The 48,765-nt window shown below is 68.9% G+C and carries 49 protein-coding genes (1 of these 49 running past the window's edge); 29 read left to right on the top strand and 20 right to left on the bottom strand.

Annotated elements, in window-relative coordinates; all coding sequences use genetic code 11:
- Positions 1-339: 339 nt before the first annotated feature.
- Together LOZ83_RS18680 and LOZ83_RS18675 are read left to right on the top strand one after the other, a co-directional pair.
- Entirely contained in the window at positions 340-897 is a 558-nt protein-coding gene (locus tag LOZ83_RS18680) for a hypothetical protein (protein ID WP_236792072.1), read from the top strand.
- Between the two features lie 2 nt (positions 898-899).
- Positions 900-2,336 carry an NAD(P)/FAD-dependent oxidoreductase gene (locus LOZ83_RS18675; RefSeq protein ID WP_236792071.1) on the top strand — a complete coding sequence of 479 codons (1,437 nt, stop codon included), beginning with the start codon at positions 900-902 and terminating at the stop codon, positions 2,334-2,336.
- A gap of 88 nt (positions 2,337-2,424) precedes the next feature.
- Here LOZ83_RS18675 and LOZ83_RS18670 read toward each other — a convergent pair whose 3' ends face one another.
- A complete protein-coding gene (locus tag LOZ83_RS18670) occupies positions 2,425-3,936 on the bottom strand; it encodes an aldehyde dehydrogenase (RefSeq protein ID WP_236792070.1) in 1,512 nt (503 codons plus the stop codon).
- 342 nt (positions 3,937-4,278) lie between these two features.
- Here LOZ83_RS18670 and LOZ83_RS18665 point away from each other — a divergent pair, with 342 nt between their 5' ends.
- The 10 genes from LOZ83_RS18665 to LOZ83_RS18620 all read left to right on the top strand — a co-directional run bounded on the left by LOZ83_RS18665 (position 4,279) and on the right by LOZ83_RS18620 (position 11,933).
- Positions 4,279-4,875 carry a TetR/AcrR family transcriptional regulator gene (locus LOZ83_RS18665; RefSeq protein WP_236792069.1) on the top strand — a complete coding sequence of 199 codons (597 nt, stop codon included), beginning with the start codon at positions 4,279-4,281 and terminating at the stop codon, positions 4,873-4,875.
- A gap of 31 nt (positions 4,876-4,906) precedes the next feature.
- Positions 4,907-6,202, top strand: coding sequence for a cytochrome P450 (locus tag LOZ83_RS18660; RefSeq protein ID WP_236792068.1), 1,296 nt, complete (start codon positions 4,907-4,909; stop codon positions 6,200-6,202).
- Positions 6,203-6,238: 36 nt separating this feature from the next.
- Positions 6,239-7,579, top strand: coding sequence for a phenylacetate--CoA ligase family protein (locus LOZ83_RS40430; RefSeq protein ID WP_236792067.1), 1,341 nt, complete (start codon positions 6,239-6,241; stop codon positions 7,577-7,579).
- Between the two features lie 2 nt (positions 7,580-7,581).
- Positions 7,582-8,070 (top strand): MaoC family dehydratase, encoded by a 489-nt coding sequence (locus LOZ83_RS18650; protein ID WP_236792066.1) that lies wholly within the window; start codon positions 7,582-7,584, stop codon positions 8,068-8,070.
- Positions 8,067-8,627, top strand: coding sequence for a MaoC family dehydratase (locus LOZ83_RS18645; RefSeq protein ID WP_236792065.1), 561 nt, complete (start codon positions 8,067-8,069; stop codon positions 8,625-8,627). Before LOZ83_RS18650 ends, LOZ83_RS18645 begins: the two co-directional genes overlap by 4 nt.
- A complete protein-coding gene (locus LOZ83_RS18640; RefSeq protein WP_236792064.1) occupies positions 8,624-8,818 on the top strand; it encodes a ferredoxin in 195 nt (64 codons plus the stop codon). The genes LOZ83_RS18645 and LOZ83_RS18640 overlap by 4 nt, the downstream gene beginning before the upstream one ends.
- Positions 8,815-9,957: an FAD-dependent oxidoreductase gene (locus LOZ83_RS18635; RefSeq protein ID WP_236792063.1), complete on the top strand. Its 1,143-nt coding sequence runs from the start codon at positions 8,815-8,817 to the stop codon at positions 9,955-9,957. The genes LOZ83_RS18640 and LOZ83_RS18635 overlap by 4 nt, the downstream gene beginning before the upstream one ends.
- The gene (locus LOZ83_RS18630; RefSeq protein ID WP_236792062.1) at positions 9,954-10,739 is read left to right on the top strand and encodes an SDR family NAD(P)-dependent oxidoreductase; all 786 of its coding nucleotides are present in this window, start codon (positions 9,954-9,956) and stop codon (positions 10,737-10,739) included. Before LOZ83_RS18635 ends, LOZ83_RS18630 begins: the two co-directional genes overlap by 4 nt.
- Before the next feature lie 143 nt (positions 10,740-10,882).
- Positions 10,883-11,431 (top strand): NAD(P)H-dependent oxidoreductase, encoded by a 549-nt coding sequence (locus tag LOZ83_RS18625; protein ID WP_308190239.1) that lies wholly within the window; start codon positions 10,883-10,885, stop codon positions 11,429-11,431.
- Positions 11,424-11,933 (top strand): flavin reductase family protein, encoded by a 510-nt coding sequence (locus LOZ83_RS18620; RefSeq protein ID WP_236792060.1) that lies wholly within the window; start codon positions 11,424-11,426, stop codon positions 11,931-11,933. The genes LOZ83_RS18625 and LOZ83_RS18620 overlap by 8 nt, the downstream gene beginning before the upstream one ends.
- Before the next feature lie 170 nt (positions 11,934-12,103).
- Here LOZ83_RS18620 and LOZ83_RS18615 read toward each other — a convergent pair whose 3' ends face one another.
- Both LOZ83_RS18615 and LOZ83_RS18610 read right to left on the bottom strand, forming a co-directional pair.
- Complete coding sequence (locus tag LOZ83_RS18615) at positions 12,104-12,568, bottom strand: VOC family protein (RefSeq protein WP_236792059.1); 465 nt, start codon at positions 12,566-12,568, stop codon at positions 12,104-12,106.
- Positions 12,569-12,657: 89 nt separating this feature from the next.
- On the bottom strand, positions 12,658-13,143 hold the full coding sequence (locus LOZ83_RS18610; RefSeq protein WP_236792058.1) for an Lrp/AsnC family transcriptional regulator: 486 nt from the start codon (positions 13,141-13,143) through the stop codon (positions 12,658-12,660).
- A gap of 123 nt (positions 13,144-13,266) precedes the next feature.
- Here LOZ83_RS18610 and LOZ83_RS18605 point away from each other — a divergent pair, with 123 nt between their 5' ends.
- The 4 genes from LOZ83_RS18605 to LOZ83_RS18590 are packed head-to-tail and all read left to right on the top strand — an operon-like array spanning position 13,267 to position 19,277.
- The gene (locus tag LOZ83_RS18605; RefSeq protein ID WP_236792057.1) at positions 13,267-16,752 is read left to right on the top strand and encodes an indolepyruvate ferredoxin oxidoreductase family protein; all 3,486 of its coding nucleotides are present in this window, start codon (positions 13,267-13,269) and stop codon (positions 16,750-16,752) included.
- A gap of 11 nt (positions 16,753-16,763) precedes the next feature.
- Complete coding sequence (locus LOZ83_RS18600) at positions 16,764-17,936, top strand: acyl-CoA dehydrogenase family protein (protein WP_236792056.1); 1,173 nt, start codon at positions 16,764-16,766, stop codon at positions 17,934-17,936.
- Between the two features lie 29 nt (positions 17,937-17,965).
- Positions 17,966-18,463, top strand: coding sequence for a MaoC family dehydratase (locus LOZ83_RS18595; RefSeq protein ID WP_236792055.1), 498 nt, complete (start codon positions 17,966-17,968; stop codon positions 18,461-18,463).
- Entirely contained in the window at positions 18,456-19,277 is an 822-nt protein-coding gene (locus tag LOZ83_RS18590; RefSeq protein WP_236792054.1) for a CoA ester lyase, read from the top strand. Before LOZ83_RS18595 ends, LOZ83_RS18590 begins: the two co-directional genes overlap by 8 nt.
- 136 nt (positions 19,278-19,413) lie before the next feature.
- Here the strand turns inward: LOZ83_RS18590 and LOZ83_RS40760 are convergent, their stop codons facing one another.
- From LOZ83_RS40760 to LOZ83_RS18580, 3 genes are all read right to left on the bottom strand, one after another.
- Complete coding sequence (locus tag LOZ83_RS40760) at positions 19,414-19,641, bottom strand: nuclear transport factor 2 family protein (RefSeq protein WP_374202674.1); 228 nt, start codon at positions 19,639-19,641, stop codon at positions 19,414-19,416.
- A gap of 190 nt (positions 19,642-19,831) precedes the next feature.
- On the bottom strand, positions 19,832-20,029 hold the full coding sequence (locus LOZ83_RS18585; RefSeq protein WP_236792053.1) for a MerR family DNA-binding transcriptional regulator: 198 nt from the start codon (positions 20,027-20,029) through the stop codon (positions 19,832-19,834).
- Positions 20,013-20,330, bottom strand: coding sequence for a helix-turn-helix transcriptional regulator (locus tag LOZ83_RS18580; protein ID WP_236792052.1), 318 nt, complete (start codon positions 20,328-20,330; stop codon positions 20,013-20,015). The genes LOZ83_RS18585 and LOZ83_RS18580 overlap by 17 nt, the downstream gene beginning before the upstream one ends.
- 62 nt (positions 20,331-20,392) lie before the next feature.
- Between LOZ83_RS18580 and LOZ83_RS18575 the strand changes: the two genes are divergently transcribed.
- Together LOZ83_RS18575 and LOZ83_RS18570 are read left to right on the top strand one after the other, a co-directional pair.
- Positions 20,393-20,905, top strand: coding sequence for a nuclear transport factor 2 family protein (locus tag LOZ83_RS18575; protein WP_236792051.1), 513 nt, complete (start codon positions 20,393-20,395; stop codon positions 20,903-20,905).
- 127 nt (positions 20,906-21,032) lie between these two features.
- Positions 21,033-21,707, top strand: a complete 675-nt coding sequence (locus tag LOZ83_RS18570) for a class I SAM-dependent methyltransferase (protein ID WP_236792119.1) — start codon at positions 21,033-21,035, stop codon at positions 21,705-21,707.
- A 12-nt stretch (positions 21,708-21,719) separates the two neighbouring features.
- Here the strand turns inward: LOZ83_RS18570 and LOZ83_RS18565 are convergent, their stop codons facing one another.
- Entirely contained in the window at positions 21,720-22,535 is an 816-nt protein-coding gene (locus tag LOZ83_RS18565) for a formylglycine-generating enzyme family protein (RefSeq protein ID WP_374202673.1), read from the bottom strand.
- A 387-nt stretch (positions 22,536-22,922) separates the two neighbouring features.
- Here LOZ83_RS18565 and LOZ83_RS18560 point away from each other — a divergent pair, with 387 nt between their 5' ends.
- The 5 genes from LOZ83_RS18560 to LOZ83_RS18540 all read left to right on the top strand — a co-directional run bounded on the left by LOZ83_RS18560 (position 22,923) and on the right by LOZ83_RS18540 (position 30,742).
- Positions 22,923-24,290, top strand: coding sequence for an NtaA/DmoA family FMN-dependent monooxygenase (locus LOZ83_RS18560; RefSeq protein WP_236792050.1), 1,368 nt, complete (start codon positions 22,923-22,925; stop codon positions 24,288-24,290).
- Positions 24,287-25,747, top strand: a complete 1,461-nt coding sequence (locus LOZ83_RS18555; protein ID WP_236792049.1) for an aldehyde dehydrogenase family protein — start codon at positions 24,287-24,289, stop codon at positions 25,745-25,747. Before LOZ83_RS18560 ends, LOZ83_RS18555 begins: the two co-directional genes overlap by 4 nt.
- A 75-nt stretch (positions 25,748-25,822) precedes the next feature.
- Positions 25,823-28,045 (top strand): arylsulfatase, encoded by a 2,223-nt coding sequence (locus tag LOZ83_RS18550; protein ID WP_236792048.1) that lies wholly within the window; start codon positions 25,823-25,825, stop codon positions 28,043-28,045.
- Positions 28,046-28,091: 46 nt separating this feature from the next.
- Positions 28,092-29,708 carry a thiamine pyrophosphate-binding protein gene (locus LOZ83_RS18545; protein WP_236792047.1) on the top strand — a complete coding sequence of 539 codons (1,617 nt, stop codon included), beginning with the start codon at positions 28,092-28,094 and terminating at the stop codon, positions 29,706-29,708.
- Between the two features lie 17 nt (positions 29,709-29,725).
- On the top strand, positions 29,726-30,742 hold the full coding sequence (locus LOZ83_RS18540; protein ID WP_236792046.1) for an NADP-dependent oxidoreductase: 1,017 nt from the start codon (positions 29,726-29,728) through the stop codon (positions 30,740-30,742).
- A gap of 10 nt (positions 30,743-30,752) precedes the next feature.
- Here the strand turns inward: LOZ83_RS18540 and LOZ83_RS18535 are convergent, their stop codons facing one another.
- The 9 genes from LOZ83_RS18535 to LOZ83_RS18495 all read right to left on the bottom strand — a co-directional run bounded on the left by LOZ83_RS18535 (position 30,753) and on the right by LOZ83_RS18495 (position 38,614).
- The gene (locus LOZ83_RS18535; RefSeq protein ID WP_236792045.1) at positions 30,753-31,484 is read right to left on the bottom strand and encodes a FadR/GntR family transcriptional regulator; all 732 of its coding nucleotides are present in this window, start codon (positions 31,482-31,484) and stop codon (positions 30,753-30,755) included.
- 567 nt (positions 31,485-32,051) lie between these two features.
- The gene (locus LOZ83_RS18530; protein ID WP_236792044.1) at positions 32,052-32,447 is read right to left on the bottom strand and encodes a nuclear transport factor 2 family protein; all 396 of its coding nucleotides are present in this window, start codon (positions 32,445-32,447) and stop codon (positions 32,052-32,054) included.
- Positions 32,448-32,505: 58 nt separating this feature from the next.
- Positions 32,506-33,384, bottom strand: a complete 879-nt coding sequence (locus LOZ83_RS18525; RefSeq protein ID WP_236792043.1) for an acyl-CoA thioesterase II — start codon at positions 33,382-33,384, stop codon at positions 32,506-32,508.
- A 4-nt stretch (positions 33,385-33,388) separates the two neighbouring features.
- Positions 33,389-33,820, bottom strand: coding sequence for a Zn-ribbon domain-containing OB-fold protein (locus LOZ83_RS18520; RefSeq protein WP_236792042.1), 432 nt, complete (start codon positions 33,818-33,820; stop codon positions 33,389-33,391).
- The gene (locus LOZ83_RS18515) at positions 33,817-35,004 is read right to left on the bottom strand and encodes a lipid-transfer protein (protein ID WP_236792041.1); all 1,188 of its coding nucleotides are present in this window, start codon (positions 35,002-35,004) and stop codon (positions 33,817-33,819) included. The genes LOZ83_RS18520 and LOZ83_RS18515 overlap by 4 nt, the downstream gene beginning before the upstream one ends.
- Before the next feature lie 131 nt (positions 35,005-35,135).
- Positions 35,136-36,128, bottom strand: coding sequence for a DUF2889 domain-containing protein (locus LOZ83_RS18510; RefSeq protein ID WP_236792040.1), 993 nt, complete (start codon positions 36,126-36,128; stop codon positions 35,136-35,138).
- Between the two features lie 109 nt (positions 36,129-36,237).
- The gene (locus LOZ83_RS18505) at positions 36,238-36,444 is read right to left on the bottom strand and encodes a hypothetical protein (protein ID WP_236792039.1); all 207 of its coding nucleotides are present in this window, start codon (positions 36,442-36,444) and stop codon (positions 36,238-36,240) included.
- A 13-nt stretch (positions 36,445-36,457) separates the two neighbouring features.
- Positions 36,458-37,582, bottom strand: a complete 1,125-nt coding sequence (locus LOZ83_RS18500) for an amidohydrolase family protein (protein WP_236792038.1) — start codon at positions 37,580-37,582, stop codon at positions 36,458-36,460.
- A 96-nt stretch (positions 37,583-37,678) separates the two neighbouring features.
- Positions 37,679-38,614 carry an enoyl-CoA hydratase/isomerase family protein gene (locus tag LOZ83_RS18495; protein ID WP_236792037.1) on the bottom strand — a complete coding sequence of 312 codons (936 nt, stop codon included), beginning with the start codon at positions 38,612-38,614 and terminating at the stop codon, positions 37,679-37,681.
- Between the two features lie 124 nt (positions 38,615-38,738).
- Here LOZ83_RS18495 and LOZ83_RS18490 point away from each other — a divergent pair, with 124 nt between their 5' ends.
- From LOZ83_RS18490 to LOZ83_RS18470, 5 genes are all read left to right on the top strand, one after another.
- Positions 38,739-39,500, top strand: coding sequence for a TetR/AcrR family transcriptional regulator (locus tag LOZ83_RS18490; protein WP_236792036.1), 762 nt, complete (start codon positions 38,739-38,741; stop codon positions 39,498-39,500).
- Between the two features lie 120 nt (positions 39,501-39,620).
- Positions 39,621-40,430, top strand: a complete 810-nt coding sequence (locus LOZ83_RS18485; RefSeq protein WP_236792035.1) for an enoyl-CoA hydratase-related protein — start codon at positions 39,621-39,623, stop codon at positions 40,428-40,430.
- 143 nt (positions 40,431-40,573) lie between these two features.
- Positions 40,574-43,018 carry a CaiB/BaiF CoA-transferase family protein gene (locus LOZ83_RS18480; protein ID WP_236792034.1) on the top strand — a complete coding sequence of 815 codons (2,445 nt, stop codon included), beginning with the start codon at positions 40,574-40,576 and terminating at the stop codon, positions 43,016-43,018.
- Between the two features lie 35 nt (positions 43,019-43,053).
- Entirely contained in the window at positions 43,054-44,190 is a 1,137-nt protein-coding gene (locus tag LOZ83_RS18475) for an amidohydrolase family protein (protein WP_236792033.1), read from the top strand.
- A gap of 11 nt (positions 44,191-44,201) precedes the next feature.
- Positions 44,202-44,531: a DUF4286 family protein gene (locus LOZ83_RS18470; RefSeq protein WP_236792032.1), complete on the top strand. Its 330-nt coding sequence runs from the start codon at positions 44,202-44,204 to the stop codon at positions 44,529-44,531.
- 10 nt (positions 44,532-44,541) lie between these two features.
- Here LOZ83_RS18470 and LOZ83_RS18465 read toward each other — a convergent pair whose 3' ends face one another.
- Positions 44,542-46,080, bottom strand: coding sequence for an AMP-binding protein (locus LOZ83_RS18465; RefSeq protein ID WP_236792031.1), 1,539 nt, complete (start codon positions 46,078-46,080; stop codon positions 44,542-44,544).
- Between the two features lie 95 nt (positions 46,081-46,175).
- Here LOZ83_RS18465 and LOZ83_RS18460 point away from each other — a divergent pair, with 95 nt between their 5' ends.
- Positions 46,176-47,345 (top strand): thiolase family protein, encoded by a 1,170-nt coding sequence (locus LOZ83_RS18460; protein WP_236792030.1) that lies wholly within the window; start codon positions 46,176-46,178, stop codon positions 47,343-47,345.
- Positions 47,346-47,547: 202 nt separating this feature from the next.
- Here the strand turns inward: LOZ83_RS18460 and LOZ83_RS18455 are convergent, their stop codons facing one another.
- The 3 genes in view from LOZ83_RS18455 to LOZ83_RS18445 are tightly spaced (at most 27 nt apart) and all read right to left on the bottom strand, a layout consistent with a single transcriptional unit that may run on beyond the window.
- Positions 47,548-47,832, bottom strand: a complete 285-nt coding sequence (locus LOZ83_RS18455) for a hypothetical protein (RefSeq protein WP_236792029.1) — start codon at positions 47,830-47,832, stop codon at positions 47,548-47,550.
- 19 nt (positions 47,833-47,851) lie between these two features.
- The gene (locus tag LOZ83_RS18450; protein WP_236792028.1) at positions 47,852-48,265 is read right to left on the bottom strand and encodes a MaoC/PaaZ C-terminal domain-containing protein; all 414 of its coding nucleotides are present in this window, start codon (positions 48,263-48,265) and stop codon (positions 47,852-47,854) included.
- 27 nt (positions 48,266-48,292) lie between these two features.
- Positions 48,293-48,765: the 3' portion of a MaoC family dehydratase N-terminal domain-containing protein gene (locus tag LOZ83_RS18445; RefSeq protein WP_236792027.1), read on the bottom strand. Its footprint extends 25 nt past the window's final position; 473 of the gene's 498 nt are visible here — the last part of the coding sequence; the start codon falls outside the window, past its right edge; it ends in the stop codon at positions 48,293-48,295.

The raw sequence follows: 48,765 nt of genomic DNA, 5'->3' as shown, positions 1-48,765 counted from the left end.
TCATGAACGGCAACAAAGACGAAGGCGCCCTCATCGGCACCGTCAAACCCGGCCCCATGCCCCCCGGCCGCGGCAACCTCGTCACCCGCAAAAACGGCAAACAACTCATCCAGGTCTCATGGATCCAACCAGACTGAGTCCATTGTGGAGGAACACGCCATAACCGGCGCACGCTCAGTGATCTAGTAGATAGATAGAACGTTCCGTCTTGACGTCGCGGCGAAGGTGTGCCACCGTTGCACGTGATAGAACGTTCGGCCTCGCACACGCGATCGAGGAGGCCGGCGGCGAGTCGGCCGACCAGTACTTCCCCTTCGTCAGTTCTTCGAAAGGATCGTTGTGACCACTGTTGATTCACCCGCCACCGGCGGAGTCGCCTCGGCGCTGCGCCGGTTGTATTTCGTGCGGTTCGGGTTCGCCATCGTCTGGGCGGCCTTGCTGTTCCTGACCAAGGCAAACCTCGGACCGCTGGGGATCACGTTGGTGATCATCTACCCGCTGTTCGATGTCGCGGCGGCCGTTGTGGACTCTCGGTCGTCTCGCGCCACCGGCGCGGCTCGCGGTCTGTATGTGAACATCGGGATCAGCTTGCTGGCCGCGATCGGCCTGGCGATCACGAGCGCGTCCAGTGTGTCGGCGGTGCTGCGGGTCTGGGGTGCCTGGGCGATCGTCGCCGGCGTCGTGCAGCTGATCGTGGCGATCGGCCGTCGCAAGATGGGTGGCCAGTGGCCGATGATCCTCAGCGGCGGTATTTCGGTGCTGGCCGGCGCGAACTTCGTCATCAGCGCCTCCGGGGCGAACCCGACGCTGAGCAGCGTGGCCGGTTACGCCGTCCTCGGTGGCATCTTCTTCCTCGTTTCGGCGATCCGCCTCGGCCGCGCGGCCAAAGGTAACTGACGATGGACGTCACCTATGACGTCATCGTCATCGGTGCGGGTCCGGTCGGCGAGAACATCGCCGACCGGGTGGTGCAGGGCGGCCTCAGCGCCGCCATTGTGGAGCGGGAACTGGTCGGCGGTGAGTGCTCCTACTGGGCGTGCATGCCGACCAAGGCGTTGCTGCGCAGTGGGGCCGCCCTCCGGGCGGTTCGGAAGCTGCCGGGGGCGCGCGAAGCGGTGACCGGTGGCCTGGATGTCGCGGCGGTGCTTCGCCGCCGCGATTCTTTTGCCTCGAACTGGCAGGACGACGGGCAGGTGTCCTGGCTCGAATCGGTGGGTATTCCGCTGTACCGCGGCCAGGGCCGGATCAGTTCTCCCCGGGTCGTCGAGGTGACGGGCGCGGACGGCGCCACGACCGCGTTGACCGCGCGGCACGCGGTCGTCGTCGCGACCGGTAGTGGCGCGTTGGTGCCGGACATCGACGGCCTGCGCGCCGCGGCGCCGTGGACCAGCCGGGAAGCGGTTGCGGCGAAGGAGATTCCGGGCCGGCTCGCCGTTATCGGCGGTGGCGTGGTCGCCTCGGAAATGGCGACCGCGTTCAGCGAACTGGGGTCGTCCGTGACGATGCTGGCCCGGGACGGAGTGCTGCCGCTCGCGGAGCCGTTCGTCGGCGCGCTGGTCACCGAGTCCTTGCAGGACGCCGGTGTGTCGGTGCACCTCGGCGCCGAGGCCGGATCGGTGAAGCGCACCGACGACGGAACGGTGCACATCAGCCTGACCACCGGCGACGAGATCGAGGCCGACGAACTCCTGGTCGCGATCGGCCGCACGCCGAACACCCAGGACATCGGCCTGGACACCATCGGCCTCACGCCGGGTGCGTGGCTCACCGTTGACGACACCCTCCGCGTCGTGGGGGAGGATGGTTCGCTGGTCGGTGACGGGTGGCTGTATGCCGCTGGGGATGTCAACCGCCGGGTACTGCTGACCCACCAGGGTAAATACCAGGCTCGCGCTGCCGGTGACGTCATCGTGGCGCGCGCGAAGGGCGAAACCGTCGAGGACGGCCCGTGGGGCCGGCACGTGGCGACCGCCGACGAGCGCGCGGTGCCCCAGGTCATCTTCACCGAACCCGAGATCGCGTCGGTGGGGTTGACCGCGGCCGCTGCCGAAGCCGCCGGGCTGCGGATCCGGGTGGTCGACTACGACCTCGGCGCCGTCGCCGGTTCCGCGCTTTACACCGACGGCTACCGGGGCGAGGCCCGCATGATCGTCGACGAGGACCGGAAGGTCATCGTCGGCTTCACCCTCGTCGGCCCCGACGTCGCGGAACTGCTGCAGGCCGCGACGATCGCCATCGTCGGCGAGGTGCCGCTGGACCGGCTCTGGCACGCGGTCCCGGCGTATCCCACCGTCAGTGAGGTGTGGCTGCGGCTGCTCGAAGCCTACGGCCGCTGATCTTCCCGGCGCCGCCGCGACGGCGGCGGGACGTGAGGACGTCCGGGGAACGGCGCGGATCTCGCTGCTCGCACCGTTCCCCGGAGGTCTAGCCGAACATCCCGAGCGGTCCCTCGCGCAGGTTGACGATCACCGCCTTGGTCTGTGTGTAGTGTTCGAGTACCTCGTGGCTGAATTCGCGGCCGAAACCGCTTTGCTTGTAGCCGCCGATCGGCATGTTCTCCATGAAGTTGTAGTACTGGTTGATGTACACGGTCCCGGTGTCCAGCCGCCCGGCGATGCGGTGCGCGCGTCGCAGGTCGCTCGTCCAGACACCACCGGCGAGGCCGTACTCGGAGGCGTTCGCCCGGGCGATGAGATCGTCTTCGTCGGTCCACCGCTGCACTGTCGAGACCGGGCCGAAGATCTCCTCCTGCGCGATCCGCATGGTGTTGTCCACGTCGGCGAACACGGTGGGCTCGACGAAGTTGCCGGACGCGAACCCGTCGACGGTGGCGACGGTGCCGCCGCACACCAGCCGGGCGCCTTCGGCCTGGCCGAGTTCCAGGTAGCCGGTGACCTTCTTCAGCTGGGCCCGGGAGGCCAGCGGGCCGAGGCCGGTCGCGCGGTCGGTCGGGTCGCCGACCTTGATCCGCCCCAGCACGCCGGTGAACTTGTCGAGGAATTCGTCCAGCACTTCGTCGTGCACGAACACCCGGCTGCCGGCGAGGCAGAACTCGCCCTTGTTCGCGACCACGCACATCGCCGCTCCCTCGGCGGCCGCGTCGAGGTCCGCGTCGGCGCAGACGATGTTGGCGGACTTGCCGCCCAGCTCCATGGTCTGCGGGATGATGTTCGCGGCCGCGTAGCCGATCAGAGTCCGCGCGGTGGCGCGGGAGCCGGTGAAGGCGACCTTCCGGACTCGCGGGTCGGTCACCAGCGGCTCGCCGACCGCGGGTCCGTACCCGTTCACGACGTTGACCGTGCCCGGGGGAAGAACGTCCGACACCTCGTCGAGGAACGCCAGGACCGACAGGCTGGCGATCTCCGACGGTTTCACCACCACGGTGTTGCCGGCCGCGAGCGCCGGCGCGACCTTGGCCGCGAACATCAGGAGCGGGGCGTTCCACGGGATGATCTGCGCGCAGACCCCCAGTGGCTCACGGTGCACGAGCCCGAGGCGTTCGCCGCTGACCCGGGTGGAGCCGGTGTGCATCCACGCGGCGCCCGAGAACAGTTCGAACTGCTCGATGGCCAGCGGGACGAAGAACCCGGAGGTCTCGGTGATGGTCGGTCCGTGATTGAGGGTGTCCAAGAGCGCGAAGTCGGCGGCGCGCTTGCGTAGCCGCTGGGCCAGCTCGTAGAGAACAGCCTGTCGTTGCGACGGGGAAGTCGCCGCCCACGACGGAAACGCGCGCTGTGCCGCGTCAATGGCCTGCTCGACGTCCGCCGCGGTACCCGACGGAACCGTTGCCAGCACACTGTTGTCCGCGGGATTGAGCAGGGTGATCCGCTCGTCGGACGCGCCGTCGGCCCAACGGCCGCCGATGAAGTGGCCGTAGGCGGGCCGGTGGATTCCGGTGGCCGGGAGTTGTGCCTCCGGCACGGGGGTTGTGGTCATGCCTCATCTCTTCCTTGAGTTGGGACTGATCATCTCCAAAACCGTCCGGCTGGCCGGTCGAGGCGGAACGGTAACAGTGGTCCAGCCCACACGTCAAGCGGTCGCCGTGTCCCAGTCGCGGCCTGGTCGACGGGCGGCCTCCGCGAGTGGAGGCCGGTTGCGATTCAGCAGGAAATTCCCTGTTCAGAAGCATGTGGCGCGATCTTCGGGCTCCGACCGGCGCCTGTCCGGCCGGAGCGACCGTGACCCCCTCGCCGAGACCGGGTGGGTGCCGTTGACCGGACGGGCGCGTCGGTGATACCGTCCGGCTGGCCGGTGAAGCGGCGAGACGGGAGCGGTGACATGGAGACGACTCGGCGGGGCTCGGTCCCCGAGCGGATCGTGCGCGCTGCTGCCGCCCTCTTCCGCAAGCAGGGGTACAACGCGACGTCCATGCGGGACATCGCCGACGCGGTCGGGATGTCCAAGGCCGGCCTCTACCACCACTACCCGACCAAGGAAGAGCTGCTGACCGAGATCGCCACGGTCGGCACCGACGCGTTGATCGCCCAGCTCCGGGCCGCGGAGGGGCTGAGTGTCGACCCCACGGAACGGCTCCGCCAGTTCATCCGCGGCCGCATGCGGGTCATCGCGGACGAGCAGGACATCCTGACCGTGATCTGGCAGGAACGCCCGACCATCGACCAGACCGCGTTCACCAAGATCGCGCAGCAATTGGAAGCCTACCGGGCCGGCCTGACCGACATGATCAGCGCCGCCCGGCAGGCGGGCACGATCCGTGCCGACATCGACCCGCACCTGCTCATGCTGGCCATCGACGGGATGACCGGCTGGGCGTACCTGTGGATGCGGCCCGCCCAGCGATACTCGCCGGAAGAGATCGGCGATCGCTTCTGGGACTACCTCTTTCTCGGGGCCATCACCCCGGGCACCCACTGACCGGCCCACGCACCCAGCGAAGGACACCGCCATGACCTCTCTTTGTCCCCATCTCCGACCGGCTGGCCGGTCGGAACCTGATGAACTCGAACTGCTGTCCCCGGCCCAGGTCGCCGACCCCTACCCGGCCTACGAACAACTCCGCGCGCAGGCCCCCTTGGTCGAAGTGCCGGAACACAACCTGTGGCTGGTGACCTCCTACAGTGCCTGTATCGAGGTGCTGGGCGATCCGGACCGGTTTTCCTCGCGGGAATCACTGTCCGGGCGAAACGTTTTCAAAGGGAATCCGGACGCGGCCGCGCGGCTGCGGGGCGGCCCCGGGTATCCGCGGGTACCGACCCTGATCCTGACCGATCCGCCCGAGCACACGCGGTACCGCAAGATCGTGCAGCGGGCGTTCGCCCCCGCCCAGACGGTGCGCCGGTTGACCCCGGGCATCCGCGAGCGCGTCGACGAATTGATCGACGGTTTCGCCGACCGGGGTTCGTGCGACTTCGTCGCCGAATTCGCTTATCCGTTGCCGATGAGCGTCATCAGTCAGGTGCTGGGTTTCCCACCGGAAATGCTGGACACACTCAAGAAGTGGTCCGATGACTTCATTTCGGCGCAGGCGGGCAACATTCCCCCGGATCGGGTCGACTCCGCGGCCGCGAGCACGGTGGAGTTCGAGCACTACGTGAGCGCCCTGCTGGACGAGCGCGCGGCCGCGGCGGATCTGCACGAGCGGCCGGACTTCCTGTCGAGGCTGATCGTCGAGGGTGCCGGCGACGACTTCGTCCCGGCGCTGACGCGGCAGGAGCAGCTCAGCTTGTGCCAGCAACTGCTGGTGGGCGGCAACGAGACGACCACCAACCTGCTCGGCAACGCCATGCACGTGCTGATCCATGACCTGGACCTGGCTCAGCGACTGCGCGAGGATCCCTCGCTCGTGCCCGACTTCGTCGAGGAGGTGCTGCGCTATGAATCACCGTTGCAGGGGCTGTTCCGCGTCACCACCCGGGACACGCACGTGCAGGGGATCGCGCTGCCGGCCGGCGCGAAACTGATGGTGCTGTTCGCGTCCGCCAACCGGGACGAGAACGTGTACTCGCCGGCGGGGTTCGACCCGGATCGTGACAACCGGTCGGCCCCGCACCTGGCCTTCGGCCGGGGTGCCCACGCCTGCATGGGCCAAAGCCTCGCCCGCCGGGAAGCCGACCTGGCGATCACCCGCCTCCTGCAACGACTTTCGCTCATCGAACCGGCCCACGACAACCCCGCCCAGCCGGTCGAACTCTTCGGGTTCCACGGCCACCGGTCGCTCGCGATCCGGTTCACCCAGGCCTAGTCCGTCACGGGACGTCAACGAAGACAGGAGAAGACCGTGACTCCCACCACTCACCCCACTTCACCATCCGCCGGACCGGGAACACCCGGCCGGCGGGAGATCGAGCACTGGCAGACCGAACACCTGGCCGGCACCGCCGAACACGTCATCGGGCGCTCCCCGTACTGGGCGCGGCGCTTCCGGGAGGCCGGGATGTCGGCCGCGAACGTGCGGACCCCCGCCGATCTGTACCGGTGCCCGACTCTCACCAAGCGTGACTACATCCAGGCGCTCGAGGAAAGTCCCGGAGATTACGGGGGATTGCTGACCGCCGGCGTGCGTGAAATCGGCGAGTCCGGTGCCCTGATCTACCACACGACGGGCACCTCAGGGATGCAGGGCCGTTTCATCAACACGCACGAAGGCTTCGGCGTCTTCGGTGCCCAAGGTTCCGGACTGCTGCGCGAAGCGGGCGCGCTGCCGGGAGATTTCGTGTTGTTCAATTTCCCGTTGTCCCTGTGGGCGGCCGGCTGGGGCCTCTACTACGGTGCCCGCCGGCTGAACTGCACTGTCATTCCCGCCGGTGCGCCGCTCGACACCGCCGCCCGCATCCAGCTCCTGAAGGACTACCGCCCCAGTGTCGTCGCGCTGACCCCCAGCTATGCGCTGACGCTGGGTGCCGCGCTCGCCGCGGCCGGGGTCGAGCCGGCGGCGTGCGGGGTCAAAGGGCTGCTGATGGGCGGGGAGACGTTCTCCGCGAGCAAACGCGCCCGGATCGAAGACCTGTGGGGAATCCCCGGTGGTACCCGGGATTTCTACGGGATCAGCGAAGGCGGCCCGCTGTTCGCGGTGGAGTGTTCGGCGCAGAACGGGCTGCACCTGTTCGAGCGCGACACCATCCACCAGTTCTGGAACCCGGAGCGGAACGAGCCCGCGGCGCCCGGCGATCTCGCCGAACACGTCTTCACCAGTATCAGCCAGCGCACGATGGCGACCTGGTTCAACTTCCGCACCCGCGACGGCGCCGTCTACACCGACGAGCCGTGTGCCTGCGGCAATCCCGGCCGTCGCATGTGGATCAAGGAGCGACTGGACGACATGGTGAAGGTCCGTGGCGTCAACATCTTCGCCTCCGCGGTGGAACAGATCCTTTCCGGCGTCGGCGGCGCTTCGCCTCAGTTCCGGCTGAAGGTGGAACGCGTCGACGAGCACGACATCGTGACCGTCGAGCTGGAACCGTTGCGGGGTATGGATCATCGGGACCTGTCCGGGCGGGCCGCGGCCGCGTTGAAGACCGCCATCGGCACTCGGCTGGACGTGGCCGTGGTCGACCCCGGAACGCTGCCCACGACGGAGCTCAAGGCACGCCGCTGGCTGGACCTGAGGCCGAAGGACTGACCATGACACTTCAGCCCGATCAGCAGGCTCCGCCCTACTATTTCGAGGATTTCACCGAGGGCAGGGTCTTTTCCCACCACTGGGGCCGGACGATCACCGAGTCGGACGCGACGACGTTCGCCACCCAGACCCACCTCTACGAGCCGGCCCTGTTCAACCGTGCCTACGCGACACACCTCGGGGAAGACCGGTTGCCGGTCAGCGGCCTGCTCGTGTTCTCGATCGTGCTGGGGCTCAGCGTCGCCGACCTGTCCGAGTCCGGGGGAACCTTCCTCGGTGCCGACGACATCCGGTTCACCACAACGACACATGTCGGCGACACCGTGTACGCCGCCAGCACGGTCGAACAGCGCCGGACCTCCGCGAGTCGCCCCGGCTGGGGCGTGGTGCGGTGGCGCACCGCCGCCGCCAACCAGAACCACGAGCTGGTGCTCAGCTACACCCGGACGAGCTTGGTCCGGTTCCGCGCCGCCGATGCGGGTCGCTCATGAGCATCACCAGTCCCACCCGGTACCACGAGGACTACACCGTCGGGCAGCGGTTCGCGCACCGCCGCGGCCACACGGTTTGCACGGCGGACAACCAGGGGCTGTCCCTGCTGACGATGAACACCGCGCAAACGCATTTCAACTCCGATTCCCTCACGTCCTATATGGACGGTGCGTTTCCGGCTCCGCTACTCAATGCCTGCGTCGCGCTGGCCCTGGCGGTCGGCCTGACGAGTGAGGAGATGAGCGAGAACTCCCTGGGCGATCTCGGCTACCTCGAGTTCCGGATGCCCGCCCCGGTCTTCACCGGCGACACCCTGTACGCGGCCAGCGAAGTGGTCGCCGTGGACGAACCGAGCCCGCGCGCCGGCGCCGGTGTGCTCACCTACCGGATCGTCGCGACGAAACCGGGCGGGACCACCGTGGTCACTGTGACCCGGCGGGTGCTGATCAAACGCCGATCGCACTGGGGCGCGGCGGACGCGGCCCTGTCCCGCAGCACCGCCGAGCCGGCCGTCGCCCACCTGCGGGCGTGGTCCGAGGAAGGAACCGCATCATGAAGATCGTCGTGGACCGCGACCTGTGCGAGAGCCACGGTCAATGCGAGTACGTCGCGGCCGAGGTCTTCCACCTCGATGACGACGGCGAAGTGCACCTCGCCGCCACCGTGCCCGAGGACCTCCGGGCCAAGGTCCAGCTCGCCGCTTCCGTCTGCCCGGCCCTCGCCATCCGGATCGAGGACGAGTCGTGAGCATCCGGCACGTGGGGATCGTCGGCGCCTCCCTCGCCGGGCTGCGCAGCGCGATGGCGCTGCGCGCGGCCGGGTTCGACGGGACGATCACCCTCGTCGGGGACGAGAACCACCAGCCCTACAACCGTCCCCCGTTGTCGAAACAGTTCCTCACAACCGACCTGGCGCCTTCGGAGCTGACCTTGCCCCGGCCCGGGGACCTGTGCCTGACGCTGCGTCTCGGCACCCGCGCACTTGCCTTGCATCCGGGCGAACGGAGGATCGACACCACGGACGGACCGGTGACCGGCCTCGACGCGGTGATCGTCGCTACCGGCGCCCACGCCCGGCGTCTCGACCTGCCGGCACTGGCCGGCGTGCACACGCTCCGCACCGTCAACGACGCGCTCGCGCTGCGCGGCAGCCTCGCGCGCGGCGGGCCGGTGGCAGTCCTCGGCGCCGGGCTGATCGGTCTCGAGGTCGCCGCCAGCTGTCGTGAACTGGGCCTCGAAGTGCACGTCATCGACCCCGCGGCAACGCCGATGCGGCGCGCCGCCCCTGCCCCGATCGGCACCATGATGGGCGAGCTCCACCGCGGGCACGGCGTCCACCTGCACCTGGGTGCCGCCGTGGACCAGGTGCGCGGCGGACCGCGGGTCCAGCAGATCACCCTCGACAACGGGCGGCGCCTCGACCTCGACACCCTCGTGGTGGCGGTGGGTTCCGTCGCCGCGACCGAGTGGCTGCGCGGATCAGGCCTCGATCTCACCGACGGGGTCGCCTGCGATCGGTTCCACCGGGCCATCGGTTTCGAGGGCCGGGTGTTCGCCGTCGGCGACGTGTGCCGGATCACCGAACGCGGTGAACACTGGACCGCTGCCGCCGAGCAGCCGGCCCGGGCCGTGCGGACCCTGCTCCACGGGCCCGACCCGGCCGAACGCGCCGGCGTGCCGTCCTTCTGGACCGAACAGTTCCAGCACAAACTCCAGGTGATCGGACGCCCGCACCTGGCCGACGCGCACGCCGTCGAACACCGTTCCGGCAACCCCGGCTGGACCGTCACCTGGACCCGCGGCGGCGAGCTCGTCGGGGCCGCCGCGCTCGACATGCCTGGCCGCGTCGCCGCCACCCGGCGCGCACTGGCGGAGGCCGCGGCATGACCACGATCGCGCCCGGCCACGGCGGTCTGCCGCTGGCTGCCCTGCTGGACCTGTCCGGCCGGATCGCCGTCGTCACCGGGGCGGCCAGCGGGATCGGGCGTGCTTGCGCGGCCAGGCTGGCCGAAGCCGGCGCCACCGTCTATCGCGCCGACATCGCGCACCGGCGGCAGCCCGTTCCGCCGGATCCCCGGCAGATTCCGGTCGACCTGGACGTCACCGATCCGGGCGCCGTCTCCGCGCTGTTCGCGCGTGTCCACGACGACCACGGCCGGCTCGACATCCTGGTGAACTCGGCCGGGGTGTTCCCGCGCGCCGGCCTGCTGGACATCTCGCTGCGAGAGTGGCGGCGGGTGCACGCGATCAACGTCGAGGGCGCGCTGCTGTGCACCCAGGAAGCCGCCCGGTTGATGGCCGGTCACCGGCACGGAGTCGTCGTGAACATCTCCTCGACCGTGACCGACCGGGTCAATGGCAACGCCGCACACTACCGGGCCAGCAAGACCGCGCTGCTCAGCCTCACCCAGAGCCTCGCCGCCGAACTCGGTCCGCAGGGGGTCCGCGCGGTCGCGGTGTGCCCCACCTTGACCCGCACCGAGGGCGTTGCCGCACTCGCCAGCGGGGGAGAGGCGACGGGCCTGGACAAGTTCGGCGCCCGGCTGCCACTGGGCCGGGCGGCGGAGCCGGACGACGTGGCGCGGGCGGTGCTGTTCGCCGTCAGCCCGATGGCCGGGTTCGTGACCGGCAGCGCGATCTACGTCGACGGCGGGGAACTCGCCCGGTGAATGCCGCGTGGAGATGAACAGGACGTGATCAGCTTCATTGCGGGGCAATCGGCAGCTGGCTATAGTGACCCCTAGACGTAAGACGTCCGCCGGGCTCGCGACACAAACCGTGGGTCCACCCCCCTTTATCGTTGACGCGTCGAATGCCGGCGCGAAAAGGTGTAGATGGCGGTGAAATGCGTCTCGCTGTTCTAGTGGGAAATCCCAAGCCCCAGTCACGGACCCTGACGGTCGCGCAGCTCGTTGCCGAGCGTGTCGCCGACGTCGTCGGGGCGACCCACGAGCTGACCGTCGATCTGTCCGGCTACGCACGCGACCTCTTCGAATGGCCGCATGCCGAGCTGGCGGAACTGGCGGACAAGCTCGCCGCGGTGGACTACCTCGTGGTGGGCACGCCGACCTACAAGGCGAGCTATACAGGCCTGCTGAAGGCCTTCCTCGACCGCTACCCCAGCGGTGGCCTGGCCGGGGTCACCGCGATCCCGATCATGACCGCGAGCGATGCCATCCACGGGCTCGCCGTGGAGTTCACGTTGCGCCCGCTGCTGGTCGAGCTGGGTGCCTCCGTCCCGACGAAGGGCCTGTGCTTCCTCACCGCCCAGATGGAAGCCGCCGAGTCCGTGGTGGACGAGTGGGTGGCGGCGAACCGGCACAGCCTCGACCCGAAGAGCGTAAGGAGTATCGATGGTTGACACGCAGTCCAGCGCCCCCGCCGAGATCGACGCGGCCCTTTTCCGGACGGTGCTCGGGCACTTCTGTTCGGGCGTGACGATCATCTCCGCGTTCGACGGCAGCAAGCCGATCGGCTTCACGTGCCAGTCGTTCTTCAGTTTGTCGCTCGACCCGGCACTGGTCGCCTTCTCCGCGAGCAAAACCTCCACGAGCTACCCGCTCATCCGGGACATCGGCGAACTCGTCATCAACATGCTGGCCAGTGACCAGCACGAGGTGAGCAACGCGTTCGCGAAAAGCGGTACCGACAAATGGGCCGGTGTTTCGTGGCAGCCGGGGCCGGTGCTCGGGCACCCGGTGATCGAGAACGCGCTCGCCGCGCTCGAATGCGAGATCGAGCAGGAGATCGAAACCGGCGACCATTTCCTTGTGGTGGCAAGGGTTCGGCATCTCGAAGCGGCCTCCGAGCGCCGGCCACTGCTGTTCTTCCAGGGCGGCTACCACCGTCTGGAAGGTCACTGAGCGTCCACCGTCGTGGGGGGGGGGGGGGGGGGGGCCCCCCCCACCGGTAGGCCCCGCGGGTAAAGGCCGCGGCGACAGGGGGGGGGGCCCCCGGCGGTTTCTCCCAGGGCCCCCCCCCCGGGGTGGGGGGCGGGGGCCGGCCCGCCCCCACGACGTTTCGCCGCGGCGGATCAGGCCGGCGCGTCCTGCGTGGCGGCCACGAAAGCCTCGGGTCCCTGCTCCGCCGCCGCCGGGTTCATCCACATGACCTGCCAGCCGTGACCGTCGAGGTCGAAGAAGCTGCGTGAGTACATGAAGCCGTAGTCCTCGGCGTCATCAGCCTCGGTACCACCCGCCGCGAGCGCGGCGGCGCTGACCGCGTCGACCTCCTCGCGCGACGACACGCTGAAGGAGTACAGCGCCAGCGCGTGCGTGCGGGGATCGGCAATCGGCAGCTTCGAGAACTCCGCGAACTTCTCGCGGCTGAGCAGCATGACGAAGGCCTGCTCGCCGACGAGCATGCAGGCGGCGGTCTCGTCGGTGAAGTTCGGGTTGTAGCTGAACCCGAGCTTCGCGAAGAACGCCTTGCTGCGCTCGAGGTCCGCTACGGGGATATTCACGAACAGCATGCGGCCGGCGTGCGCGGGAGTGGTCATGGTGGGTCTCCAGTCGGTGGCTCGATGGCGTACGTCCGGGTAGACCCGCGTGGCCGGCGGAACTCATCGGTGCGTCGGCGAACCCGGGCTCAACCGCCGGTGCTTTCGCGCCGCAGTCCTTCGAGGAGCGGGTGCACCCGGCGGGAGATGCGTTGCCGCAGCACCGTTTCACTGCGCGTTCGCTGCACGCCCGGCACAGTCAGGATGCGCTGGATGACCTCTTCGAGGTTCTCCGGTCCCCGGGCGACGACGACGCACAGCATGTCGCTGTCGCCGGCGGTGGAGTCGGCTTCGATGACCTCCGGGATCTTCCGCAAGCGCGCGGTCACATCATCGAGGACGCCCTGGGACAGGCTGATCCGCACGTAGGCCTTGGTGGTGTAGCCCAGGGCCGCCGGATCGATCTCGGGGCCCCACTGGCTCACCACGTTCAGCCGCCGCAGCTTGTCCAGCCGGGCCTGGACTGTGCCGCGTGCGACCTGCAGCTGGCGGGCGTACTCCCGCACGCCCGCGCGCGGTTGCTCGACCGCCAGCAGCAGGATTCGCAGATCCAGTGGATCGACATCGTTCCGCATGGTCACTCCGTTCTATGCCATTGGCCCAATATTTACATGACTTGTTGTCGGAAGGTCAGTTCTCGTTCTCTAATTTGGACCATCGGCACCTGCTGAGCTGGAGGTTGGTGGGCCATCGTGTCTGTGAGTTCGACGCAGCCGACCGTGCGGGTCGGCCTGTCGCTGGGCGATCGCTACGTCGCGACGGCGGGAAAGGCGCAGCTGACCGGTATCCAGGCGCTCGCCCGGTTGCCGATCGACCAGCACCGCCGTGACACCGCGGCCGGGCGCCGGACCGCCACGTTCATCTCGGGGTACGAGGGCTCACCGCTGGCCGGCTACGACCTCGAACTCGGTCGCATCCGCGAGCTGCTCGAAGCGAACGACGTGACCTTCAAGCCAGGGCTCAACGAGGAGGCGGCCGCGACGGCCGTCCAGGGCAGCCAGCTGGCCAACACGTTCGAAGGCGCCAACCGTGACGGCGTCGTCGGGATCTGGTACGGCAAGGCACCCGGACTCGACCGCGCCACGGACGCGATCCGCCACGGCAACCTGATGGGCGCTCATCCCACCGGCGGCGCGCTGGTTCTCGTCGGTGACGATCCCGCCGCGAAGTCCTCCAGCGTGCCGTGCTCGTCGGAGTTCGCCCTCGCCGATCTCGCGATCCCGTTCCTCTACCCCGCGGACAGCCAGGACATCCTCGAACTGGGCCTGCACGCGATCGAACTCTCCCGCGCCAGCGGCCTGTGGACCGGGTTGAAGATCGTGACGGCCGTCGCCGACGGATCCTCCACCGTCGACCTGAGTGCCCTCGACCAGCCCGGCGCCCTGCCCGCGCTGCCGCCGGGTGCGAAGAAGCACGTGCCGACCGCTCACTTGCTGCAGCCCACACTCGGGCCCCTGGAACGAGATCAGCTCACCACCCGGTTGCGCATCGCCCGTGAGTACGCGGCGCTGAACGGCCTCAACAGGATCGTCGGCCGTGGCGAGGGGGACCGGATCGGTATCGTCGCCGCCGGCCGCACCTGGCAGGACCTGCAGGCCACGCTGCGCAAGCTGGGACTCGACCCGGCCGACCTCGGCTCCAGTCCGGTGCGCCTGCTGAAGATCGGCATGCCGTGGCCACTGGAACCGGACGTGGTCACCGAATTCGCGGCCGGACTCGACGAAGTGCTTGTCCTGGAAGAAAAGCGGGCGTTCATCGAGACCGCTTTCCGCGACATCCTGTACGGCGTTCCGGGCGCGCCGAGGATCACCGGGAAGTCCGATCCGGACGGCCGCGACCTGCTCCCGTCTTGGGGCGAGCTGGACGTCGACGTGCTGGCACCCCGGGTCTACCGCCGCCTGTCGGCCCACGGCCTCGCGGTCGCCGACCCCGACCGCGAGCCGTCCAGGCCCGCGGGCCGGACGATGCTGCCGATGGCCGCCAGCGCCAAGCGCGCGCCGTACTTCTGCTCGGGATGCCCCCACAACGCCTCCACCAAGCCCTCGGGGGACTCCCTCGTCGGCGGCGGGATCGGTTGCCACGCCATGGTTCTGCTGATGGACGAGGCCCAGGTGGGAACGGTCACCGGCCTGAGTCAGATGGGCGGCGAGGGACTGCAGTGGGTCGGCATGTCCCCGTTCCTCGACCGCGACCACTTCGTGCAGAACCTCGGGGACGGCACGTTCGACCACTCCGGGTCGCTGGCCATCCGCGCGGCCGTGGCCGGCGGCGTGAACATGACCTACCGGCTGCTCTACAACTCCGCCGTCGCCATGACCGGAGGACAGCAGCCGGCGGGCGCCATGTCCGTGGAGCGCATCATCGCGGTGCTGCGCGCCGAAGGGGTCGCCCGGATCATCGTCACCACCGAGGATCTCAAGCGGTACCGGCGCATCCAGCTGCCGTCCGATGTCGTGGTGTGGCACCGGGACCGGATCGACGAAGCACAGCGAGAGCTGGCCGCCATTCCCGGGGTGACCGTGCTGATCCACGACCAGGAGTGTGCGACGGAGAAGCGTCGCAAGCGCAAGCGCGGCCAGCTGGAGACCCCGGAGTCCCGGGTCTTCATCAACGAGCGGATCTGCGAGGGCTGCGGCGACTGCGGCAGCAAGTCCAACTGCCTCTCCGTCCAGCCGGTCAGCACCGAACTGGGACGCAAGACCCAGATCCACCAGTCCTCGTGCAACGTCGACTACAGCTGCCTGAAGGGGGACTGTCCCGCCTTCATGACGGTCACTCCACGCGAAAAGTCGGCGGCACAGTCCACTCTGCCCGCGTTGACCCCGGAAGACGTCCCGCCGCCGTCCCCGGTTGTTTCCACCGACGAGTTCGGCGTCCGGCTGACCGGGGTGGGCGGCACCGGTGTCGTCACGGTCTCGCAGGTGCTCGCCACCGCCGGGCTCCTCGCCGGCTGGACCGCGCGGTCACTCGACCAGACCGGACTGGCGCAGAAGGGTGGTGCGGTGGTGTCCGACATCCGGTTCCACCGCACGGAGAACGGGGACTCCAGCAAGCTTTCCCAGGGTGCGTGCGATCTGTATCTGGGCTGCGACGTGCTCGTCGCCGCGGATCCGGTCAACCTCGGGGTCGCCTCGGCGGATCGCACGGTGGCAGTGGTGAACACGGCGGAAGTGCCCACCGGCCGGATGGTTTCCGATGTCTCACAGGACTTCCCCGACGTCGACGGTCTCGTCACCGCCATCGCCGGGCGGGTCCGCGGGGACGCGGAGTTCTTCGATGCCGGTGCGACGGTGCTCGCGCTGTTCGGGGATGACCAGTCCACCAACATCTTCTTGGTCGGCGTGGGCTTCCAGAAGGGGGCCATCCCGCTGCCGAGTACGGCCATCGAGGAAGCGATCCGGCTCAACGGTGTCGCTGTGGAGAAGAACCTGCAGGCCTTCCGCCGAGGGCGCCAATACGTGGCCGACCCCGCCGGGCTTCGTGCCGCCGTCGAGGCGCACGAGGCCGGTCCGGCGGACCGGTGGGCCGCGCTACCCGGTGAGAGCGAACTCGACCGGATCGTTCGCACCCGCGGCGAGGATCTCGTGGCCTACCAAGGCACTCGTTATGCGCAGCGCTACCGCGTCGCCGTCGAGGCCGTTCGTGCCAAGGAGGCGTCAGTACTCGACGGTTCGACGGCGCTGGCCGAGGCCGCCGCCCGGTACCTGCACAAGCTGATGGCCTACAAGGACGAGTACGAGGTCGCCCGGCTGGCGCTCGATCCGGCGATCGACGCCGAACTCGCGTCCCGGTTCGGCGACGGCGCCGTGGCGGCCTGGCATCTGCACCCTCCCGTGTTCAAAGCCATGGGCATGGACCGCAAACTGCGGCTGGGGCCGTGGTTCCGGCCCGCTTTCAAGGTGCTGCGCGGGATGCGGCGAGTACGCGGCACCCGATGGGACCTCTTCGGCCGGGCCCGGGTGCGGGTCGTCGAACGCGAATTGATGCTCGACTACCTGAACCTGTTGCAGCGCTTCACCAACGAGCTCACCCCGGACAACCATGCCACCGCGATCGCGCTGGCCGAGCTGCCCGATGTGGTGCGGGGCTACGAGGACGTCAAGCTCGGCAACGTCGCCCACTACCGCGAGACACAGGCCGCGCTCCTGCGGCAGTTCGACACCGCGCTCGATCGGTCGGTCTGAAGGAGAACCCGGTGTCCAGCACCTTCGCGCTTTCGCGCGAGCACGAGGAGTTCCGCCACGTCGTCCGGGACTTCGCCGAGAAGGTCATCGCGCCGCACGCCGACCAGTGGGACCGCGACCACCACTTCCCGGTGGACGTGGTCGGGCAGATGGGCGAGCTGGGGCTGTTCGGTCTGACCGCGCCCGAGGAGTACGGCGGAGCCGGTGGCGACTTCACCTCGCTGTGCGTCGCCATCGAGGAACTCGGCCGGGTCGACCAGTCGATGGGCATCACCCTGGAGGCCGGGGTGGGCCTCGGGATCAACCCGATCCTGACCTACGGCACCGCGGCGCAGAAGGAACGCTGGCTCCCCGACCTGGTCGCGGGACGAAGCCTGGCCGGCTTCGGGCTCACCGAGCCGGATGCCGGGTCCGACGCGGGCGCGACCAAGACCCGGGCGCAGCTGCAGGGTCAGGAGTGGGTTGTCAACGGGGCCAAGCAGTTCATCACCAACTCCGGGTCGAAGATCAGCTCCCTGGTGACCGTCACGGCCCGCACCGGCACCCGGGCGGACGGCCGCCCCGAGATCAGCGCCATCATGCTGCCCACCGGCACTCCCGGCTTCGTCGCCGAGAAGGCCTACGACAAGCTCGGCTGGCACGCCTCCGACACCCACCCGCTCACCTTCACCGACTGCCGGGTTCCCTTCGATCACCTGCTGGGCGAGCGCGGCCGTGGGTATGCGCAGTTCCTGGCCACCCTCGACGACGGGCGGGTCGCGATCGCCGCGCTGGCGGTGGGCTGCATCCAGGCCTGCCTGGACCATTCGCTGGCCTATGCGCGCGAGCGGCAGACCTTCGGCGGCTCGATCGGCCGCAAGCAGGGTGTCGCATTCCAGATCGCCGACCTGGAGGTCATGGTCCGGGCGGCCCGGATGCTCACCTACCAGGCCGCCGCGATGAAGGACGCCGGCGCGCCGGTGCCGGTGTTCAAGCAGGCGGCGGCGGTCGCGAAACTGTACGCGACGGAGTCCGCGGTGACGGCGACCCGGATCGCCACCCAGGTTTTCGGCGGTTATGGCTTCATGGAGGAGTACCCGGTCGCGCGGCTCTACCGGGACGCCAAGATCCTGGAGATCGGCGAGGGCACCTCCGAGGTCCAGCGCCTGCTCATCGCCCGGGGCCTCGGCCTGCCGGTCGAATGACACAACCGAGCCGGAAAGGGGTACAGACGATGGCCGAAACCGAGGACACGCCACGGCGCACCGTGGTGCAGCGGGGCCTGTGGTTCGAGGAGTTCGAGGTCGGCACGGTCTATCAGCACCGGCCCGGCCGCACCGTGACCGAGGCGGACAACGTGTTGTTCACGACGCTGACCATGAACACCCAGCCGCTGCACCTGGACGCCCACGAAAGCGGGCAGCTGGCCCCGTTCCACGAGCGCCTGGTGAACTCGATGTTCACCCTTTCCACCCTGGTGGGGCTCTCGGTGGGGCAGCTGACGCAGGGCACCGTCGTGGCCAACCTGGGTTTCGGCGACGTGCGGTTCCCGGCGCCCGTGCGGCACGGCGACACCCTGTACGCCGAGACACTGATCGTCGACAAGCGCCCCTCCGCCAGCCGGCCGGGCGAGGGCGTGGTGACCATGGAGCACACCGGGCGCAACCAGCACGGCGAGATCGTGGCGATCGCGACGCGCAAGACTCTCGTCAGGATGGCGCCCGATGCCTGACTGGCTGCCCGGACCGGCCTGGCTGTTCTGTCCCGCCGACCGGCCCGACCGCTACCCCAAGGCGCTCGCCGCGGCGGACGTGGTGATCCTCGATCTGGAGGACGCGGTCGCGCCCGCGCGCAAGCCCAGCGCCCGCGACGCGCTTCGGGATCTTGCGTCGACCGGGGCGCTGAACAGGGATCGGACCGTCGTCCGGATCAACGGCCCCCTGACCGCGGACCACGGCGAAGACCTCGGCCTCGTCGCGGAGCTGCGGCTCGACCGCGTCATGCTCGCCAAGGCCGAACACCCGCGGCAGGTGTCGGCGATCGACGCCGGTGTGATCCCGCTGGTAGAAACTCCGAGCGGTGTGGAACAGGCCGGTGCCCTCGCCGAAGAAGGCAACGTCATCGCGATGATGTGGGGGGCGGACGATCTCGTCGCCGGGCTGGGCGGAACGTCCAGCCGGCACGGCGACGGCACCTATCGTGACATCGCGCGGTACGCCAGATCCAGGGTTCTGATGGCGGCGAAGGCCTGTGAGCGGCTTGCCCTCGACGCCGTCCACATGGACATCGACGACGTCGACGGGCTGGCGCTGGAGAGTGCCGACGCGGTGGCCGTCGGCTTCGACGCCACCGTCGCGATCCATCCCCGCCAGGTCGAGGTGATCCGGTCGGCCTACCGTCCCGCGCCCGAGCAGGTCGAGTGGGCCCGCCGGCTGCTGGCGCACGTCGGCGACGACCGTGGGGTGACCACGTTCGAAGGCCGCATGGTGGACGGCCCGATCTTCAAGCAGGCCGAGCGGGTGCTCCGGCTGGCCGCCATCACCTGAACCGGCGCCTATCCCTGTGCGGGTGTCACGGTCTGTGTCCGGTGCTCGACAGCCGAGACGATCGTTGCCGTTCGACGGTCGATTTTCCAGCCTTCGGGCTTGCGGACCAGTTCGTCGTCGTAGAACCCGTCGACCTTCAGGACCCTCTCCGGATCGTCGCGATCGATCTGCAGGACCGCCGAAGCGTAGGAGCGTGAAAACCGACGAACGCGTCGATACCGGCCCAGTGCCCGACCCCGGGATATTCGGCTCGGACGTCTGTCGTGAACGCGGCTTCGATAACCGACCAGTCTCGCCGATCGATGCCCGTGGCATAGCTGACGAGAACATCGGAAATCTCCCCCGCGTCGCGGGAAACGGTCATTCTTCGTGCTCCGATGGTCAGGGCGTCATCGCGGTGACGCCGGGGTGCGAAGAGAGCCTAAAACCTGACATGTATGTCAGAGGCAAGGGCCTGTGTCGCACACCACGGCGCGCCCCTCAAGGACCGGCATGACTCCTCAGCAGTGCGTCCAAGGTGTCGTGGGCGTGCAGAAGCTTCTCCGCCGCGGCGGTCAGGCGGTCGCGCTCACGTCGCATCGTCGCCATCGCATGCTGTGTGGTCCGGTGGCTCGGACTGTCCACACACGGCATGAGTTCGCGTAGTGCCGTTGTCCGCTCGGTGCGCGGGTACTGGTCACGAGCCCTTGCTGCTCGTAGTACCGCAAGGAGCGGACCACGGATCCGGCCGCGACGCTACACCGTTGCCCCATGGCGGATCAGGTCCAGCAGTCCGGGGAAATGTTCCTCGAGTTCGGCGCGGCGCAGGACGGGGAGCCGGTGCGTGCCCTCGGTCTGGCAGACGGTGATGCCCGCGCTCAGCAGCTTCGACAGATGGTAGGAGCACGTCGACGCCGGTAGCTCGACCAGTTCGGCGATCTGCCCGGCCGTGCGCAGCTCGCCGTCGAGTAGCAGCCGGACGATCGCGAGGCGGCTGTCGTCGCTCAGCACGTCGAACACCTTGCCCAAGCTGGGGAAGGGAACGGGAGACGATGTGCGCGGCCTGGTCGCCATGGTCACCATGCTAGCATCCTGACTATATTTCCAAACACTTGGAAAGACTGAAGGGAAGCATGATGACCGACCAGGACCGCGTCCAGTACCTGCTGGACCGCATCGAGATCCAGGACAAGGTCGCCCTCTACGGGCTGGGACAGGACCTGCACCAGGCCGACAGCGGCGACGCCAACGTGCTGGCGCAGTGGGGTGAGCTGTTCGCACCCGACGCCAAGATCGACGCCACCGACGGCGCGGACAAGATCTTCGAGCTGGACGAGTACGCGGAGTTCATGCGCGGGCCGGGACTCGTGGGTGGCACCGAAGGACTCGGCTATTCCTTCAACGCCTGGCAGCACATCGAGGGACACGCGACGGTGACGATCGACGGCGACACGGCCCACTCGATCACGCCGCACCTGCACACGCACGCCAACCGCGACGGATCGAGCAACACGTTCGCGGTCGGCTACTGGCACGACGACTGGATCCGCACCCCGGACGGCTGGCGGATCTCCTACCGCCGGGTGGAGAACCTCTACTTCCACACCTTCCCGGTCGCCGCAAACCCGCAGATGGTCCGCGGCCTCTGACCTGCACCGGATGGGCGGCGATCCCGGGTCGCCACCCTCCGGGCAAGCTAGGCACGTGGGCGGAACAGAGCTCTACGACGAAATCGGCGCCGGATACTCGCTGGGCAGGCGGACCGACCCCCGGTGGATGACCCCCATCCTCGCCGCGCTCGGCAGCGCCCGCGTCATCGCCGACGTGGGCGCGGGCACCGGCTCCTACGAGCCGCGGGATCGAGCGGTGCTCGCTTTCGAACCGTCCATCGAGATGATCCGTCAACGACCGCTCGGCGCGAGCCCTGCCGTTCGCGCGGTCGCCGAGGCCCTGCCAGTCCGCGACCAGGCCGCCGACGCCGCGCTGGCCGTGCTCACCGTGCACCACTGGACCGACTGGCGAGCCGGGCTCGCCGAACTCCGCCGGATAGCGCCGCGTCAAATCGTCCTCGCCTACGACACACGCCGGCACACCGAATTCTGGTTCGTCCGCGAGTACGTGCCCGAGATCGCCGGCCTGGAACTTGCGCGCCCCTCCGCGGCCGACATCGCGAACGAACTCGGCGCCTCCGACGTCACGCCCCTGCCGCTGCCCTGGGACTTCACCGACGGGGTGTTTCCCGCTTACTGGCGACGCCCGGCCGCCTATCTCGATCCCGGCGTTCGCCGCGCTTGTTCCGCGCTCGCTCAGACCGACCCCGACGTCGTCGAGCGCGGGATACGCCGCCTCCGTCGAGACCTGCGCAGCGGGCGGTGGCACGAACGACACCATGACCTGCTCGAACTCGACCAGTGGGACGCCGGGTTCCGGCTCATCGTGTCGCAGAGCTGAAGCAGCCCGGCGTCAGACGTCGGCGGCGGTGCGGAAGCCGGTGTTGCCGCTGGAGCTGTCGGGGGTGTTGCGGGTGCGGGCGGCGACGCGGTAGCGGTTGCAGTAGGACTCGTGGCACAGGTACGAACCGCCGCGCATGGCGCGGTGGGTGGGGCCGAACGGGTCCGCGCACCACTCCCACACGTTGCCCGACACGTTGTACAGGCCGAAACCGTTGGGCGCGAACGCATCGACGGGCGCGGTGCCCGCGTGGCCGTCTTCTTCGGTGTTGTGCACGGGAAAACGGCCCTGCCAGATGTTGCACCGGTGCTCACCGCCGGGTGTGAGCTCATCGCCCCACGGGTAGCGTGCCTGGTCGAGCCCGCCGCGGGCGGCGTACTCCCATTCGGCCTCGGTGGGCAGGCGGCGCCCGGCCCAGTGGCCGTAGGCGACGGCATCGTTCCAGGACACGTGCACCACCGGGTGGTCCTGGCGCGCCTCGACATCGCTGCCCGGGCCCTCCGGCGCGCGCCAATACGCGCCCGTCACACCCAGCCACCACGGTGCGTGCTCCGGCCGCGGCGCACCCCGGCGCAAGGCGGCGGGCACGAACTTCGCGAACACATAAGTCCAGCCGAACGCCTCGGCCTCCGTGCGGTACCCGGTCGCGTCGACGAACTCGGCGAAGCGAGCGTTGGTCACGGCGTAGGCGTCGATCGCGAACGGCGCCACGGTCACCTCGCGCACCGGGCCTTCGCGGTCGTCGGGGAACCCGTCCGCGGCATCGGTTCCCATCCGGAAGGTGCCGCCCGGCAAGGTGATCAGCCCGTCGGTGTTGGTGGGGCCCACGCCGGGAACGTCGACGGCAACGCGGGCCTCGCCGGGTGACCGGGACGGTGGGCAGCAGTGGGACACAGCGGTGGAACCTCCTGGCTGAACAATAGCCGCACCGGCCATCCCGACGAAGAGGACACTTATTTTCTGGGTGGGTGTTACGTGCGAACGCGCCGGGTCAAGCATGCGTTCAACGCATGATATCGGCTTTGACATGCATTGGACACCATGAAGATTCGGCGGTTTCATGGAGTGACCAGGATAAGGACACTCTTATGAGGGGCGGCGAACACACTGTGACGATGGCCAGGGTCGCGGGCTCCCGCTCGCGGACCGGCCCGGCGCAGGACCTCCGGCCTGAATCGTGCCCACGCCGCCTTCCAGCACATGAGGAGATAAGCCATGGACCACCGTGATGGCCAGTTGAGCCTGGTGTTGTTCTTCAATCCGGTTGGTCGTTTCACGCATAGTTGGCGGCGGCGTGAGAGTGGCGTTGAGGATTTGCTGGGTTTGGAGATGGCGGCGTATTCGGCGCGGCGGGTGGAGGAGGCGAAGTTCGATGCGATCTTTATTTCGGACAAGGCTTCGTTTGATGATGACCCGGTCAATCCGGATTTGTGCCCGTATGAGCCGCTGACGACCCTCGGTGCGCTCAGTGCCGTGACCCGCAACGTGGGCCTCATTGCCACCGTGTCGACCACGTTCACCGAGCCGTACAACACTGCCCGGATGATGGCGCAGCTCGACTTTTTGTCGAAGGGCCGGGTCGGTTGGAATGTGGTGACGTCGTATTCCGGTGCCCAGAATTTCAATGCGACCATGCCGGCGAAGGCGGAGCGCTACGCGCAGGCACAGGAATTCCTGGACGTCACCCAGTTGCTGTGGGATGCGTGGGATGACGATGCGGTTGTGATGGACCGTGAGCGTGGTGTCTGGGCCGACGAGAGCAAGATCCACCACCCTCACTTCGAGGGCCCCCGCTTCAAAGTCCGTGACGCGCTTACGATGCCGCGCTCGCCGCAGGGCCGTCCCGTCATCGTCCAAGCTGGACAGTCGGAGGACGGCGTCAACTTCGCCGCCCGCAATGCCGAGGTCGTCTTCGCCTCGCAGAGCAACATCGAAGGCGGGACCGCCTTCTACGCCAAGCTCAACAGCCGCGTCGCCGAGTTCGGGCGTCCACAAGGGTCAGTCAGGATTCTTCCCGGACTCATCCCCGTGGTCGGCGAGACGCAGGCGGAGGCCGACGAGATCGCCGAGATGCTGGCCGATCTCATCACCGTCGAAGTTGGCCTCGCCGATCTCACCTTCCAGCTCATCGGCGCCGACCTGACCGGTCTCGAACTTGATGAGCCGATTCCGGTGGAGCGGCTGCCGAGCCTGGAGGAGGCTGCGCGCAGCACGATGCTCAACGCGAGCCGGTATCCGAACATGTATCGGATCATCACCGAGGAGAAGCCGACCCTGCGTCATCTGATCCGCACGCGGACCAAATCGGCGAGCCACCAACTCCTGCGGGGTACCGCGAGCAGCATCGCCGACGAGATGCAGAAATGGTACGACCAAAGGGCCTGTGACGGCTTCACCATCACCCCGCCCTACATGAACGAAGGGCTGGACCGGATCTGCGATCTGCTCGTTCCCGAGTTGCAGGACCGCGGGATTTTCCGCACCGAATATGAAGGGACGACGCTGCGCGACACGCTGGGCCTCGAACGGCCGGCTCCGGTCCGCGCGGTCGAGCCGTCGCTCGTCCTGGCTCAGCAGTCGTGACCGGGATCGACAAGACCCTGTTCACCCGGGACAAGCTCTTCATCGGCGGTGAGTGGGTCGAACCGTCGACCGAGGCGCGGATCGACATCATCAATCCCTACACCGAGGAGATCATCGGATCCGTTCCCGAGGCCGGTAAGGGCGACGTCGATCGTGCGATCGCGGCCGCGACCGACGCGTTCGCGAACAGCCCCTGGCGCGGCCTGACCTTTGTGGAGCGGGCGGAATACCTGGAGCGGCTCGCCCAAGAAATCGAAAAGCGCACTGAAGATATCGCCACCGTCCATATCAACGATTTCGGTGGTCTTCACGGTGCCGGGACAATGCTGGCGGCCCGCGGGGCGGCCATTGTGCGGAGTTACGTGCAATTCGCTCTCGAGCTTCCGAAGGGAATTGATCGCCGGCGGGTCGGGGCCGTCGAGGCGCTCGTCGTGCACGAGCCGGTGGGGCCGGTGCTCGGGATCGTCCCGTGGAACACGACGTTCGCTATCACCCTGGTCAAGCTCGCGCCCGCACTGCTGGCCGGCTGCCCGGTCGTCATCAAGATCGCGTTCGAAAGCCCGCTGAACAGTTTCCTCATCGCGGACGCGATCGAGGCGGCCGGTATTCCGAAGGGCCTGGTGAGTTTCCTGCCGGCCGACCGCGGGCCGGTGGAAGGCATCACCTCGCGGCCCGAGTTCCGGCACATCTCCTTCACCGGCAGCACCGCCGCCGGAATCGGGATCATGAAGGACGCGGCCGAGAACGTCACCGACGTGACTCTTGAACTCGGGGGCAAGTCGCCGGGAATCGTCCTCGACGACCTGGACCCCGCGAAGGACGCGCACGTCGTGTTCGCCGGGACGATGAGTCAGGCCGGGCAGGTCTGCACGACGTACTCCCGGCTTTTCGTGCCCAGGGCGCTGGAACAGGAGTGGCGCACCGCGCTCACCGAGTTCTACTCGTCCCTTGTCCTCGGCGACCCGGGCGACCCCGCCACCCAGGTCGGACCGCTCGTCGCGGCAGCACATCGGACCAAGGTCGAGAACTACATCCGGATCGCGCGCGAGGAAGGCGCCACCATCCTCACCGGCGGGCGCCGGCCGGAGTCGCTGCCGTACGGCTACTTCGTCGAGTCGACGCTGGTCGCCGACGTCCACCCGGACATGCGGATCGTCCGGGAGGAGGTGTTCGGGCCGGTCATCACCTTGCAGGCCTACGACACCCTCGACGAGGCGATCGAGATGGCCAACGACACCGAGTACGGCCTCGCCGCGGGCATCTTCACCCGCGACGAGGAACGCGGGCTGTCGGTCGCGGGCCGGATCGAGGCGGGCACCATCACCCTCAACATGGGCGGGGCGTGCCTGCTGGTGCCCTTCGGCGGCTACAAGAAGTCCGGCCTCGGGCGGGAGGGCGGCATCGAGTCCGTGCTGGCCCTGCTGGAGATCAAACAGATCCAGGTCGGCCGGGTCTGAGCGGAAAACGGCAACGTTAAAAGGATACTGTGTAGCACTGGCGCGCAGGGTATCGCTTGGTGGAGAGTGAGAGGCATGACGATAGAGGCAACTGATCATCAGCGTGGCTATCAGGGCAAGATCGGCCGTTACGTGGCCGACTCGCAACCGTGGTGGCCCACGCCGCAGCTGCCGCCGGACGGGAGTCCGGACATCGTCTACCTCGTTCTCGACGATGTGGGGTTCTCCGACCTCGGGTGCTACGGATCGGAGATCCCGACCCCCAACATCGACGCGCTCGCGCGGGGCGGCCTGCGCTACACCAACTTCCACGTGACGCCGTTGTGCTCACCGACCCGCGCGTGCCTGCTCAGTGGCCGCAACCACCACTCGGTGGGGATGGGCAGCCTCACGGCCTATGACACCGGTTTTCCCGGCTACCGCGGTGGCATCAGCCGGGCCGCGACGCTCGCGCCAGAGTTGTTGCGCGACTACGGGTACAACACGTTCTGCGTCGGCAAATGGCATCTGACGCCCGCCGACGAGGCCACCGTGATCGGTCCCTACGACCAGTGGCCACTGGGCCGCGGATTCGACCGGTTCTACGGCTTTCAGGATGCCGAAACCGATCAGTTCTCGCCGACGCTGGTCGCCGACAACCACTCCGTCGAACCTCCGCGCGACGAGAACTACCACCTGACGAACGACCTCATCGACCGGTCGATCGGGATGATCCGCAACCAGGTGTCCCTGGCACCGGAGAAGCCGTACTTCCTCTACTTGGCGCTCGGCGCCGCGCACGCCCCGCATCAGGCTCCCGACGAGTACCTCCAGCGGTTCCGAGGGGCCTATGACCAGGGGTGGGACGAGATCCGGCGCGCCCGCTTCGAGCGGCAGCGTGAGCTGGGTATCCTGCCGGAGGGAACCCAGCTGGTCGACCGGAACGACGGGGTCGAGGCGTGGGCGGACCTCAGTGCGGACGAGAAACGCCTGATGGCCCGGTTCCAAGAGGCCTATGCCGGGATGCTGAGCTACACCGACGACCAGATCGGCCGGCTCGTCGCCGAACTGAAACGGCTCGGCCGGTTCGAGAACACGCTTTTCCTGTTCATTTCCGACAACGGGGCCAGCCAGGAGGGCGGGCCGGGCGGCGTCGTGGACAACACCCACTTCGTCAACGGCATCACGCCGACGCTCGAGGAGTCGCTGGCGAGGATCGACGAGATCGGTACCCGCCGCGCCCGCAGCCTCTATCCGTGGGGCTGGGCACAGGCCAGCAACACGCCGTTGAAGCGCTACAAGCAGAACGCCCACGCCGGTGGGGTCCGGGTGCCGTTCATCGTTTCGTGGCCGGGCAAGATCGCGGAGTCCGGTGGCGTCCGCACTCAGTTCCATCACGCGATCGACGTCATGCCCACGACTCTGGAAGCCCTGGGCCTGAAGGCGCCGGAGACCTATCGGGGCGTCGAGCAGATGCCCGTGCACGGCACGTCGATGCTGTACACCTTCGGCGACGCGGCGGCTCCGACGAGCCACCGCACGCAGTACTTCGAGATGATCGGGCACCGCGGGATCTGGCAGGACGGCTGGAAGGCGGTCGCGCATCACCCGCAGGGCACCGACTTCGACGAGGACCAGTGGGAGCTCTACCACGTCGACGAGGACCTGTCCGAGGCCGTCGATCTCGCGCAGGAGCATCCGGACAAGCTGAAGGAAATGGTCGAGCTGTGGTGGTCGGAGGCCGAGAAATACGGTGTGCTGCCACTGGATGACCGGTGGACCAAGCTGCTCGGCGTCCAGCAGAACCGCAAGCCCGGTGCCTCCGCGGGCAAGACGTCCTTCCGGTTCCACAACGGGATCAGCCACGTGCATCACCGCGGCGCGCCGAGGCTCGTCCGCCGCTCTTACGACATTGACGTGACCATCGATGAGTTTTCCAGTGCGCACCACGAAGGCGTGCTTGTGGCACACGGCAATATCGCCTCGGGCTACGTGATCTATGTGCGCGACGGAAAGCTGATTCTCGACTACAACTACTTCTCCGAGCACACGGTCGTTTCCTCCGCGCCGATCCCCGAGTCGGCCACCACATTGAGTGTCCAGTTCCGCAAGAACGCCGAAGACAACGGCGGAATCATCACCTTGCTCGCGGACGGTGTCTCCCTGGGACAAGGAGCGCTGGAGCGCACGATGCCGGTGATGATTTCCTGGACCGGGCTGGAGATCGGCGGTGACCGGCTCGCGCCGGTCTCCGACGCTTACACCGCACCGTTCGAATTCACCGGCGTGATCCACACGGTCGATTTCGACCTGCTGTGAGGACCCGCGGCGGCGCGGGTTCCCCCGACGAGGAGAGCGACATCAGATGAAGGCATACCAGGCACTGGCCGCCGAGCTGGTCGAGCAAGGTATCCACACCGTGTTCGGGCTGATGGGTGACGCGAACATGCAGTTCGTCGCCCATTACTCCGGAGCGTTGGGGCAGCGGTTCGTCGGTGCCACTCACGAGGCGGGCGGCGTCGGAGCCGCGGACGGCTATTTCCGGATGACCGGCGAGGTCGGCTTCGCCAGCGTGACGCACGGCCCGGGGATCACCAACACCGTGACCGCGCTGACCGAGGCGGCGCGCAACCGCAGCCAGATCGTGGTCCTGACCGGCGACACCCCGCCGGTGCGCACCTGGACCCAGATGATCGACATCGGCGCGGTGGTGGCGCCGACCGGCGCCGGTTACGAGCGGGTCTATTCCGCCGAGTCGGTCGTGTTCGACCTCCGGCGGGCGCTGCACCGGGCGCGGACCGAACGCCGTCCGGTGGTCCTCAATCTGCCGTACGCGCTGATGCAGGGCGAGGCCGACGCGCCGCAGAATCGGGTGCCGGCCGCGACTCGGGTCGTGGACGGCACGCTGGAAGAGGAAACGCTCGAAGGTGCGCTCGACCTGGTCGCCGGCGCGAAGCGCCCCATCATTCTCGCCGGCCGCGGGGCCGCGGCCGCGGGGGCGCGCGAGGATCTGCTGGCCCTGGCGGAGTTCCTCGGCTGCCCGGTCGCCACGACACTGCTCGGCCGCGACCTATTCGCCGGGCACCCGCTCAACCTGGGGATCTGCGGGAGCCTGGCGTCCAGCGTCGGCACCGAGATCCTGATGCAGTCCGATTGCCTCCTCGTCTTCGGCGCCGGGCTCAACCGCTACACCACGTTCATCGGGGAACTGACGCAGGGCAAACGGATCCTCCAGGTCGACACCGACCTGACCAACGTGGGTCTCTACACCCCGGTCGACCACGTGGTCCACGGGGACGCGGCGGTCGTGGCCCGGCGGCTCACCGAGGTGCTGAAGGAAGCCGAGTTCGAGGGCTCGGGGTGGGGCCGGAAGTTCAGCGAGCGGCTGACGGCCTACCGCCCCACCGACGACTTCGAAGACAAGTCCGCAGGCGGCTGTGTCGACGTGCGCTCGGCCGTGGTCCGGCTCGACAAGATCCTCCCGGCGGATCGCAATGTCGTCACCGACGTCGGCCGGTTCATCATGGCCGCCTGGCGGTTCATGACCGTCACCGACCCGCTGCGCTTCACCCACACCAGCACCTTCGGCTCGATCGGGCTGGGGCTCGGGACCGCGATCGGCGCGGCCGTCGCGGCGCCGGAGCGGCTGACGGTCGCGATCATGGGCGACGGCGGCTTCATGATGACCGCGGGGGAGCTCAGCACGGCGGCCCGGCACAAGGTCCCGCTGCTGGTCGTGGTGCTCAACGACGGTGCCTATGGCGCCGAGTACAACAAGCTCAAGGGCCACGGCGACGACCCCGACTTCTCGCTCGTCGACTGGCCCGACATCGCCGAGGTCGGCGCGGCGATGGGGGCCCAGGTCCTGAAGGTCACCCAGCTCGACGAGCTCGACCAGGTCGCGAAGCTGGCGCAGGACCTCCAGGGGCCCCTGCTCGTCGACGTCCGGCTCGACCCGAGGCTCGACGTCGGGCACTGGTGAGCGGAGAGGGGGTTCCGGTGAGCGAAGGTGCGACGAAGCCGTACGCGAGGTTCGTGCTCGCCCGTCATCCCGTCGGCCTTCCCGTGCCCGAGGATTTCCGACTGGAGCACGGGGAGGTGCCCGAGCCGGGGGCGGGGCAGGTGGTCGTGGAGCACACGCACCTCGGGCTCGCGCCGGCCGCCCGGGTGCGGATGACGCCGGCCTTGCCTGGCGAGGCGGTGAAGCTGAACCTCGGCGAGACCGTCTACGGTGCGGCGTCGGGCAGGGTGATCGCCTCGAAGAACCCCGAATTCCCGGTCGGGACCCACGTTGCCTCGGTCGATGGTGGCTGGCAGACGCACGCGATCTCCGACGGCGCCAATCTCACGGCCATCGACCTCGATCTCGCGCCCGCGAGCGTGTGGATGGGGCTGCTGGGGATCAGCGGGTTCACCGGCTATGTGGGGCTGGAGGAGATCGGGCGGCCGCGGCCGGGGGAGACGCTCGTGGTCTCCGCGGCGGGCGGCGCGGTCGGGTCGTTCGTCGTCCAGATGGCGAGGCTGCGCGGGGCACGCGTCGTGGGTGTCGCCGGCGGGCCGGAAAAATGCCGTTTCGTGGAGCAGAAGCTCGGTGCCGCGGCATGTGTGGACCACCGGTCCGCTTCCTTCGCCGAGCAATTGGCGGACGCCTGCGCCGGTGGTGTGGACGTCTACTTCGACAACGTCGGCGGCCGGGTCCGGGACGCGGTGTGGCCGCACCTGAACGAGTTCGGGCGGGTCGTGGTGTGCGGCCAGGTGTCGCAGTACAGCCTCACCGAGCCGGAACCGGGACCGGGCTGGTACGAGATCATGCTGAAGCGGCTGCTCGTGCAGGGCTTGTTCTGGCGCACCCACCTGGACCGGATGGCGGACTTCCACCGCGAGGTCGGCGGCTGGGTGAAGAGCGGCGAGGTGGTCGCCCTCGAGGATTTCGTGGACGGTCTCGAATCGTGCCCCGCCGCGTTCACCGCCATGCTCGAAGGCCGCTACACGGGAAAAGTCGTGGTCAGGCTGTAAGTCCGGTGCGTCAGTGTTGCCGGTCCGCGTATTCGAGTGTCCACTTCGAGATGGCGTCGAGATGCCGGGCCATGACCGAGGTCGCGCGCTCCACATCGCCGGAAATGAGGGCATTGTAGATCGCCAGGTGCGCGCGATGGCTCGCGCGCGCGTCCGCGGTGACCACCTCCTCGCTCGCCGGCTGGCTCCGGGCCTCGTTCACGAACTCCGACTGGAGCTCCATCAGGATCTCGGCGAACAGTCCGATGGCCGAGTTTCCACTGAGGTCGGCCAGTTCGAGGTGGAAGCTGCGCAGGAAACGGGTCGACCCCGCCGCCTTGGTGGCGTCGACCTCCGCGTCGAGGATCCGGCGCAGCCTGTCGGTGACCTGCGGGTCGCGTGCTCGCTGCGCGACCAGGCGGACGCAGCTCAACTCCAGCACCCGGCGGGCCTCGACGACGGTCTGCACGTCCGCGCGGCGATAACGCAGGTACAGCGCCGCGGCGCGGCGGACGGCGCGCGCGGGCGGAGCAGCCACGACCAGACCACCGCCGGGGCCGCGCCTCATCCGCGCGGTCCCGTGGTGTTCGAGCAGCCGCACCGCCTCCCGCAGGACCCCGCGACTCACGCCGAACTGCTCGATGAGGGAGGCTTCGGAGCCGATGATCTCACCGATCGGCCAGCCCGCGTCGACGATGCGCTGTTCGATCTGCTCCGCGATCTGCTCGGCGAGCTTGACCCCGTCCCCGCTGGCCTCGGTCATTGCGATTCCGTCCCGTCGCAACACCGAGTCCTGAGCCCAGCTCGGTTAGGGGATCCTCTATGCAGAAGCATAGTTCATTGTAGAGGAGCGGCTCACGAAGAGGATCCCTAGTGTCACCCCAGGTACTTGCCGAACCACTCCAGGATCCGGTCCGGGTGGCGCTGGAACCACAGGTAGCCGTCCCAGCGGGCTGCTGCTCGACGATGACCATCGGGGTGAGGAGTAGCGGCGCGACCAGGCATCGCACGTCCGCGAAGGCGGCGTGGTCGAGAGCCATCGCGTTGAACGTGGCGTGGGCGCCCATGCAGCGGCTGAACAGCCCGAGCGTCATGCGCGCCAGCTCGGGGCGTGAGCGCACGTAGGCAAGTGAGCCGAGCACGTCACGCGCTTCGAACCGGGCGTTCGATGCCATCCCGCCATTCGCCGCCGCACTCAGTCCGGAATTCCGGAAATCGAACGTCAGCACGGATGCGCCGCCATGTCGACGCGCCGGTCGAGGTGGGGACCCTCGCGAACCGGGCGGGCATGAGCGTGGCCTCGTTCCGCCGGCTGAGCCGGCGACGGGCCTCAGTCGGGCTGGTTCACGCGCTCGGTGATGCGCCAGCCGTCGGCGGTCCGCCGGAGTTTGTCGCGGTAGGTGGCGAACATCTTGATCTGTGGCGTGGCATTGGTCGAGGTGACGAACATGAAGTACGACACGGCTTCGGCCTGGTCGCCGTCGACGGTCACCGAGACCGGGGTCGTGACGTGCCGGTTGTGCGAGCCGATACCGGTCGTTCCCGAGTCCCGGCGGCCTTGCGACGCGGCGATGATCTCGTCGAGCCCGGTTTGTGTCTTGCCCCCGCCCGTCCAGGTGGCGTCCTGGGCGTAGACGCGGTCGTAATCGGTGAGCTTCCCCTCGTCGGCGAGGAAGGCGGCGAGCAGGAGCACCGCGCGGATCTGGGCGTCGTCATCGGAGGGCATCGTTGCGGCTCCCTGTTGCGTGCGAATGGCGCGACTGACGGAATTATATCAGGATCCTCTAGGGTGATCGGCGGATCAGCGCTTCCTGCGTGACCGACGCGACGAGCTCGCCGTCGCGGTCGAAGACCAGACCGCGGCACAGGGCGCGGCCGTTGCCCGCCCAGGTGCTTTCCTGGTCGTAGAGCAGCCATTCGTCGGCACGGAAGGCGCGGTGGAACCAGACGGCGTGATTCAGGCTGGCGAACACCAGCCCCGGACCGCCGACGAACCGCGCGTGCGGCGCCAGCGCGACGCTGAGCAGCAGCACGTCCGAGGCGAACGCGGTGGCGCCGAAGTGCACGAGCGGATCCGCCGGAAGTTCTTCCGGGGTACGGAACCAGAAGCGCTGCCGCGGCTCGGAGGGCTCGCCGCGGACGGCGGCCACCCGGCGCAATGGGCCGTCGAAACGGATGTCGAGCGGCACGGCCTTCGTCAATCCCCGGAACCACGCGAGGTCATGCTCTCCCGCCGCGGCCATCGTCTCGTGCCCGGGCGGGAGCGTGTCCGGGTCGCGCCCGTGCGCACGGGGTATCTGGTGCGACCAGCCGTCCTCACGGTCGTGGAACGAGGCCGTGAGGACGAAGAGGTCCTTGCCCGCCTGCCGCGCCGTGACCTGCCGGGCCGAGAAAGCGCTGCCGTCCCGGATGCGATCGACGTGGTAGTCCAGCGGCTGCGCGGCGTCCCCGCCGAGCAAGAAATGGGCGTGCAAGGAGTGAGGCAGCCGGCCTTCGCCGACGGTCCGGCCCGCCGCGACGAGCGCCTGCCCGAGCAACTGCCCGCCGAAGACGCGTGGCGGGCCCGCACCCCGGACGCCGGCCCGGAACACGTCCTGGCCGGCGTCCTGCAAGGTCAGCAGCGTGGCGACGCCGGGTGCGGCGCTGCCCGCCACGACCGTCACGGTTTCAGCTCACCGGGCGGAAGAGCGGGATCTTCCAGCCGTCGGCGATGGGGGAGAAGAACACCTCGACCCGGTCGCCGATGGCCACGGTCGCGGGATCCGCCCCGACGATGTTCGACACGAGCCGGGCGCCGGGGGCGTCCGGCAGGTCGAGCACGGCGGCGATCATCGTGATGTCGGGGATGCCGGGAAACCCGTGCAGCACCGAGAAACTGAACACCTCGGCGACACCGGAGAGCTCCGTCCACTCGACCTCGCGGGACTGGCACTCCGGGCAGAACGGCGTGGGCGGCAGGCGGAAATGGCCGCACTCGCCGCACTTCGGCGCGACGAGCCGGTCCTCCTTCGCGGCCTGCCAGAACGGTTCGGTGTAGCCGTCGGTGGTGATGTTGACCTTGTCGGCGGGCAGGGCCGCGGACGTCACGGGCGCGCTCATGCGGCCTTCCCGAGGATCAGGCCCGAGACGGGCAGGTGGGCGGGACCACCGGTGACGAGCGCGAGCTCGGCGTCGGCGACCTGGTTGATCGCGGTGCCGCGCATCTGCTCGACACCTTCCTTGATGTGGGTCATGCCGATGATGTAGGCCTCCGACAGCTGCCCGCCGTGCGTGTTGACCGGGATCGAGCCGCCCTTGTACCGCAGCGCGCCGGACTCGACGAACGGGCCGCCTTCGCCCTTCTTGCAGAAGCCGTAGTCCTCCAGCTGCATCAGGACCATCGGGGAGAAGTGGTCGTAGATCAGGGCCACGTCGATGTCGTCCGGGGTCACCCCCGCGCGGCCGAACAGGTGCTTGGCCACCGGCGCGTGCCCGGAGGAGGCGAAGTCTTCCCGCGGCATCCCGTACCAGCCGAAGGCGCGGCCCCAGTCGCGGTGCCCGCCGTGCGCGGCGGCGACGACCGGCACCGGCTTCTGCTTGAGGTCCTTCGCGCGCTGCGCCGACGTCGTGATGACCGCGACCGCACCCTCGGTTTCGAGGCAGAAGTCCAGCAGGCACAACGGGTCCGCGATCATCCGGGCGCTGAAGTAGTCGTCCTTGGTGATCGGGTCCTTCATGATCGCCTTCGGCCGGTTCGCCGCGTTGAGCCGCTGCGAGATCGCGATCTCGGCGAACGCTTCGCGGCGGGTGCCGTAGTCGTGCATGTGCCGTCGCGTCAGGACCGACATCATGTGCCCGGGACCGGACAGGCCCGACGGCTGCACGAAGGAGCCGAGCGGGCTCGGCGGCCTGATCGCCATGACCTGGCCGAGCCGGGCCTTGACCTGCTGCAGGGCCATCACCGTCACGACGACGTTGGCGTCCCCGGCGACGATCGCCGCGCGGGCCAGTCCGATCGAGCCCGCGGCACCGCCACCACCGGCGGTGAGTGACGCGGAGAACGTCACCTCGGGGATGCCGAGGGTCTCCATGAACTCGGCGGTGTCCATCGCCTGGCCGTAGCCGCCGCCGGCGCCGGAGTAGTAGGCGAACCCGTCGATGTCAGTGACCGACAGGCCGGCGTCCTCGCACGCGGCGAGAATCGCGCTGCCGGCGAGTTCGGTGATCGTGCGGGGGTGCGACCGGCCGCGGCGGTAGTACTCGGTGGCGCCCACGCCGACGATCGCGACGTCCCCGGCCGTCATGATCGGCCGCCGCGGGGGTGGGCGGTGTGCTGTGACGTCATCGTCGCCTCCACGTTGTGCTGCCGGTCCGGGTGCTCCCGGACCGGGGTGTCCAAGTTCGTCCAGTTAGGACGGTGCGCCGCCGGCGACCGTCACGCGATCGCGTCGCGCAGGAAAGGTGCGTCTTCGAGGGCACGCAGGGTGTCGTTGAGGTGGGTGCAGGTCGAGGTTCCGGTGAACGTGTTCCGCACGTGCGTACGCAGGCCGGCCAGCGGCACGCCCGCCAGCCGTCCGGCGCTCGCCACGGCGGCCGGGCACTCGACCCAGGGCAGTGCGTGCGGGGTCGCCTCGCAGGAACGGATCCGGTCGCCGTCGAACTCGACGTCCACTGTGTACTCGTGGATCAGGGTCTCCACCCCGTCCGGATCCATGTAGGAGTCGCGGAACAGAACGTCCACTCCGGACTCCGTCACGTCCATCCGGCGGTGCCGGCGCATCCCGTGCGAGGGCAGCGGCGGCAGTTCGTGCCATGCCCACGGGTCCGAAGTGGTCAGGGGATGGGCCGGCGGTCCCGTGACGAGGGGACCCCGTCCGGTGGCGTCGAAGCTGTTCATGATGGTTCCGCCGTCGGCGAACCCCGCGCACATGTCGCGCCCGAAGGCCGGGCGGCCGGCGAGGTTCAGCGGTCCGTCGGGAGTGCGCGCCTGCCCCGCCACATAGGAGTGGCCGGACACGAGCGTCGTGACCGGGACGTCGTCCATGAGCTGGTGCAGCAGGCCGGGCAGGTCCGGATCGGCCGCGAGCACCCGGGCGCGGAATCCCGAACCGGTACCGGCGCCGGTCAGGGACTGCAACGCCGGGCGCGGTGGGTCGGTGGTCAGCTCCTGCAGGATCCACCCGCCGAGGAAGTCGACCTTCGCGGTGTATGCCGCGCGGCCGATTTCCACCGGGGTGCCGTCGGCGCCGGTGCGCAGGTCACGCCCGGAGCCGACGAGCACGAGCGGTCCCTCGAGCCCGTCCGGCCGCAGCATGTCCGTGGTGACCGTGCGGCGCACGGAGCGCGGCGCGCGCTCCGGCGTGCCGCTGGTCGGTTCGTGGGTCCCGTGGCGCGGGTGCAGCGGGCCGAGGAAAACCGTTGTCCCCAAAATGCCTTCATCTCCCGGGCGTCCCGACGAAAATGTCGTTTTCAGTAGACGCCCGTGTGGTCCGGTTGTCAACGTGCTGATCACGACAGGCGGGGCCTGCCGTGCCCGGTCACCCGATGCTGCCGGTGTGCCGCCGCGCCAGCCGCAGGCCCTCTTCGCGGCTCGGCGCGGTGGTCTCCCACTTCTCGCAGGAGCAGGCGACGACGTAGACGCCGTCGTCGCGGGGGATGACCGACTGTGCCACGCATTCCCCTTGGTGGTTCGCCACCTCGTGGAGGAACTCCGTGGGCGAGTCGTGCAGGAGGTTGTCGCTCATGGCTGCCAGGCTCTCAGACCGCCGCCGGGACGGCCGGTGTGTGCGGGAAGAGCTCGCGGTACGCGCCGACGGTGATGCGCTCCTTGAGCTTCGGCTCCACCGAGTCGAACAGGTCGTGCAGGGTCTGCTGGGTGTGCCCGTAGGTGCCTTCCATGTGCGGGTAGTCACTGCCCCACATGACGTTGTCGTAACCCATGTACGCCGCGGCGGCCACCGCGGACTGGTCGTGCTGGAAGGACGCGTACACCTGCGAGTAGATGATCTCCCGCGGGGTGCGGTTCAGCTTCGGGCGCACCGCCATGTAGTGCTGCCGGTAGCCCTCCTCGATGCGGTCCGCGATGAACGGCACCCAGGTCGCGCCGCCTTCGGAGACCAGCACCTTGAGGTCGGGGTGGCGGTCAAGGGCGCCCGAGGCGACCATCTTCGTCACCGCGCGCTGGCCGCTGAAGGTGGTCTCGGTGTAGTTCAGCACGGCGCCGCCGGGGCCGCGGTGCGTGACGCCGGCCCGGCCGCCCGCCGCGAGGTCGATCGGGTCGGTGCCGATGTGGAACGCGAGCACGATGCCCGCCTGCTCGGCGACCTCCCACAGTGGCTCCCACTCCTTGCGGTTGTAGTCCACCTGCAGCGGGTGCGGGGTCGTCGGCAGGAACACCGCCTTGAACCCGATCTCCGCGATCCGCTCCAGCTCGTGCACGGCGTCGTCGATGTCCAGAGTGGACACCTGCGCGGTCGAGATCAGGCGGGGCTGGGCCTTGTCGATGGTTTCGTACGCCCAGTCGTTGGAGACCCGCAGCGCCTCGCGCAGCACCTCCGGGGTGCGGAACGACGAACTCCACATGCCCAGTGACGGGAAGACCAGCTCGCTCCAGATGCCCTCCTGGTCGAGGTCCTTCATGCGCAGGTCGATGTTGCCCGCGCCGGGCGCCCGGGTGCTCGCTTCGCTGAACGCGACCTGTGCGGAGGTGGGCAGCTTCCGGCGGAACGACATCCCGTCGATGTGCACGGTCTCCCACTCGCCGTCCGGGTCCTTCTCCGCCCGCGGCACCAGTTCCGCCAGCCGTGGCGGCAGGTTGTCGCGCCACAGCTCCTCGGGCTCGAGGAAGTGCGAGTCGCCCGAGTTGGCCCAGATCTTGTCCATCGTGTACTCCCGTTCAAAGCCTGTGTCGGCGCCTCGCAACTGAAAACGCCATTTTCACTAAGATGCGCCGTGCCCGGGAGTTTGTCAACCAGGGGATCAGGCGGTGGTGGCCGGCACGATCTCGTCGACCAGGCCCCACTCCAGCGCCGTCGCGGTGTCCAGTGGCACACCCGACAGTGCGAGGTAGCAGGCGCGCCAGCGGCCGACCCGCCGCGGGATGCTCACCGTTCCGCCCGCGCCGGGGATGAGGCCCATCGCGACCTCCGGCAGCCGGAACGTCGTGCCCGCCGCCGCGACCACGCGTCCCGCGAACGCCGGCAGCTCGATCCCCGCCCCGACGCACGCGCCGTGCACCCGCACCTCCGTCCGCGCCGCCAGCCGGTGCAACAGCCGTCCCGCGCCGTGCCGTGTCCGCACGAAATGCGCCGTGACCAGGTCCGGGGTGGTGCCGAACTCGTCGAGGTCGCCGCCCGAGCAGAACGACGGGCCGGCGCCGGTGAGCACGATCCGCTCGACGCTCGGGTCCAGTTCGGCGAGGCGCAACCCCTCGACAAGCGCGTCGCGCACCTCGCGGCCGTAGGCGTTGCGGCGCTCGGGGCGGTTCAGCGTGATCGTGAGCAGGGCGTCGTCGCGGTCGAGCAGCACCGGCTCGGCCGAGGGCGGCGGCAGCGGGCGGGGACCGCGCTTGTCCAGCCACTTCTGGAACTCCGGGCCGCCCAGCAGGGTCGAGTACGCGAACGATTCGAGGTCGAGCGCCGCGTCCACCTCGGGCACCCCGGCCCGCAGCACCTGGGCGAGGACCTGCGCCGCCCGCGGGTTCGCCTCGGCGGCGGCGCGCAGGTCCTCGGCCTCCGCCGCGGGATCCTCGACGCCGACGAACTCGCGGCTCGTGGCGGCCTCTCGCGGCACGAGCGTCACGTCGAGCGGCGCGGCCAGTTCCGGCGCGCCCGGCTCAGTGGCGACGCCGACGACGAGGCGATCATCGGGGCCCGGGCGATCGCGCGGATCGACGATCACAAGTGGCTCGGTCATCGCCCCAGCGTATCGGCGGTCAGCCGGGATCGCGGTCGCGCTGAGGTAGAGTCCTTCCCACGTCTACACAGCGGGGTCACCTGACGCAGCACCATGACCGCCGGCGCCGCGAGGAGGGAATGGCGTGACCAAGCCCAGTGCCAAGGCTGCCCCGAAGCGGCGTCAGCGCGGCTCGATCAACGCCGACGACATCGTGGCGGGCGCGTTCGAGGTCGCCCGCGCCAGCACACTCGACCAGCTGAGCATGCCGATCCTGGCCGAGCACCTCGACATCGGCGTCACCAGCATCCACTGGTACTTCCACAAGAAGGAAGAACTGCTCAACGCCATGACGGACCGGGCGGTGGACAAGGTCGTGCGGCTGACGCCGGAGGTCCGGTCCGAGGACACCTGGCAGCACACCCTGGCCGCGCATTTCCGTGCCCAGCGGGAGATCCACCGCGAGGACGAGGTGCTCTCCGACCTCCTGCTCATCCGCACCAGCACCTACAGCCGCGACGCGGCCCGCCGGATGTTCGAGGTGATCGAGGCCATCGTGGCCAAGCTCGTCGCGGACGGGTTCACCCCGGACGACGCGCTGAAGGTGTACAACGCGATCGGCGTCTACACGCGCGGATCGATCATCCACGCGCGCATCCTGCGGCTGTCCCACGCGCCGACGACCGACACCGCGCGGCAGCGGCGGATGATCGACGACTGGACACCCATGCCGGTCCTGGACGGCCTGCTCGACCGGCACACGCTTTCCGGCACCGACGACGAGGATTTCGACTTCGGTATCGGCCGGCTCATCTGCGGGTTCGAAGAGCTGCCGCGCGAACAGGGTGAACGACGGAAGTCCGCGTCCGCCAACGGATCGGACCCGAGGAACGCGACCGCGAGCTGAGCTGACCGCGTTCCTGTCATCCGCGATTCCGGTGTGCCGCTCACAGCGGAGATCCGGGGGTCTTGACGACCGCCCGGTACTTTCGTTGAATAAGCTAACTGATTAAGCAGGGGAGCGAGCATGAGCGAGCCGGAGCCGGCCACCGACCCGGTGCTGGTGCAGCGCCGCGACCACGTCATGGTCATCACGATCAACCGCCCGGCGGTGCGCAACGCGGTCAACGAGGCCGTCTGCCAGGGGGTGGGCGACGCGATCACCGAGGCGGAGCGCGACGACGAGGTGCGCGCGATCGTGCTCACCGGCGCGGGTGACAAGGCGTTCTGCGGAGGAGCCGATCTCAAGGCGATCTCGCGCGGCGAGCGGATTCTCCCCGAAGGGGAGCAGTGGCAACGGTGGGGGCTGGCGGGGTTCGTCGGCCGCTACATCGACAAGCCGACGATCGCGGCCGTGAACGGTGTCGCGCTGGGCGGCGGCGCCGAGCTCGCGCTGGCGGCCGATCTGGTGATCGCGGCCGACAACGCGTCGTTCGGGCTCCCCGAGGTGAAGCGCGGGCTGTTCGCGGCGGCGGGCGGTGCGTTCCGGCTCGTTGCGCAGGTGCCGGCGCGGATCGGTCTCGAGCTGCTCATGACCGGTGAGGCGATCGACGCCGACCGGGCGCTCGAGCTGGGACTGGTGAACCGCGTGGTCCCCGCCGCGCGGGTGCTCGGCGTGGCGATGGAGCTGGCCGCGAAGATCGCTGCCAACGCCCCGCTCGCGGTCCGGGCGAACAAGCGCATCGCACTCGGCTACTCCGGTGGCGACCGGCCGCACGAAGCCCGGCTGTGGGAGCTGACGGCGAAGGAAATGGCGGTCGTGAGCGTTTCCGAGGACGCGAAGGAAGGTCCGCGGGCCTTCGCCGAGAAGCGGTCACCCGTCTTCAAAGGGCGCTGAGTAAACCGGGTTTCCGCGGGTCCGGCTAAACAGTTAGATTAATACTTTACATGAGAAGAGGATCCTGATACACCTGGAGTCGGCCGTCACGTAGGGCCCGCTGAGGTCTTCCCGATCATCCCGCGCAACGAGGAGCTGGTTGGATGAGTGGCCCGTTGGACGGCCTGCGTGTCGTCGAGATCTCCGACACCATCGCCGGCGCCCAGGCCGGCCAGTTCCTGGCGGACCTGGGCGCCGAGGTCGTCGCCGTCGAACCGCCGGGCGGGGGCGTGCTCCGGCGCGCCGCGGCGTACCCGTTCCTGGCGCGTGGCAAGAAGAGTGTCGTGCTCGACCTGCACGAGCCCGCCGACGCCGACGTGGCCCGGGGCCTCGCGAGCGAAGCCGACATCGTGATCACCACGGTGCGGCCCACCACGCTGGAGCGGTTCGGGCTCGACCACCCGGTGCTCTCGGCGCTCAACCCACGGCTGGTCTACGGCTCGATCACCGGCTGGGGCCGGACCGGCCCGTTGCGTGACGCCAAGGGGTACGAGGGCATGGTGATGGCCAAGCTCGGCATCCTGACGAACGCCTTCGGCAAGGCGTCCGTGCGTCCCGGGCCCACCTTCGCGACCGTGCCCTACGCGTCGTACAGCGCCACGCAGGCTCTCCTGCAAGGGATCTTCGCCGCATTGTACGAACGTGAGACCAGCGGGCTCGGGCAGCTCGTGGAGACCAGCCTCGCCAAGTCGCTGTCCGGGCAGGATCCCTGGAACCAGGCCAACACGCTGATCGCCCAGCGGTTCCCGGACGCGTTCCTGGTGAAGCCGCCGGTGTCCGACGACGGCGTGCCCAACTACAACTTCACCTACTTGCTGCTCGTCGCGATGACCAAGGACGGGCACTGGCTGCAGTTCTCCCAGACCCAGCCGCACCTGTTCCGGGCGTTCATCCGCTCGTGTGGGCTGGAGTGGATGTACGAGGACCCGCGGTGGAAGACGCTGCCCAACTTCGAGCCGGTCCGAGATCGGATGGAGTTCTGGAACATCCTGCTGACCGAGGTTCGCAAGAGGACCCTCGCCGAGTGGGAGGCGGTCTTCGACGAGGATCCGAACGTGTCCGCGGAGACCTTCCGGCGGGGGAGCGAAGTGCTGCACCACCCGCAGATGCGGTTCGGTGGCCACACGGTCACGATCGAGGACCCGGAACGGGGCGCGGTGCTGCAGCCGGCGGCGCTGGTGCGGCTGTCCGGCACGCCGGCCGTGCTCGATCGCGGCGCGCCGCGGGTCGACGAGCACGGTGCCGAACTGCGAGCCAGGGCCGTGGCGGCCCAGCGCGAACACGTCGTCGCCGACGCGAACCTCGATGGCGGCCTCCCGCTGGCCGGTGTCACGATCCTCGAACTCGGTACCTTCTACGCCGCGCCGTTCGGGGCGACGGTGCTCACCGACCTCGGCGCCCGGGTCATCAAGATCGAGCCGCCGGCGGGCGACCCGATCCGTTTCCTGCAGCCGTTCCCGGAGGCGGGCGCGCTGAAAGTGCTGCAGGGCAAGGAATCGGTCGCCCTCGACCTCGGTGCGCCCGAGGCGAAGGAAATCCTGGAGAAGATCGCCGCCACGGCGGACCTGGTGCTGTGCTCGTTCCGGGCGGGCGCCGCCGAGCGGCTCGGGGTCGGCGCCCAGGACCTGCTCGCCCGGCACCCGAACCTGTTCTACCTCAACGCTCCCGGCTATGGGGTCGACGGGCCGTACGGCCACCGGCCGGCGTTCGCGCCGACGATGTCCGCGGGTTCGGGCATGACCATGCGCAACGCGGGCTCACTCGTCCCCGAGGACGACACCGACGACCTCGCCGTCCTGCGGGCACGGTCGATCCAGCTCAACGCCTCCGGCACGGGCTCGGCGGCCCAGCCCGACGGGGTCGCGGCGCTCACGGTGGCCACGGCGCTGACGCTCGGCGCGTACTTCCGCAAGCGCGGCGTCGCGGGTCAGCACGCGCTCACCACGATGCTCAACTCCTGCACGCACGCGCTGTGCGAGGCCGCGATCGAATACGCGGACAAGCCGCAGCCGCCCACGGCCGACGCGGACGGTTTCGGGTTCGGCCCGCTCTATCGGCTGTACGAAGCTTCCGAAGGCTGGGTTTTCCTTGCTGCTCCGACGAAGCGCGACTGGGCGAACCTGATCGCGCAGCCCGCGTTCGCCGCACTCGCGGAGGATCCCCGCTTCGTGGATGCCGACGCGCGCGCGGCGCACGCGAGTGAACTCGCCGACGCCCTCGCCGCGGTCTTCACCACCCAGAAGGCCGCCGAATGGGAACGCGACCTGCTCGCCGCCGACATCGGCTGCGTCGAGGCCGACAAGCGGAGGCCGGAGCAGAACTATCTCGGCGAGTTCGGCCAGGAGCACGATTACCTCGTGACCGTCGACAGCCCCATCCTCGAGGAGTACCCGCGGGTGGGCCCGCTCGTGGGTTTCTCGCGCTCGGAGACCGTCGCGACCGTGGGCTGCACACTGGGGCAGCACACCGAGTCGGTCCTGCGCGAGTACGGCTACGACGACGAGGCGATCGCCGACATGGCGGCCCGTGGAGTCATCGTCACCGGCTGACGGGTTCAGGACTACCGAACGAGGGAGGAAGGATCATGGCGATCCCCAAGAAGATCTGGGCGAATTCCGGTGACTCGCATTTCGTCGAGCCGGAGGATTTGTTCGAGCAGCGGTTGCCGAAGGCGCTGGCGGACCGGATGCCCAAGAGCCAGAAGTTCGACGGCTACGAGATCGTCACCGTGGATGGGCAGGAGTTCAAGCGGAACATGCCCAGGCCGGGAAATACCGGCGACACGATGAGTGACCTGGTCAACAAACGCGCCCCGGGGGCGAACGACCCGATGTTGCGGCTGCGGGATCTTGACGAGGAAGGCATCTGGGCGGAGGTCACGTTTCCCTCGATCGGGATCTGGGCGAGCTCGATCAAGAGCCGCGACCTGATGGCGGCGGGGGTGGCGGCGCTGAACGATTGGGCCAAGGAGTACATCATGGCCGCGTCGCAGCGGTTGGTGCCGACGGCTTCGATTTCGCTGCTGGATGTCGAGGATGCGGTGGCTGAGGTGCGTCGGGTCGCGGATCTCGGGTTCCGTGCGGTGTTTCTGCCGACGGCGGTGCCGCCGGGGCAGAAGCCGTATCACTACATCGACTACTGGAATCCATTGTGGACCGCGATCGAGGAAACCAATCAGGTCCTCGCGTTCCACATCGGCACCGAACCCCATGACGCCAGCAAGTTCAACGGGGTGGTCTTCCACGGTCCGGGCGGTGCGGTGCTGAACTACACCCAGACCACGTGGGGTGGTCAGGTCGCGACGATGCAGATGATCACTTCGGGTGCGTTGGAGCGGCATCCGGATTTGAAGATTCTGGTGTCTGAGGGTGGTGCGACGTGGGGTCCGTTCCTGGGTGACCGGATGAATGAGGGCTACCGCCAGCATGGGATGTATGTGCGGCCGCAGTTGTCGAAACCGCCGAAGCAGTTCCTGTACGAGCAGGTCTACGCGTCGTTCCAGCATGATGAGTCCGCGGTGGGGGCGATGCAGTATCTGGGGTGGAACAACGTGATGTGGGGTAGTGACTACCCGCATCTGGAGGGTACCTACGGGCACACGCAGAAGACGTTGCACGAGCTGTTCGACGACGTGCCCGAAGCGGTGCGGAAGCGGATCACGGTGGGCGCGTTCCAGGATTTGTTCCCGGAGGTCGGGCCGCCGCCGGCGGATGAGTTCTGAGGAGTGGGTGGATGAGCACCGCGATGTTCCTGGCCTGGACGAGCCCGGTGAGTGTGGAGGCGGAGGACGAGTTCAACGAGTGGTACACCAACACTCACGTTCCGCAGGTCCGCGAGCACGTTCCCGGCATCACCGACGTCCAGCGCTACACGGTCCTGGGCAGCGGCGGCGAGTCCGGGCCTCGCCGGTACGTGTGCTGCTACATGCTGGAGGGCAGCGACCCGGCGGCCGCGGCGACGGCGCTCGCCGCGGCCAGTAAGAACGGGCTGCTCGACATGACTCCGGCCATGGACATGACCGGCATGGCCCCGGAGGTGCACTTCCTCACGCCCGTCGAGTGACCCTGAGGCGTCACCGCTTGGTGAAGAACTCACCGGACCGGCGTTCTTCGACGTCCTCCCGGACCCGGCGCCGCAGGAGTTTCCCTGTCGGAAGCCGGGGAAGCTCGTCGGTGAAGGTGATCTCGCGTGGGCACTTGAAACCCGCCAGGTGCTCCTGGCAGTGGGCGAACAGTTCGTCGGCGAGCGCGCGGCCGGGCTGCGCGGCGGGATCCGGCTGCACGACGGCCAGCACCCGTTGTCCCATCTCCTCGTCCGGCACGCCGATCACCGCGGCGTCGAGGACGTTCTTGTTGCGGCACAACGTGTCCTCGATCTCCTGCGGGTAGATGTTCACGCCGCCGGAGAGGATGAGGTCGACCCGGCGGTCCGACAGGTAGAGATAACCGTCCGCGTCGAGGTGGCCGACGTCGCCGAGAGTGCTCCAGCCGCGGTCGTTGAACGCGCCCGCCGTCTTCTGCGGATCGTTGTGGTAGCTGAACTTGGCGGTGCCCTCGAACCAGATGGTGCCGATCTCGCCGGGCGGGAGCTCGTTCCCGTCGTCGTCCACCACGTGCGCGGTCCCGTAGCTCGCCCGCCCCACGGAACCGGGGTGGGCGAGCCATTCCTCGCTGCCGATGGTGAAGAAACCGTTGCCCTCGCTGCCCGCGTAGAACTCGCGCACGATCGGGCCGAGCCAGTCGATCACACCGCGCTTGACCTCCGCCGGGCACGGCGCGGCCGCGTGCACGACGACCCGCAGGCTGCTGAGGTCGAACCGCCGCCGGTCGGCCTCGGACAGCCGGAGCAGCCGCCGCATCATCGTCGGGACGAACTGCACATGCGTGACGCGGTGGCGCTCGATCAGTGCGAGCGTTTCCAGGGCGTCGAAGCGTTCCATGACGACCGCGGTGCCACCGGCACGCTGCGCCGCCATGGACCAGGCGAGCGGCGCCGCGTGGTAAAGCGGCCCGGGGGAGAGGTAGACGGTGTCGGCGCCGAAGCCGAACAGGGTGCGCATCAGGCCGTCGAAGGTGCCCGGGGTGCCGACCGGGACGCGGACGGCCTCGCGGGCGATCCCCTTCGGATGTCCGGTCGTCCCCGACGAGTAGAACATCGAAAACCCTTCCCAGGCTTGGGGAAGGCCGTTCGGCGCGCCGGTGACGGGCGGCGGCTCGGTGCCGATCTCCAGCAGTGTCACCGAAGGCACGTCCTTGGCGATGCGCTGGGCGAGGCCGGCGTGGGCCGGTGACGCGAGCAGCACGGCCGCACCGCAGTCCGCGACGATGTACGCGGCTTCTTCGGCCGTCAGGTGCCAGTTGACCGGCGTGTAGTAGAGGCCGGTGCGCTGTGCCGCCCACGCGATCGGGAACAGCTGGGCCTCGTTGCCGAACAGCAGCGCGATGTGGTCGCCGAAGCGGAGGCCTTGCGCGGCCAGGAGTGCGGCGGCCCGGTCCGTCTGCGCGCGCAGCTGCCCGTAGGAAAGCGTGCTGCCGTCCGCCATGACGAGCGCGGGTTTGCCGGTGGGTGCCGCTGCGCCGAGCGTCGCGGCCGCGTGGTCGGTGCCGGTCATGCGTCGATCCTATGCAAACAACTAACTAGTTTACAGCTTTATCCTGATTAAACTACTGTCGAGGAGACCAGTCCCGGAGTTCAGTGAGGTGCCCGGTGTCCCAAGCCGTGATCGTCAGCGCGGTCCGTACGCCCATCGCGACCGCTCGCAAAGGCACGTTGAGCGAGACACCGGCCGAAACGCTCGCCGAACACGTCGTCGCCGAGGCGGTGCGCCGTTCGGGCCTGGCCGCCGCGGAGTTCGACGACGTGATCCTGGCCGAGGAGATGTACGGCGGCGGTGACCTCGCCCGGCATGCCGCGGTGGCCGCGGGCATGATCGGGGTCGGGGGCCAGGCGGTGAACCGGCACTGCGCCGGCAGCCTCACGAGTGTCGGCAACGCGGCGGGATCGATCATCGCCGGGATGGACCGGGCGATCGTCGCCGGCGGGGTGCAGAGCTCGTCGCTGGGCCCGGCCCTGTCGTGGCGCATCCCGGGCACCGCGGACACCGAGACGAGGATGCCGCCCACCTTCCCGGCGTCCGCGGACGCGAACGACGACGTGTCGCTCACCGTCGGCTGGAACCTCGCGGTCAAGTACGGCCTCAGCCGGGAAGCCATGGACGCGTGGGCGGTGCGCTCGCACGCCCGTGCGGTGGCCGCGATCGACGCCGGCAAGTTCGACGACGAGATCGCCCCGATCAAGGTCACCACGAAGGACGGCACGGTCGTCGAATTCGCCGTGGACGAGCATCCGCGCCGTGATTCCACTTTGGACAAAGTGGCGGGGCTCAAGCCGCTGCACCCGGAGATCGAGGGCTTCTCGATCACCGCGGGCAACGCGTCGGGCATCAACGACGCGGCTGCCGCGCTGGCGCTGACCAGCGACGGCTTCGCGAGCGAGAAGGGGCTCACCCGGCTCGCGACGGTCCGGGCCTGGGCGGCCGCGGGTGTCGAGCCGAAGTACACCGGTGATGGTGCGCTGGCGGCGATCCGGAAGGTGCTGTTCCGCGCCGGGCTCTCGATCGGCGATGTGCACCTGTGGGAGATCAACGAGGCGTTCGCGTCCGTGCCGGTTGCCGCGTGCCAGGAGCTGGGCATCGACGAGGAGCTGGTGAACATCTATGGCAGCGGCTGCAGCCTGGGCCACCCCGTCGCGGCGAGCGGCGCCCGGATGCTCGCCACCCTGACGCACGAGCTCCGCCGCCGCGGCGGCGGCATCGGCGTCGCGGCGATGTGCGCCGGCGGCGGCCAGGGCGGTGCCCTGGTTATCGAGGTGGGCTGAGGCTCCGCGCGCCTCCGCGGGCGGCGGTGGTTGGTCGCGGCATGGTGGTGGCCCGACCACCGCACCCGTGCGGGTGGCGGTGGTTGGTCGCGGCACGATGGGGGTCCGGGATCATCCAGGTGGCCTGAGGCCCCGGGCGGCCTGTGCGGGTGGCGGTGGTGGTCGCGCCACGAGTGGCCTGAGGCTCCCCGCCGCGCGGCCGTCAGCCGAGGCGCAGGATCTGCGTCCGCGTGATGGCGGCCGCGCGCTGTTCCTCCAGCGCCAGCCGGCGCGGGTCCGACAGGTACCCATCGAGGGCGGCCTGGTCCCGAAGTTCGATCACCTGAACCTCCAGTGGCTCGTCGTCACTGGCGCGAACGACGGTCTCACGCGTGACGAGTCGTCCACTGTGCTCGCCAAGTAGCGGGAGAACGGCATCTTCGTAGCGTCGTAGGTCCGCGTCACGTCCCTCGGCGGGCCACAACAGCACACAAAGCCGGATAGTCATGAGGGCAGTTTGCCCGGTCTCAGCGCAGGCGCACGACCGCCGTTCCCGGGGCGAGTTTGGTGCCGTTCTGGTCCTCGGTCCAGACGTCCAGCGTGGCGGTGACAGCGCCGTCGGTTTCGTCGACGGCGGTGACCACGCCCTTCGCGGTGACGGTCATGCCTTTGGTGTTCGGGCCGCGGAACTGGCAGCTCAGCCGCACGATCTCGCCGTCATCGCCGGCGAACGCGCGCAGCAGGTTGTGCAGATACGACCACTGCAGGTTGCCCATGCCGAACGCGGTGGGGTAGCCGGCGGCGCGGCCCGCCTCGTCGTCCATGTGGATCGGTACGAACTCGTCGTTGACCGCCGCGTAGCGGTTCCAGTTCGCGAAGCCGGTCTCCCGCACGAACGGTTCGAGCTCGTCGCCGACCGCCACGGGCTTCCTCGGGGACATGCCTGGATTCCTTTCTGGAGCATGGAATCAGTACCGGATGAGCGTGCTGACGGTCTTCTTCACCAGCTCGCCGTCCTGGTTGGTCCAGGTGTCCTCGGTGCGGCTGAAGAGCATCAGCCCGAGCCGTCCGTCGCGTTCCGAATACTCGCCGAGCCGACGCACGCTGGTGATCACGTCACCCGCCCGCATTCTGGTCCCGTACTCGACCTCCAGGCCGCCGTTCAGCTGGAACTTCAGGCCCGGGCCGGGGATCCCGAGCGCGAGCTCGGTGTTGTCGGGGTCGTTCCGATCCCGCGCGGCGCCGGGGTTCGCCGCCACGCTTCCGGCCACCGCCCAGGCGAACGGGTTGAACTCCTCCGGCGCGACGTCCCCGACCTGGAACATGACGGGCGGCTGCTGTGGCCAGTAGACCGCGATCGCCCACCGCCGGATGTCGGACGCGTCGATCGGATAGCTGGTGGTACGCGAGATCTCGGCGCCGACGGCGCCCGCCATCGCCG

It is taken from the genome of Amycolatopsis sp. GM8, assembly GCF_021653975.1.
GTDB lineage: Bacteria > Actinomycetota > Actinomycetes > Mycobacteriales > Pseudonocardiaceae > Amycolatopsis_E.
Note: the sequence above shows the minus strand (reverse complement) of the source record. Positions and strands in the feature narration are given on the sequence as shown.

Excerpts from the sequence above, each read along its gene's own strand:
- LOZ83_RS18675 (WP_236792071.1), top strand. The coding sequence starts at position 900 with ATGGACGTCACCTATGACGTCATCGTCATCGGTGCGGGTCCGGTCGGC.
- LOZ83_RS18670 (WP_236792070.1), bottom strand. The coding sequence starts at position 3,936 with ATGACCACAACCCCCGTGCCGGAGGCACAACTCCCGGCCACCGGAATC.
- LOZ83_RS18665 (WP_236792069.1), top strand. The coding sequence starts at position 4,279 with ATGGAGACGACTCGGCGGGGCTCGGTCCCCGAGCGGATCGTGCGCGCT.
- LOZ83_RS18660 (WP_236792068.1), top strand. The coding sequence starts at position 4,907 with ATGACCTCTCTTTGTCCCCATCTCCGACCGGCTGGCCGGTCGGAACCT.
- LOZ83_RS18650 (WP_236792066.1), top strand. The coding sequence starts at position 7,582 with ATGACACTTCAGCCCGATCAGCAGGCTCCGCCCTACTATTTCGAGGAT.
- LOZ83_RS18645 (WP_236792065.1), top strand. The coding sequence starts at position 8,067 with ATGAGCATCACCAGTCCCACCCGGTACCACGAGGACTACACCGTCGGG.
- LOZ83_RS18640 (WP_236792064.1), top strand. The coding sequence starts at position 8,624 with ATGAAGATCGTCGTGGACCGCGACCTGTGCGAGAGCCACGGTCAATGC.
- LOZ83_RS18630 (WP_236792062.1), top strand. The coding sequence starts at position 9,954 with ATGACCACGATCGCGCCCGGCCACGGCGGTCTGCCGCTGGCTGCCCTG.
- LOZ83_RS18625 (WP_308190239.1), top strand. The coding sequence starts at position 10,883 with ATGCCGGCGCGAAAAGGTGTAGATGGCGGTGAAATGCGTCTCGCTGTT.
- LOZ83_RS18620 (WP_236792060.1), top strand. The coding sequence starts at position 11,424 with ATGGTTGACACGCAGTCCAGCGCCCCCGCCGAGATCGACGCGGCCCTT.
- LOZ83_RS18615 (WP_236792059.1), bottom strand. The coding sequence starts at position 12,568 with ATGACCACTCCCGCGCACGCCGGCCGCATGCTGTTCGTGAATATCCCC.
- LOZ83_RS18610 (WP_236792058.1), bottom strand. The coding sequence starts at position 13,143 with ATGCGGAACGATGTCGATCCACTGGATCTGCGAATCCTGCTGCTGGCG.
- LOZ83_RS18595 (WP_236792055.1), top strand. The coding sequence starts at position 17,966 with ATGGCCGAAACCGAGGACACGCCACGGCGCACCGTGGTGCAGCGGGGC.
- LOZ83_RS18590 (WP_236792054.1), top strand. The coding sequence starts at position 18,456 with ATGCCTGACTGGCTGCCCGGACCGGCCTGGCTGTTCTGTCCCGCCGAC.
- LOZ83_RS40760 (WP_374202674.1), bottom strand. The coding sequence starts at position 19,641 with ATGACCGTTTCCCGCGACGCGGGGGAGATTTCCGATGTTCTCGTCAGC.
- LOZ83_RS18585 (WP_236792053.1), bottom strand. The coding sequence starts at position 20,029 with ATGGGGCAACGGTGTAGCGTCGCGGCCGGATCCGTGGTCCGCTCCTTG.
- LOZ83_RS18580 (WP_236792052.1), bottom strand. The coding sequence starts at position 20,330 with ATGGCGACCAGGCCGCGCACATCGTCTCCCGTTCCCTTCCCCAGCTTG.
- LOZ83_RS18575 (WP_236792051.1), top strand. The coding sequence starts at position 20,393 with ATGACCGACCAGGACCGCGTCCAGTACCTGCTGGACCGCATCGAGATC.
- LOZ83_RS18570 (WP_236792119.1), top strand. The coding sequence starts at position 21,033 with ATGACCCCCATCCTCGCCGCGCTCGGCAGCGCCCGCGTCATCGCCGAC.
- LOZ83_RS18560 (WP_236792050.1), top strand. The coding sequence starts at position 22,923 with ATGGACCACCGTGATGGCCAGTTGAGCCTGGTGTTGTTCTTCAATCCG.
- LOZ83_RS18550 (WP_236792048.1), top strand. The coding sequence starts at position 25,823 with ATGACGATAGAGGCAACTGATCATCAGCGTGGCTATCAGGGCAAGATC.
- LOZ83_RS18545 (WP_236792047.1), top strand. The coding sequence starts at position 28,092 with ATGAAGGCATACCAGGCACTGGCCGCCGAGCTGGTCGAGCAAGGTATC.
- LOZ83_RS18535 (WP_236792045.1), bottom strand. The coding sequence starts at position 31,484 with ATGACCGAGGCCAGCGGGGACGGGGTCAAGCTCGCCGAGCAGATCGCG.
- LOZ83_RS18530 (WP_236792044.1), bottom strand. The coding sequence starts at position 32,447 with ATGCCCTCCGATGACGACGCCCAGATCCGCGCGGTGCTCCTGCTCGCC.
- LOZ83_RS18520 (WP_236792042.1), bottom strand. The coding sequence starts at position 33,820 with ATGAGCGCGCCCGTGACGTCCGCGGCCCTGCCCGCCGACAAGGTCAAC.
- LOZ83_RS18515 (WP_236792041.1), bottom strand. The coding sequence starts at position 35,004 with ATGACGGCCGGGGACGTCGCGATCGTCGGCGTGGGCGCCACCGAGTAC.
- LOZ83_RS18505 (WP_236792039.1), bottom strand. The coding sequence starts at position 36,444 with ATGAGCGACAACCTCCTGCACGACTCGCCCACGGAGTTCCTCCACGAG.
- LOZ83_RS18500 (WP_236792038.1), bottom strand. The coding sequence starts at position 37,582 with ATGGACAAGATCTGGGCCAACTCGGGCGACTCGCACTTCCTCGAGCCC.
- LOZ83_RS18495 (WP_236792037.1), bottom strand. The coding sequence starts at position 38,614 with ATGACCGAGCCACTTGTGATCGTCGATCCGCGCGATCGCCCGGGCCCC.
- LOZ83_RS18485 (WP_236792035.1), top strand. The coding sequence starts at position 39,621 with ATGAGCGAGCCGGAGCCGGCCACCGACCCGGTGCTGGTGCAGCGCCGC.
- LOZ83_RS18480 (WP_236792034.1), top strand. The coding sequence starts at position 40,574 with ATGAGTGGCCCGTTGGACGGCCTGCGTGTCGTCGAGATCTCCGACACC.
- LOZ83_RS18475 (WP_236792033.1), top strand. The coding sequence starts at position 43,054 with ATGGCGATCCCCAAGAAGATCTGGGCGAATTCCGGTGACTCGCATTTC.
- LOZ83_RS18470 (WP_236792032.1), top strand. The coding sequence starts at position 44,202 with ATGAGCACCGCGATGTTCCTGGCCTGGACGAGCCCGGTGAGTGTGGAG.
- LOZ83_RS18465 (WP_236792031.1), bottom strand. The coding sequence starts at position 46,080 with ATGACCGGCACCGACCACGCGGCCGCGACGCTCGGCGCAGCGGCACCC.
- LOZ83_RS18455 (WP_236792029.1), bottom strand. The coding sequence starts at position 47,832 with ATGACTATCCGGCTTTGTGTGCTGTTGTGGCCCGCCGAGGGACGTGAC.
- LOZ83_RS18450 (WP_236792028.1), bottom strand. The coding sequence starts at position 48,265 with ATGTCCCCGAGGAAGCCCGTGGCGGTCGGCGACGAGCTCGAACCGTTC.